The organism is Geoanaerobacter pelophilus (assembly GCF_018476885.1).
GTDB classification, from domain to species: domain Bacteria; phylum Desulfobacterota; class Desulfuromonadia; order Geobacterales; family DSM-12255; genus Geoanaerobacter; species Geoanaerobacter pelophilus.
Window position 1 is genome coordinate 287987 of sequence record NZ_JAHCVJ010000003.1, and the last position, 57671, is coordinate 345657.

A 57671-nucleotide genomic window follows, 5' to 3' on the forward strand; every position below is an offset into this window, starting at 1 on the left:
GACCGAAGCCCTGTATTGCTCATCAAGAATACAAAGAGGAAAGTACCTGACGTTAGCCTCTATGCCGGCCTGGGCCAGTATATCAAGGGCCGCCTGGAGATAAGGCTTGACCTCTGAATAACGCGGGACGTTCTCCACCCCCCTCTTCCCCTTTTCGGCCTGATCCCCAAACGGGTTGAATGTGATGAAATTAACGGTTCTGGCTCCAGTCTCAACTGTAAGTCTGGCAATCGCAGGGAACTGAGCAATCGCCGACTTGGTCATAACAGTATTGAAACGAAACGGAATGGACAACTGACGCATGTTCTGCAACGCGCTTAACTGCCTCTGATGAGCTCCAGGCACACCGACAAGACGGTCATGAATGTCACCGATGCCTTGTATGCTCACCAAAAAGTCTTGCACCCCGGCAACCTTGAATCGTTCGCAGGCAGTGTAGTTTTCAAGTAGTAATGCGTTGGTAATAAGTGTGGGAGCAAGCCCTATCTCACGGCAATAAGAAACCAGTTCGAAAATACTCGGATATATGGTCGGCTCGCCACCTTGAATGTCAACAGCAGTGTTCCCATAAAAATCGACAAGGGTTCTGCAGATGGACTTTGCCTTGTCTAACCCCATAAATGGTTTTTCAGGATGATCATCCGACTTGACCCGATCGACAAAATAGCAAAATTCACATCGCTGGTTACAAGTTTGCCCTAGCCACAGTACACCACGGGAGGTCAAAGCTTTTGTGAGGTTGCCCCTATTATTCGGCATAGGCCATCAGCTCACTTGATCCTTCGCGTCTAAAACAAACAGGGTCCAGAATTCGGCCACCACTTACTGAGCAAAGCTCCCCAAGGCCATGTTCGGTAGCATAGGTATTTTCAACGCCGTCGCAAAGCTCAAAGAATCGGCATGAATTACATGTTAGGGCTTTCGTATAGAAACGACAGCGCAACCCTTCGGTTACTGCCGCATCCAGCAGTTTGGCAAAATTCTTTCTGAACAGATTTTTTGCTTCACCTGCCACAATCAGTCCATATCCTAGGATTGCCAAGTAACGAATTAGTCCTGTACCCTGCTCCAGCCTCGCTCTAACCCGTGGCACCCATTCGTAAGGATCATAGGGTACCTGCCGGTGATTGCAGACAAACCGCTCGTACCCCTGCATAAAACAATAAGGGATGTAACGAACATTAACCGCAGGAACAAGAGACTCCAGATAATCACAGGCACTATGGAGGTGCGGAGCCATATCTGTGTAGCGTACCATTAGCTTGTCAACAAGGTTCTTGGCAAAGCACCAGTCGTTCACAGTTATGAAGTTGACCTGAATTGGCCTGAAATTGGCAACAAAACGGCTTACAACGATGATGTCGGCAAGATTTACCCGGTTTACCACCGTATTGACGCGAACAGCCAGACCGAGATCTACAGCATTTTTCATGGCAGCTGAGATGCGGGCAAAGCTGCCAGGGGTTGCGGTCAGTTCATCGTGGACGGTCTCGTTTGAACCGTGAACGGAAAAGAGGATCTCATCAAGTCCGGCATCCTTAAGAATGCCCATGTATTTGGAGTCCGCCAGTCTCCAACCGTTACTGATAATACACACCCGTTCCATACCCTGCTGCTTTGCAGCGATAATTAACTTCGGTAGATCGGGATGCACCGTAGGTTCACCGCCAGAAAAGTCAACCTCTCGAACTCCGCGCCTGTAGGCGTAGCGAAGGTCCTGCAGTATCTCATCTGATTTCCGGTTTGGGGCATCAAGATTGTCACGGTAGTAACAGAAAACGCAACGTATATTGCACTTAAGACCTGTTACAATCTTTACTCGCCTGGTCCTATTCACTCTTTACCCCTACTATCGCACCTAAAAAGCCTTTAAGTGAGTAGAGAGACCAACAGAATTTCAGATAACTTATGTTTGGACGTCTTGAAAACCATAAGTTTGGGAGCAATCCGAGCAACAAACGTCGGGACATTATTATTGGCGTAACAATCCCCCATAACGGCTTAATCCGCAAGCATTTACGACTGAACACCGCCGCTCCCCGTCCATTAAGAAGGCATTTAGCCCGGTATTCATCCAAGGAAGCCTCGTGGGGATGATACACCACTGCTTTGTCATTGTATACATGCTTGAACCCTGCCCAGCGCGCTCGTAGTCCCAAGTCGTTATCCTCCCAACTTGGCTCCGGAAAGGTTTCATCGAACCCGCCGAGTTGGTCGAATACGGTCCGACGATAGGCAATATTGCAAGTAGCAAAGGTCTTACCGCTATAAACCGACTGTTCGAGCATTAGCGGCAGGGAGAGCTCACGATCATAAGAGCAAGTGCGCCCGCTTACTAGGCCGACATCCGGCATTTCGAACGATTTAGTTATTTCTGTTAGCCATCCAGTGTCAGGAACCGAATCATCATCAACAAAACCGACAATCTCACCCTTTGCCAGACTTACCCCAGAATTTCTAGCAGCAGCAGGTCCCCGGTTCAAGAATCTAACAAACTGTACCGGTATATCCAGCGCCTGGATTGCAGATTTGACAACATTTTCAATTTCAACACGGTTTGGTGAACCGTCGTCAACAATGACAACTTCGTATTCCCCTTTAAAATCCTGCTTTCCGATGGCATCAAGACAGAGACTGATCCAGTCAGCCCTGCGGAAGACAGGTATGACAATGGACGCATACATAGTCACTTGCCGTAGATCCCTATTCCGACTAAAACTGCCCAGGCAGCTCCTACCATAAACAACACCGGGTCACGCAAAAGCGAATCGGTCGGATCGCCACTCTGTCCCTTCTTGATACGGTAAATGTAGCGCAACAGCCCGAAACAGCAGAGAGGCACAGAGTACACCATGAAACTCCTGACAATGACGTACATGGTATAGGTTACCAGAACAGCTCCACCTGTCATATACATGGCACCATCCAGGAAACCATCGGGATAATTGGCAAGCGTCTTTCTGTGGCCTCCAGCTGAACTTCCCAGGGAAAGCTTCTCACTCAAACGTTTACCAGTACTGAGAAACACCGCAAGGAGAAAGACCGTTAGCAATAGCCAATCCGAAACCTCGATTCGAAAAAACTCCCCACCAGCCAGTAACCGCACCACAAAGCCGCTCGATATGCAGAAGATATCGAGTACGGCCACCTCTCTGAAATAAAAGGTATAAGCAACGGTAATCAGCAGGTACAAAATGAGGTAAAGGGTAAAACGAGCTGAGATAAGGGGAGCAAGCCCCAACGAAACGAGCAGCAGAATTACGCAGATCACCTTAGCTGTAACTGGCGTGACCTTGCCGGATACAAGTGGTCGATGTTTTTTCTTTGGATGCCGGATATCATTATCCAGGTCATTCAGGTCGTTAAAAATATACCCAGCGCTTGATCCAAGGCAAAACACGGCAAAAGGAAACAGCCCTCGATATACAGTATCCAGATCCAATATTGCCCCACCAAGAAACGGAGGGAAAAAAAGCATGGCATTTTTCAGCCATTGGGTTGGTCTTAAAAGTTTTAGGTACTCAGAAAATATCAACTTTGGTCCTTAGTATGACAAATATAGTTTAAAACGACATCGCCATATTGAAGCTACAACTATTATGCTTTATACTTCCGGTAAAAATAGTCTGGGAGCGATACGATGATCCGTTTAATTATCATGCTGGTTTTACTATTTACAATCACCTCTAATGCCTTTCCTCTAGAGAAGGACTATCAAAGTTTTTATCAGGCTGGAATCGCCAAGAACAAAGCTGGCAATTTCGCTGAAGCCATAAAACTCTATTCTGAAGCTATCAGACTAAAACCTGACTCTCCGGAACTTTTCTTTGTTAGGGGCCGCGCCTACAAGCAGAATGATCAGCTAGAACTAGCATACAAAGATCTTTCAAAATCAATAGAACTGAGACCTGCATACCCTGAGGCGTTAAACTTGCGCGGTGTGACCGGAATCGGATTGAATCGCCTGAAAGATACAAAGACAGATCTTAAAAAAGCCTGCGACCTCGGCAGTAAAGACGCTTGCAAGAATCTGGTGAAATTCAAGGATCTACTTAAATAATCTAAACCGTTAAGTATCTCTGTCAGGTTTACTATTTTTCACAATATCTAAGAAAAAATCTTCCAGGTTTTTCCGGATCGGCTCGATCAAAGTAATTTCATCCCCGCAGCTTGCAACCTCTGCCATGACTTTTGGCAGGCCATCTCTGGAGGAGAGCATAATTTCGTTCCCTGCCCCCCCCTTTTTTATATGGATATGATACCCGACAACACCTTCCTTGAGTATCGTATCAAGCCGTTCTACGCTCTTCAGCTCTCCCCTGAGGATAATCCCTACCCGGTCGCAGACCTTCTCTACATCATCCGTGATATGGGTGCTAAAAAAAACTGTCTTCCCCCTGCCTCTCAATTCAAGGATGATCTCTTTGACAAGTGCCCTGCCGATGGGGTCCAGCCCACTCATCGGCTCGTCGAGAATATAAAGTTCCGGGTCGTGAACCATTACCTGTGCTAGACCTACCCTCTGGATCATCCCCTTACTATATCCCCTCATAGGCCTTTTTCTGGCATCCCAAAGTTCAAGAAGCTTGAGAGTATCCTCTACTCGTTGCAAAAGGAGATGGTTATCAAGCTCAAACATCTTACCGACAAACATCAAGTATTCTTCAGCTGTGAGGTAATCATAGAAGGAAGGGTTTTCTGGAAGATAGCCAACATTGCGGCGTGATTCGACTGTACCGATCTTACTGCCGAGTATTGAGGCATCTCCGCCGGTTGGCCGAATCAGGCCCATAAGACACTTGATTGTTGTACTCTTACCGGCTCCGTTTGGTCCCAAAAAACCAAACACTTCCCCTCTATTAAGAGTCATACTCAGCCTATCCAATGCCAAAACACGTTGATTACGCTTTCCTTTGAACTCCTTAGACAGATCAGTTATTTCGAGGGCATTCATATGAGACTCCGTCATTTTCTGGCACCAAAAGCAAATTTGCTGGTAGTGGCAACCTTGCCATCAGGTTCTAAATAAAATCTCCCGCCATAGGGGTCAACCGGACGGGTCTTAAGATACCCGGCACCAAGCAGCTCCTCAACTGAACCAGGGAGCTTTCCATTTTCTGCCCTGTAGCGGTCTCTTGCCACTTCAATGCGATCAACCTCTTCAAAAGCTTCAAGTCTGGTCTCCAGAGACTTTTTAAAGGTCTCGTTGGTAGTGGATTCGATGATTGTTTTAAGGTATTTAATCGCTAGTTGAGTCTGGCCGGACTCCTGAATATACCTGCCGGCAAGACTTATGTGCAGATCCTGAGAACTGAGATCTGCAGCAGCTTTATAGCACTTGGCGGCGTTGGCATAGTCTTTTAAGAAGAAGGCGTAGTTAAACCCTGCAAAAAAGGGAAGATACCAATCCCAAGTTCTGTATTTCATTCCGTATTCCAACAGATCATTGGCAACCTTGACCTGCCCAGCGTCCCATACAAGGAACGCCTGAGCAAAGTAGTAACCATCCATGTTGTAAGGGTCCAGTTTAAGCGCTGCGTGTACAACTCTTGACATACCTGGGTAATCAGGAGCCTCAGGAAGCTTGTCATTAGCCGCGTAAACCGAAAACCCGCCAAAGTACATGAGTGCTTTCATAACGAGTGAAGCACCCAGAAGTTCCTTTTGATCGGCACTTACCAAACGGATAAACTTGGCATTAGGCACAAAACCAATTTTTGCCGTAGCCGACCTGCCACGCATCAGCGCAGTAAAAGGGGAGAGCACCATCAGGTAGCACAAGAAAGCGACTGCCGCTATCAACAGGGATCTGGTCGAAGAGGTCACTTCATCTCCCGTCGCTCAAATAGAAACGCAGCAACACCCAACAGCATGGCGGTATATGCAAGGAAATAGAAGAAGACTGTTACAAGCGCTCTGAAATCAGGCGTTATCGAATATATGGCATGGACTTTAAGATCAAAACCACTGAAATTAGGCAATATGTAATAAAGCAATGTTGCCGACTCCCTGACAAAAGGTGAGACGGACTTTAATCCAGATGGAGTATTTAGGTAATCGTAAACCTCTTGCGTAACCGTACCCGCCAGAAAAGTGCTTATCGTACCGAAAATGGGGAGGAAAAAAGAGGTGCTTATCGACGAAAACAACATCGAAACTGCAACAAGGAGAATGTATTTTAACGCGTCATACAGTACTGCAAGCAGAAGATACCACCAGACAAATGGCTTACCAACTGCAGTGACGCCAGAGGAGACCTTGATAACTGCGAGACTTACGCCTCCAAGGACAACTGAGCAGCCAAACAGGAAGAAGGCAATTCCGGCAAATTTCCCGATAAGGTAAGAGGAGCGGCTTAGCGGAAGACTGAGGACACTGTAGGTGTAACGCCTTTCAATGTCACGCCAGATGGATGTTGAGCCTAGAAATACTGCCAGAAGAAGCATTATGAACGATACCAGCGACAGCGAAAGAGTTGTGGAGAGTTCCGTGGCCTGGCGCATTGATAAAGTTGAGACCGTTGGGACCAGGAGAAAAAGCAAGAAAACTCCCATGATCCCCTGAATGGTCCTGTCTTTCACTATACCTTTAAGTGTCTGAAGCATACAGAGAAGCATTTTTTAACCTTTCAAAAAACTACTGCAAGGAATCGGCAAGTCTGCAGGCAAAGTGTGATTGAGGGTCGTTTGACGGAATAAAAGAACAGCCAGCAACAAAATACTTTCTCGCAGCACTTCTTTCGCCAATATCAAGAGCAACCTTACCCATCTGATAATATTTAGCGTAATCTTTGGTCATTGCAATAGTGCGTTCAGATATTTCCAACAACCTGTTACCCCAGAAGACCCTTTCCTTGCCCAGAGCAGTGGCATGCATCTGTCGCAGAAAATCGAGATACAGATTAGATTCCCCCGATTTTTCAAAAACCTTCGCATACAGTCGATCCGCTTCAGAGTATCTTCCGGTAATCGCCAACAGGTTGGCGTAATTCAAGTCTAAGTCGGATACATATTGAACAGAAGGAAGTTTTTGCGCAAGACGATACTGTTTTTCAGCCTCTTTATACCTACCGGCATCCCTAAGAGCAATCAGGTAATTGTTTCTGATGAACCTGAAATTAGGCGCTTTTTTTACTGTGTCCTCAAAAAGGGAAAGATTGGAACTCCAGATATAACTTCTATGAACTGTAGATGCGGCAAAAACCAGCACAATAAAACAGCACACAGGGATTACCACTTGATGCAATCTGGAACTCGTAACAAAATAGCATCCTAGTGAAATAATGAAAAAGGCGGAGGCAATGTATACATACCTCTCGGCATAGGATGTCCACGCAATAGCTCCCAATGAAAGTGGCAGCGCCGGAAGAATGAGGCATATACCTGTTATGAAGAAGGTGGTGGCAAGGGTTCCACGCAACATAAAAAGCAAAATAAATGGCGCCGTAGCGACACCTGCAATATTGTAATATGGCGAGATCTCGCGGATGGCAAAATTAAGGGGGAACGGGAAGATGAATTTTTTCAGGTAAAAGGCGATGGCCCCGAGAAATGTCTGGATTGTATAGTTGCTGTCAGCCTGTATTAGTGTAATTGTCGCTGAGATCTGACCGGAACCCGACGCAAAAACCATCTTCCGGGTAAGGTACATAACTGTGGCGCCGAAGGCAACAGCAACAACAAGCAGAACGCACCTTACTATCATCCTCCTGTCAATTAAGCAGAGCCAGACCAGAAATAAGGCGAGCAGCGCACTGGTAACCCAAAGGCTATAAGAGACAACCAACAGCACTGCAGCAACAAAACCGGTTGCCGCAGCCGCTCTCAGCATCTTGCTGTAATCTGCATCCGAAGATATACTCTCAGCTTCATTCAACAATAGAAGCAGCAACCAGCCGACCAGATACCCTAAAGCAACCTCTTTGGCAAGATATGAAACAGCGATGCAGACTAAAGAGCCTAATAGGAAAAACAGACCATTTCTCTCCCGGTAACGTAGCAATAAATATGTACTGAGCAAGATAAAAAAACCGCTAAAAAGATCGGTTCTACCAGACAGCCAGCAGACTGATTCAGTGGCAATCGGGTGAAGGCCGAAGAGAAGGGAAAACATCAATGGCAAAAACCGTTTTTGAACATCAGCCAGCCTGGAAAGTATCAGAAACACAAGAACCGCATTGGCGGCATGAGCTGAGATATTTACCAAGTGCATCATCCTAAGGTCGAACATCAGGATGTACTTGTCAAAGAGTTGGCTCAACAGGATCAATGGGCGATAATAACCGGCTCCATGAGCGCCGGGGAAAAACACCTCCCGAAAACCTGCAAAATTGTAATCTCTTACCCACTGCAACATCAGATAATCGTCTACGGTATTTACTTCGGCAAAGATACTGGGTGAATAAGCCAGGAGAACGGCAAAGAAGATAAGATAACAGCGGTTTCTTGTCGTAACGTTCATGAAGTCTGGTGACCGGTTTCATAAAGAGAGTTGAATAAAAAAAAGAGGGTTGAGAACTCAACCCTCCGGTTTAGCGTATCGATGCAAATTCTATTGCCAGGCGCCATCAGGCCCTGCAGTTGCAGAGTTAGTTGCAGTAGGAACGCATACTGTGGCATTTGCTTGCTGAGCAGGAATTGCCTTAGAGTATATCTTTGAGGTGTCTGTTAACGTGTTTGTAATACCTGTACCACCAGCAGAGCCAAACTCTTTCTTACCACTGACATGGCAAGAAGTTGCAGTATATGAGTTTGCTGCTGAAGTAATCGAAATGCCAACCTTGGCTGAAGGAGTAAATGAACCGCCACCAATCGAAGTCGTCGTTGTAATGCTTTGTGCAGCTAATGCGGATGTTGAAAAACAGAGTACCGCAAGAATTGTTATAACCTTTTTCATAAAAGATCTCCTTATGAGAAGAATGAGCGTATAACGCAAAAAAAATAATTATCCAATAACCGGATATTGCTGACTGTCAGCAAATGCCGATTCCATCTGGGTCTTCAGGTTGCGAAGGTCGCTCTGTGCCGCTGAATCATACGCCTTAGCCCGGTAGGTAGAGAACTGCGGAATGGCGATGGCAGCCAGGATACCGATGATCGCCACAACGATCAGCAGCTCGATGAGGGTAAAACCTTTGTTGTTTCTAAATTTGCTAAGCATACTTGATTCTCCTTTCTAGTTTGTACATAAGAAGGTTTTATTGCAGTATCGGAATTACAGCTAAGAACTTTAGCGGAATTTTATTAACTATAAAGCTAGAACCATGCCACTATTCCCGCCCAACAGAACTATAATATTTTAAACCAGTTACAAACAATACCAACAAGATCTGCTTTAAACTGCACTAAGAAAACAACAAATAAATGTCACTTCTGATGACAATTTTTGTCACTCATCATCCATGCCGAACTTGACCAAGCGATACCGGAAAGAGCGGAAAGTCATCCCCAGTAGTTCGGCAGCTTTTTTCTTTACCCCGCCGCACTGCTCCAGAGACTGGAGCAGGTAGCGCTTCTCGATCCCGTCCAGATATGCCTCAAGATTGACCCCTTCGGCCGGAATGCTGAATTTCTCAGCTTTAGTAACCGACTGTTGGAAGTTTACGACATGGGCGGGTAGGGAATCCAAAGTAATTGAGCTGTCACCTATCACCACGCAACGCTCTACGATATTCTCCAGTTCCCGCACATTACCAGGAAACGGGTAAGTAATAAGCACCTTGAGCGCGTCATTATCGATTGAGTTCCAGATGTCCGGCTTTTCCGAAAACTTGCGATAGAAATGCTCAACCAAAAGCGGAATATCATCGGGCCGTTCCCTTAGAGAAGGCATCCTGACCTGTACAACGTCAAGCCGGTAATACAAATCTTCCCGGAAACTCCCCTCCTTGACCTGTTCTTCCAGCTCCCTGTTGGAAGCAGCGATGATCCTTACATCCGATTTCCGGTCGGCATCATCACCGATTCGCCGGAACTCTTTTTCCTGCAAGACCCGCAACAGCTTTGCCTGGAGCTGCAGTGGCACTTCACCGATTTCATCAAGGAACAGCGTCCCCCCCTCTGCCTGTTCAAATAGCCCGGCACGATCGACAACAGCGCCGGTAAATGCCCCCTTACGGTGACCAAACAGCTCTGACTCAATCAGGTTTTCCGGAATTGCGCCGCAGTTGACCGCCACGAAGCGTTTTTCCTTTCTCGGGCCGTTGTAATGTATGGCGCGGGCCGCCAGTTCCTTGCCGGTACCGCTCTCTCCAAGAATCAGGACTGTTGCCGTGCTGGCGGCAACCTTTTCAATCAGCGAATAAACCGCTTTCATCTTCGGGCTTTTGCCGATCAGACCGCTGAAACTGAACCGCTCCTGTACTTCATTACGGAGCAGCCGGTTCTCACGCTGCAGCATCCGCTTTTCCAGCGCATTCCGCACCAGAACCTTGATCTCTTCAACCTTGAACGGCTTGGCAATATAATCGTAGGCACCGAGCTTCATCGCCTCAACCGCCTGTTCGGCTGTGGTATAGGCAGTAATCAGCAGCACTGCTGTTTCCGGGGTTAGTTGTTTGATCCGCTCCAACAGTTCCAAACCAGAAAGTCCCGGCATGCTCACATCCGAGATCACCAGTTCAAAGCTGCCACTCTCAAGGAGCTTCAAGGCCTCCTCGGCACTGCCTGCCTGCTCTGCTAGATATCCTTCCCTTTCAAGCAGAATGGCCAGAAATTCCCGCATGCTCAGCTCATCGTCAACTACAAGAACCCGCGACTGTTCCATTTATTCTCCGCCTATTTCTCCTGCCGGAAGCAGAATACTGAAAATCGTCCCTCTGCTAGGCGCACTTTCAACAAAGATCCGCCCCTCATGCGCCTCTATTATTCGGTAGACTGTTGCCAGCCCAAGACCAGTGCCATCAGGCTTGGTCGTAAAAAACGGCTCGAACAGGTGTTTGGTTGCTGCCTCAGCCATGCCGGTTCCATTATCCTTTATGTCTATCCGAACAAAATTCTTCCGATCTGATCTCCTGCCACTCAGATGCACCTTGGTTCCGGTGATCGTGATCTCGCCCCCATAAGGCATTGCTTCGGCTGCATTCACCAACAGATTCCAAAACACCTGCTGGAGCTGATCCCGATCAGCAAGTACTGCGCTGCCAGTCTCAACCGACATCACCATTGATACTTTAGAAAATCGTGGATCCGGCTTGAGCAAGACATCAAGCTCAAAACACAGCTCGTTAATATCAACTGAAGACAGGTTGAGCGCTACCGGCCGGGCGTAAACGAGAAAGTCGCTGATCAAGGCATTCAATCGGTCGGTTTCCCTCAAAACTATGGCCAGCAATTTCCGGTCCTGAGCAGGAATCTCACTTGATTGAGCCATCAGTTGCACAGAACCGCTGATCGATGCGAGGGGGTTGCGTATTTCATGAGCGATTCGTGCTGCAAGCTCACCGATTGCCGCAAGGCGGTCGGCCCGTTTCAGTTCCTCTTCCATCCGCCTGATCCGGCTGAGGTCTTCAAAATTGAGAATTATGCCGCTGAACTCACCCTTGTTGTCAAAAAACCGGATCGACCGGTAGCCGAAGATCAGCTCTTCGCCAGCAGGGTCTATAAACTGTGCCTCACCGGAAACAACAACCTCCTGCTGACTGAGGACAAGTTCAAAACCAGGGATAAGCTCCACCAAGAGCCGGTCATAGGCCTTTTCTTGAGATATGCCGGTCAGCTCTTCAGCAAACCGGTTAAAAACCCTTACCCGCCCCTGCGGGGTCACAGTCATCAAGCCGCTGGTAAGGTTTTTCACAATCAGGCTGTTGAGCCTTTCCAGCTCAAGATAGTCGATCTCCTTTTCCAAAAGCGCGCTCTCGCTGGTTTTGGCCCGCTCGGAAAGGTAACCGGTCAGAAGTGCGGTAATGTAAAATGCAGTGATATTGAGAAAGACGGTATAGAGCAGGTATGGCAGGCCATACTGTTGAGCAACATTCGGGCTTAAACCTATGGATAGCAGCTTGCCGTAATATTGCAGGTCAATGATTGCGCCATAGAGAATGGCGCAGAGTGATGCGGCATAAAATGCCTGTCTGCGGGCCAGCAGCACCGAGGAAGAGATTATGGCCAGTATGTAAAGAAAAGAATAAGGAGAAGAGATGCCACCGGTCAGGAGAATCAGCAGAGTTACCAGCAGCAGGTCCCAGATGATCTGGGTGTATGTAAGTACCGGGCGGATTTTTTCTTGCAGACTCAGAGCGGCCAAAGAGAGAAAAGAAAAAATATAGGTCGCGCCGATCAGCTTCCACAACCCTGAAAGAGAGAGGCTGTCGAAGCTTTCAGGGTGGCTCTCATAGAGAATGGACGTGGAGGCGTAAAACAGCGTGACCACGATCATCCTGGCAATGGCGTACCAGGTGAGACGCCTCCTATCACTCATTGCTTAACCGCCAACGGCTCCCGCAAGCTTGAATATCGGCAGGTACATTGCTACCACCAGCCCGCCGACTGTTGTGCCAAGCACCACCATCAACATAGGCTCCATCATGGCAGTAAGGGCGGATACCGCATCGTCCACCTCATCGTCATAGAAATCAGCTATTTTGTTGAGCATGGTATCCATGGCGCCGGTGGCCTCACCTACGGCAATCATCTGCACTACCATCGGCGGAAATACCCCGCACTCAGCCAACGGCTCGGCAATGGTCTTCCCTTCGGAGATCGACTGCCGCACATTGTATATCGCCTCTTCGACAATCTTGTTGCCGGCGGTCTTGGCAACGATCTCCAGGCCATCCATGATCGGCACGCCGCTGCTGATCATGGTGCCCAAGGTACGGGTAAACTTGGCAACCGAGACCTTCCTGATCAGAGGGCCGGCGATCGGTGCCTTAAGCGCCCAACTGTCTATGTTTTTCCGACCCATCGGGGTATCGTAATATTTCCCGATAAGGTACTTTAAGCCAAACATCGCTGCAATCATTACCAAGATGTACTTCTTGAAAAAATTGCTTAGCGCGATAACAAACTTGGTTGGAGCCGGAAGGTCACCACCGAAATCGGCAAACATCTTGGCGAAAGTCGGGATGACAAATACGAGAATCACACCTACGACAATAACGGCGATAGACATGATGGTAGCCGGATAGACCATCGCCCCCTTTACCTGCTTCTTCAGTTTCATTGCTTTTTCGATGTAAGCGGCAAGCCGATTCAAAATGGTGTCCAGGATACCGCCGACCTCGCCGGCCGCAACGAGGTTTACATACAGCTGGTCGAAAACCTTCGGATGCCTTGCCAGAGAGTCGGCAAAGGTGGAACCGCTCTCGACGCTCTCCTTGACCTTCAGGAGCACATCCTTGAACGTCTTGTTCTCCTGCTGCGATGAAAGGATATCGAGACACTGAACCAGCGGCAGACCGGAATCGATCATGGTCGCAAACTGGCGGGTAAAGACCACCAGATCTTTGGTCTCGACCTTTTTTGCGCCACTCAGCCCCGGGATTTTGAAATCCTTGCCAAACCCCTTGCCGTCTTCTTTTACAGATATTCCGGTAAAACCGAAACGCTTTAGTTGGGCTTCAACATTGCTGGAGTTTTCAGCCTCCATGACCCCTTTTTGCGTCTGACCTGATTTGTTCCGTGCTTCCCAGTTAAACTTGGGCATTGTTCCTCCTGCATCATTGATTCTGTCAAAAGCACCAGCAGCAGCGTTCAGCCTTCATAAGAAGCTCAATCTATGGTTCTTCTTATCTCGCTACTGCATAGGCCTGCGTGGCTGGTTAACGCCGCCTGGAGCAGAAAGCATCTGCTTCAGTTCATCAGGTTCCGGCGACCTCCCCAAAGCGTCCTCCAGAGTGATCAATCTACGCTTGTAAAGAGAATAGAGTGATTGATTCATGGTCTGCATCCCGAACTTGTCCTGTCCTACCTGCATCTGGGAGTATATTTGGTGGATCTTGTCCTCACGGATCAGGTTCCGTATTGCCGGGTTCGGCACCATCACCTCCAGGGAAAGGATCCTGCCGCGACCACCGGCCTTTGGAATAAGTGTCTGTGACAACACCCCTTCAAGAACAAAGGAGAGTTGAGTGCGCACCTGGGTCTGCTGATAGGGGGGAAAAACATCAATAATCCGGTTGATGGTCTGGGCGCAGGAGTTGGTATGAAGCGTGGCAAAGCAGAGATGCCCTGTCTCGGCAAGGGTCAGTGCAGCCTCGATAGTCTCCAGATCCCGCAACTCACCAACGAGAACTATGTCCGGATCCTGCCTGAGCACATACTTTAGGGCATTTTTGAAGCTTTTGGTATCGGCCCCGACTTCCCTCTGGTTCACCAGACACCCCTTATGCGGATGCAGGTATTCTATCGGATCTTCAATAGTCACAATATGATCGTGACGCTCAGTGTTGATCTTGTCGATTATTGAAGCAAGAGTGGTAGATTTGCCGCTCCCGGTCGGTCCGGTTACCAAGATGAGCCCGCGCGGCTTCTCTGATAGCTCCTTGACAACTGGGGGCAGACCCAACTCCTCGAACGTCAGTATCTTGTACGGAATTACCCTGAAAACACCGGCTACAGCTCCCCGCTGGATCAGGATATTGCCGCGAAACCGTGACAGCCCTTTGACACCGAAAGAAAGATCAAGTTCGCTCTCTTCTTCGAATTTATGTTTCTGCGCCTCGGTCAGTACGCTATAGCAGAGCTGCTTGGTGTCCACGGCATTCAACGGTGGCAGATCAAGCGGGATCAACTTCCCATCAACCCGGATCTGCGGTGGCGTATTCGTTGTGATATGAAGGTCGGAACCGCCACGCTCTACAAGCTCTTTCAGCAACTGGTGCAGGTTTGCCATTGCCAGGCCCCCTTCTAATCGTCAGCTACGGTTACCCGCAGCACCTCTTCAAAAGATGTCACGCCTTCCTTGAGCTTTGTCAGGCCGGACTGCCTCATGGTCTTGATACCCAGCCTCATCGACTCGCGCTTGATTTCGGCAGTATTGGCGCCGTTGAGGATCAATTCCCTGATCTCCTCAAGCATCGGCATCACTTGGTAAAAACCGACACGTCCCTTGAATCCGGTGCCATTGCACTTGGGACAGCCAGTGCCGTGGTAGCAGACGAACTCCTCAGCCTCTTCCTTCGGCACACCGGCAGCGATAAGCGCCTTGACCGGAACCTCCTCAACCACCTTGCATTCTGAGCACACGCGTCGCGCCAGACGCTGGGCAGTGATCAGGTTGACGGCAGAGGCAACCAGAAACGGCTCAATCCCCATGTTGAGGAGACGATTGATGGTAGCCGGAGCATCGTTGGTATGCAGAGTGGAGAGCACCATATGGCCGGTAAGTGCGGCTTTAACGGCAATTTCGGCAGTCTCGAAGTCCCGGATCTCACCAATCATGATGATATCAGGATCCTGGCGCAGAAAGGCGCGCAGCGCCGCAGCAAAGGTGAGGCCAATATCCTCATGCATCTGCACCTGGTTGATCCCGGCAAAATTGAACTCAACCGGATCTTCGGCAGTGGAAATATTTTCCGTTACCTTGTTCAGCTCGGACAAAGCCGAGTAGAGCGATACTGTCTTGCCGCTGCCGGTCGGTCCGGTGACAAGCACCATGCCGAACGGCTTGTGGATCTCGGCCTGAAAATGGGCAAGCGCATCCGTTTCATAGCCAAGTTTGGTCATGTCGAGCTGCAGGTTGGATTTGTCGAGCAAGCGGAGAACAATCTTTTCGCCGAAAAGCGTCGGCAGTACCGAGACCCGGAAATCCATATCCTTGCCGCCGCCGAGCTTGATCTTGATCCTGCCGTCCTGAGGCAGTCGCCGCTCGGCAATATCCAGTTCCGACATGATCTTGATGCGCGAGGTTATGGCATTTTTCAGCTTCATCGGCGGCTTCATCGCCTCGTACAGGACACCGTCAATCCGGTATCGGACGCGAAAGGTCCTCTCGTACGGTTCAATGTGAATATCGCTGGCCTTTTTCTTGATGGCGTCGGTCAGTATCAGGTTCACCAGTTTTACAACAGGCGCATCCTCAGTGGCCCGCTCCAGGGAGGAAATATCAACATCTTCCTCGTCCCCCACCACCTCCAGATCTTCAAGCCCCTCGATATCGCTCATGACATCGGCCAGCGAGGCCGACTGGTCGTAATACTTGTCAATCGCGCTCTTGATTGCAGATTCAGGCGCAACAACGACTTCAATGCTGAATCCGGTCATGAAGCGGATGTCATCAACCGCGAAGATATTGGATGGGTCGCTCATTGCGACAATAAGGGTGCCACCGGCCCGGTTCACAGGTACTACCTGGTATTTCTGGGCAACGTCGACCGGTACGGTTTTTATCACTGCGGGATCGATTTCTACTTCGGAAAGGCTGATTGAAGGAACGCCATACTGCTTGGAAAGGAAAGACACGAGGTCTTCCTCGGTGATAATACTGTTGCGGATCAGGATCGTGCCGAGTCGCACCTGGCTTCCGGCCTGCTTCTGCTCCTCGAGAGCCGCGGAAAGCTGTTCCCTGGTGATTAGATTGTTGCGAACAAGGAGATCACCGAGCCTGCTTGACTGCATAGAAAACCTCAAATGACAGCTTTGTAAATAGCCCTCAACTAAGCTCTAACTAGCCTATCGCAAGGAGAGAACTGAAGCTCACCTCTCCGGTTTCTCAGCCCTTGCTTATGGCGCTATTCACGCTACTGTTAATTTCCGTGAGTTGCTCATGGCTTTATCATGAAGATTGTTATCAATGTAACATAGTAAATCAAGGCTTCATGTTGTCAAGGCGACGCAGTAACGGAATTTATGAGGTGCTGCGGATGATCATTACCTGAGTCCGTAGCTGGAGCGTATTTGATCGACCTGTCGCTTTGTTTCAGGGGCAATCTGCTCGGCCATCATCAACTGCTTTCTGGCTTCGTTGAAATTACCGAAACGGATCAACGCCTCTCCGGCCTCAATGTGGCTGTTAGCGTAAATGAGAATCGCCTTGCCGGTGTCAAGATCGCGGAAGAACATGTCGCCGCTCATCCCCCTCAGGCTGTAAAGGTCCCATATCGACGGGTCAGGTACGCCGCTGCCCCCACCCTCCTGATACTTGAGCTGGTAACAAACCCCTTTCTGCAGGAGCGCAAATGATTCGAACGGGATTGAGAACCGTGTGGAAAAATCCACAAACACCGGTCGCTTGCCGATCTGTTCGGATATGGCCATTTTGAGCACATTCTCAGGGGCTTGGGTTTCCAAAGGAATCGCCCGGAGCACACTGTTTTTAAACAACTTCGGGAACCCATCCAGATACCAATCAAAAACAAGATGGGGTGTATGTAACAAATCAACATCCTCGCGCATCCTTTCCACCCCCTGCAGGTACCAGAGGGGAAAGGCGCCGCTGTCTCCCCAGGTGTAAAGAATAGCCCCCTGGGGAAGAGTACGCAGGGAGTTACTAGCGTAGTCGTTGGCTATGTAGTTCAAATGCTGGTCGTTCACCACATAATTGAGGGAACAGATGGTAAACGGCAGCGCCATCAGCAACCCGGCAATGGCACCGGCAGCCGGGAGCGCCGGACGACGCAGAAAAGGGAGGATAAACAGAAACAGCTTGAGCAGCATAAACATCCCGAGCCCAATGAAAACCGCCGATAGCAGGTACAACGGCGTGAAAAACTCCTCTGTCAGAAAGATCAGATCCTCGGGCGTGTTGAAATAACCGACGATTACCGCAATAAAGGAGAGAATTCCGACGATATAAGCCATGATGCCGTGAAGAAACTTGCGCAGGAACAGCAAGCAACCGATGACAAGCAGGACAAGACCGATCCAGGTATATTCATACGGGACATTAAAGGCGTTGACCTGTTGCCAGAACAGATTGAAATCGCGCACCGGCTTTTCCACCGGATACCCTTTACGCAGGAAATGCCAGAGAAATTGGTCAAGGGTCTTGGCATCACCCCAGTTCAGCAGCGGATTCCGGGTTGCCCGGACAGGAATATGGAGATGGACGGCAAAACCGAGCGTGGCAAAAGCCACTGCGAGAACCATCTCCTTAATACGGCTTATGATTCGCCAATCAGTGGCAACAATCATGAAGGCATATACCGGCACCATCAAGACCATGGTCTGGTGCGCACCAAATCCGAGCCCACACAGAAATGCCCCCAGGTAGATATAGGCCGGGCGTTCGTCCCCTTGCCGATAGCTCTCCCGCCACCTGAGCACCAGGAAAAATACCACCGCTGCAATAAAGGAAATGATCGGATACGGCTTATCATGGTTCGACTGCAACCAGAGACGTGGGGTAAAGGCAAACGAAAGTGCCGCAGCCAAGCCGACAAGGCGGATATACAAGGCCGAAAACTTGCTATCTACTGAAAGACGCTCGTTGGCAAGGATATAGGTAACCAGCAGGTACACGGCATAACATGCAGCAGCAGCGGAAACCGCGGTAGCAATGTTGACTCGGAAGGCGATGCTCCCGAAAGGGAGGAAGGTGAACGGCTTTGCATAATTGATGAAAAAAGGGTATCCGGGGGAATGGGCAGACCCCAGCGAGTAAATGGCGGTCATGAACTCGCCGCTATCGAAAAAAGTGACGGACGGCGCAAGGGTCATGAGATAAATGCTCAGCGGAACCAGGAACGAAAGCAGCGCGCAGTGGTCCAGCCTAAAGAAGAGTCGGTCGGCTTTCAAGATTGTAGCTCCTTTTCAGGCGAGGTCGTCCTGATTGATGAAAACGAGATCTTTTCACGCCACATATGATAGGCGCCGGCGATAATAACCGGGAAAAAGCTTACCCCATGGATTACCAGTGCTACGGACAGCGCTTTTTCGGAAGGGATGTTGAAAGCCGCCAGGGCCGTAACGCAAGCGATGTGATAGGTGCCGACATAACCTGGAGAGGCGGGGACCATGACCCCGAACACCAGGAAGATAAGAATAAAGAGCGAGCCGGTGAACGGCAGCACGATGCCAAATGAGCGGAGCAGTAGGTCAACCGGCCAGGCGGCGAACGCCCAGATGAAGAGAGAGCTGGCGATAACCGCAGCAAGCTCCCGTGGCGCCGTTGACAGGCGGATCCCCCCTATGAACGATCCGAGGAGCGGTATCAGCTTTTCTGAGAAGACCGCCGGAAAAGGGCGCAGCAGTTTCCCCACGAGACTTAGGGTCCAGGAGGTCCGTCGTTTCAGCAGCACCAGAAACGCAATCACCCCGCAGTAAAGGGTCAGGGTAATATACCCTCCGGCAACCATCCGCTGCTGGACCGTCTCCATTCCTGGAGGAAGGTGCAGGGTGAAGAAGGTAAAAAGGAGCATCAACAGCACGGTGAACCCGTCGCAGAGCCGGTCGACAACCAGGGTCGCAAAGACCGCGCTGGTATCAATCCCCTCCTTGCGGGCAAGAACGTATGCCCTAACAAACTCCCCCAGCCTTGCGGGAAGAAGGTTATTGGCCATATAGCCGATGATGGTCGCCGGATACAGCGAGCCGAGCGGCACTTTTTTAAGGGGGAGCACCAGGAAGTGCCAGCGTACCGCCCTGCCGAAGAAACTGATGAAGGTGGCAATAACCGCGGGCACCAGATAGCGCCAATCCATCTCGCGGAACGCCGCAGCAACCTTATGAGGGTCAATCTTGGTGAACAGCAACCCCATGCAGAGGGCACTGATGCCGATACCGACCCAGAATTTATAATCTACACCCTGTTTTCCCAAAATCAGACCCTCTCCAAGTACTCCCGGTATTCGATCACCGACGTTGCGCCCAGAATCTTCCGGCACTGGGCAACATCAGCAGTAATCGCGTGCTTGAGCTCGTCTACCCCTGCGAATTTACGTTCGTCACGGATCTTTGCAATGAAATAAATACGCAGCTCCCTGTCGTAGAGATCACCGGCAAAATCAAAGAGAAACACCTCGATGGATGTCTCGTCGTTGCCGAAGGTCGGGTTGTTGCCGATGTTGCAGGCGCCATCATACAACGCTTCATCTATCTTAACCTTGACGGCATAGACGCCGCTCGCAGGGATGAGTTCCTTCTCAGTTCTGATGTTGGCTGTGGGAAAACCAAGACCTGCTCCCCGGCGATGTCCGGCCACCACAACCCCGCCAAGAGAGAACTGACGCCCAAGCAACGGCACCACACCAACAACGTCTCCATCCTGAATAAGCCGTCTCACCTGGCTGCTGCTGTAGATCATTCCTTCATGCCCTATCGGCTCAAGCACCTGGACCTTAAAACCGAACTCTTTCCCCATCTCCACCAAAGTAGAGACATTTCCCTGCCGGTTGCGGCCAAACGAATAATCATAACCGATCACAAGAAGCGTTACTTTAAGTCGCTTGACGAGAACATCCTCGACAAACTGCCGCGCCGTCAACGCAGCGAATGAGTCCTCAAAGGGAATGGTCAGCAGGCAGTCAATGCCGGACGCTGCTATCAGGTTTTCCTTTTCCGCATAGGTATTGATCAGCTTGAGATGCTTCTTCGGGTTGGGAATAACCTTTAGCGGATGCGGCACAAAGGTGACGACAACCGAAACCGCCCCCTCTCGTTCCGCCGCAGTACGGACCGTGCGAAATATTTCCCGGTGGCCGAGATGCACGCCATCAAAATTGCCAATGGTTACAACGCTCGTACCCAGTGACGCGGGGATCTCTTCAAGGGAGCGATAAATCTCCATACACCCTTCTCTCCCTTGCAATCAATCTATTGGAGCCAGTTCCGAGGTCTCCGGAACCGGTCGTTTCTTACCGAAAAGCCAGACAACCCAGATGCTGATCTCATACATCAAATAAAGTGGCACCATGATGACAAACATGGTGATCAGGTCGGCGTGGAAGGCGGCAATGATGGAACTGGCCAGCAATGCATACTTGCGGTTGCGGGCCAGGAACGGATAGGTGACGATACCAAAACGTCCTAGGAGCAGCATCAGGATCGGGAGTTCGAAAATAAGACCGAACATCAGGATCAACCGCAGGCAGAAGTTGACATAGGAACTGAGATTGAACCAGCTCTGCAGCCCCTCGGCCTCATAGGAGAGCGAAAAGTTGATAATAACCGGCCAGATGATCAGCAGAAAAAAAAGCGCACCGACACAAAAGCTGAGGGTACTGACGCTGATGAATGGCAAGACCATCCGTTTTTCCTTTATCGTCAGCCCCGGCGCGACAAAAAGCCATATCTGGAAAAACACCACCGGCAGAACCAGTATCAGGCCGGCAATTGCCGAAATTTTGCACTGCACGAAAAACGGCTCCAGAGGAGCACTGTAGTTGAGGCGCCTGTCCTTGGGAGCTACCGTGAATTCTTTGTCGAGCTGATATCGAGTATATAGTGACGGAAAATGTTCTTTTACCTTGAGATAGGCCGATTTCTTGACTTCAGTCAGATAAGTCTTGCCGGTCAAAGGCTTCTCGATAAAAGTAAGAACCGGACCGGAAAAGTTCCAGGCCACCCCCATGCCAATAACAACGGCAAACACAATTACGATCAACCTGCGACGCAGCTCCACCAGATGCTCTATCAGCGAAAGAACCTTGTCGTTCCCCTTTTCGTTCTCCATGTATCTGCTCCACAGAAATATTTAGTAAAACCAATGCAAAGTAGCACAGCAGCAGCTCAAGGTGCAACCCGTTTTCAACGCCGCTTGCCGCGCCCTTTGCGGTTACCAGCCATCTTCTTGTTACCAGTCTTCTTCCCAGCTTTTTTATCGGTCGGTCTGCCACCCTCCCTGCCGCGCCGGGCATCCGGCCACTTGCCAGCAACTCGCTTCGGTTTCGGCAGGTCCAGCTCCCAGCCGGCATCAGTCTGTTGCAGCGGGATATGGTCAAGCAGAGCGAACTCGATCTGCCGCTGTTCCAGGCTGACCGCAGCTACCAGCACCTTAACCCGGTCGCCGATCCGGAACATCCTGCGGGTATTGGCCCCAACCAGTGCATGCTGTTTCTCGGCATGGATATAGTAGTCGTCTTTCAGTCCGGTGACTGGAACCATCCCCTCCACGAAAAACTCGTTCAGTTCAACAAAAAAGCCGCTGGTCGTTACCCCGATGATGAACCCTTCGAATTCTTCACCAACCTTTTGCTTCATGAACTGTAACCGCTTGAGTTCCACCAGCTCGCGCTCAGCCTCCATCGCCACCCGTTCCCGCTTGCTGGTATGAATCCCGGTCTCAGGGAGAGTGTTCTCCAGCTCTTCTCTTGTGGATTCTGCAATGTTTCCAGCCAGCTTGAGCTTGAGTATCCGGTGTACCACCAGATCAGGGTAGCGGCGAATCGGTGAGGTAAAATGGGTATACGTCTTGGCGGCCAGGCCGAAATGACCGAGGTTTTCCGCAGCATAGCGCGCCTGCTTCATGCTCCGCAACAGCACCCGGTTGAGCATCAACTCTTCCGGCTTGCCAATCGCCCCATCCAGAAGACGCTGCAGCTCGCTGCCGGTTACTCGCCCCTCTTCGGTAACCAGGTGGTGGCCGAATCCGGCGGCCAGTTCTGAAAACGCTTGGATCTTTTCCGGGACCGGGGGTTCATGCACCCGGTAAAGCGAAGGGATGCCGGATTGCTCCAGATGTCCGGCAACAGCCTCATTGGCTGCCAGCATGAACTCTTCAATCAAACGATGGGCGATGTTCCTGGTCGAACGGGCAATGGACACCGTGGTGCCGGTGGTAATATCGATAATGATCTCCGGCTCGGGCAGATCGAAATCCAGGCTACCCCTGGTGCGACGCAGCTCCATCAGGCGACGCGCCAGCTCCTCCATCAGTTTCAGATCGTCAACAACTGCAGCCAGCGCCTTAACCGTTTCCGGCTTCTGCTCTTCCAGCACCTCGGCAACCTGGGTATAGGTAAGACGGGCCGCACTCCTGATCACGCTCTGGTAAAAAGCCTGGTCAACCCGGTTGCCACCCTTGTCGAACACCATCTCCGCGGTCAGCGTCAGGCGGTCTTCTTGCGGATTAAGCGAGCAGATGCCGTTGGAGAGAGTCTCAGGGAGCATCGGCAGACAGCGGTCCGGGAAATAGACCGAGGTACCCCTCAGATAGGCCTCACGGTCGAGAAGAGAACCGGGACGAACATAGTGGGAGACATCGGCAATGGATACCCAAAGCCGAACCTTGCCGTCCGCCTCCCTGCGGACCGACACGGCATCGTCGAAGTCACGGGCGGTCTCGCCGTCGATAGTCACAATGGTCAATCCGCGCAGATCGGTCCGGCCGGCCAGGTCCGCCTCAGCGATCACCCCGACACTGCGGGCCTCACTTAGCGTTGCCTTGTCAAACTTGTTCGGCAGTTCATATTTGCGAATAACGGTTTGGACCTCGACATCAGGATCATCGGGCCAGCCGAGTACCTCCACAATCCGCCCCATAGCCGGTTTCCGCTCTAATGGGTACGCAGTGATCTCTGCCACAACCACCTGGCCATTCACGGCATTGGCCGCATGTTTGGCCGGGATGATCACCTCCTGGGATACCCTGGGATCATCGCTCATCACCCGACCAAAGCCACGAAGCAGTTCATAGCGGCCAATAATACGTTTCAGCCCACGCTCGATGGTCTTCAAAACACGCCCCTCGCGTTTGCCACCTGGCTGCGCCACAACAGCGACCTCGACAATATCGCCATGGAGGTTGCCCCTCAGTCCACGTGCCGGGACAAATATGTCAGACCCTCCCACGTCAGGGGTTACGAAACCATAACCATCGCGGTGCATGGCAAGTTTCCCTGTGACAGTCCCCTCACCATCTGCCAGCGAATACCGCTGACCACCAAGCACTACTAGCTCGCCGGACGCCACCATACGGTCGAGAACTGCGGCAAAACCCTTTTTTCTCAGTCGATCAATGTCAAAAAGAGACGCAAGATCGCGATACCCCATCGATCCTCCGTTTTCGCGAATGGCCTGAAGCACCCCTTCTCTATCTGGTTTCATAGCGTTTCCCTCATCATTGCCGGTCTCAAGTTACTGCAACCCACCAATTCATCGCCGATTTCGGCACGCAGAATATGCCTTACAATCCCAGCACTGTCAAACAGCCTCGAAAAAACCTTTTGCATTTGCAATCCCGTATGGCTACTATGCCGTCTTGGTGGCTCGGTCATCATCAAGATGCGACCCTCATAATACCTATCATTTGGATGCTCCCTCGTGTTCCGTTTAATAACCATTGTTGCAATACTGTTGCTCATCTCTGTTCCGGCATCCGGAATGAAGAGCCAGCTGTTCCCTCTTCAGGGCGACGCCCTCTCTGCTGCAGCCAACCTGCTCCGCTCTAAGGATTATACCGGAGCCTTGCAGCTTGCCAAGACAGCTCCCGCTGGAGGCGCCAGAGACTTCATAGCCGGCATGGCTTCCTACCGGGCCAAGGAGTGGCAGGAGGCGAGCAACAACCTTCAGGCAGCAGCCAAGAGTTTGGCAATCCTCGGCGACTATGCCCTTTATTACCAGGCCCAGTCGCTGAACGCCCTGAAGAAATATGACGAAGCCCTTCTTCCTCTGTTAGAGCTGCAGAAACAATACCCCGATACCCCTATGAAGCGGCCGGCGCTGATCCTGGCTGCAGATATTTATTACGCCCAGCAAAACCTCAAGGCCGCGATCTCAGCATATCAGAAATTTATTGAGATCTACCCGTCCGGCAGTGACTCGCTCAATGCCCAGTATCGCATCGCCCTGAGCCGCGAAGCGCTTGGCGAACCGACAACCGCCGTCAAGATTCTGCGCAATCTGTGGTTGACCAACCCGGCATCGTCACAAGCCGCAGCTGCGGCCGATGACCTGAAACGACTAGGGGCAGCCGGATACCCACCTGATACTTATACGCCGGAAGAGCTATGCCGCCGGGCCTCGGCCCTGTTCGACCAGAAGAAATTCTCCCAGGCTGCGGTCGCCTTCAAAGCGGTGCCTCGCGATGGACAGAGCAGGAACTTCATCGATCGCCTCGACCTGAAACAGGGGCAGGCCGTATATCGCAGCCGTAACTACCAGGACGCCTTGCCCATTTTCGCCAAAGTAGCCTCGACAACCAAGGATCCGGCACATCTGGCGGAGGCCACCTACTGGATCGCCAGATGCCGCGACAAAAGCGAACAGCACGCAGAGGCGGTCAAAACCTTTCTTCAGGTTGCAGATAACTGGCCCAAAGCCAATGAAGCGGACAACGCCTTGCTCGAAGCGGCGCTGATCAAAAAATCTGACCAACAATGGACCGAAGTCCTTGCCCTTAGCCAGCGGTTGCTCAAGGAATATCCGGATTCGAGCCTCAAGAAGCAGGTATGGTGGGAGGCAGGTTGGAGCGGCTACAAAGCTGGTGAGTTATCGACGGCCGGATACTATTTCAGCAAGCTCGCCGAATGCGACACCAACCGTGACCGCGCCCTCTACTGGCTTGCCCGGGTCAAAGCAGCTTCCGGCGATGCCAAGGGGGCTGAAACAGCCTACTCCTCGCTGCAGCGCGACTTCCCCTTAAGCTACTACTCTCTTGCCAAGCTTCCTGCTGAAGATGGCAATAATACCGGCTCCCTTGACAACCCCAGGTTGGCGCGCATCAGCGGCGATACCCTCGACAACCTGCCGTTGCCGGCCAACAATGATCGGGTCAAGGCGTTGATCACGTTCGGGCTGTTTGATGAGGCTAGAAAAGAACTGGCAACGTTAAAGAGCAAAACCAGCGATACCACTAAGCTGCTGGGCATCGCCAGATTGTATCTCGAAATGGACGACTTTAACGGCGCCTACAACCTTGTGGGCAAGGATCCGGGGAGATTCAGCGCCAAGGATTTGCGACAATCCCTGGCGCTGCAGTTCCCGCTGCCGTTTCGCGAAACCGCAGTCAAACATGCCGGCGCCAACAAACTCCCTATCCCACTGGTGTATGCAGTCATCAAGGCGGAAAGCAGTTTTTCCCCCTTTGCGGTCTCTCCGGCCGGAGCAGTTGGCTTGATGCAGCTCATGCCTGCCACCGCAGCCATGCTTGAAGGAGCCGGGAAAAAAAGCTTTCCTGCTGAGCGGCTGAAAGAACCGGAACTGAACATAAACTACGGCTCCCGGCACATGAAAGACCTTGTTGCCGAGTATCGCGACAACATCGTGGCAGTGATTGCCTCCTACAATGCCGGTGGCGGCACGGTAAACCGATGGCTGCGCAGCTTCGGCACTCTCCCCACCGATGAATTCATCGAACAGATTCCGTATGGTGAAACCCGCGACTACGTTAAGAAAGTCATCACTACAGCAGCAATCTACGCCAGGATATACGGCATGAATCTCAACGGCACCAAGCTGCCGCTCCCCGCAAAACCCGCTATTACCCCCTGAAAATTCCCAGCTGGATTTGCATTTTTGCTGCCTGGCAGGTATCGTTACTCCAATATTGAAACTTTGGGGGAGTATCTATGGCCAAGAAAATATTCATCGCGGCAACCGGCCAGAACTGCGGCAAAACCACCATGAGCATCTCGCTGATGCATCTTGCCCGGAAAAAATACCAACGGGTCGGCTTCATCAAGCCGATCGGCCCCAAGATCGAGTGCTACAGCAACATGAAACTCGACATGGACGCCATTCTGATGGCGCGGACCTACAACCTTGAACAGGATATCAGCCTCATGAACCCGGTTCCCCTGCATCGGGGCTTCACTAGGGAATTCCTGGACGGCAAGATCGATGCGCGAGCACTGGCAGATAGTATTGTCAGGGCAGTGGCAGAACTGGAGAGCAAAAACGACCTGTTGATTATTGAGGGTGCCGGGCACGGCGGCGTCGGTGCGGTCATCGGATTGAGCAACGCCTATGTTGCCAGCCTAGTAAAGGCGCCGGTGATGATAGTTGCCGGCAGCGGCATCGGCAATGTCATAGACGCGGTCCATCTCAACCTGGCCCTGTACGAACGGGAGCAGGCCGATGTCCGGTTAATCATGACCAACAAACTGATCTCGGAAAAGCGTGACACCACCCTGAAATACCTCAAACGGGCCTTCGACTACTCACTGGAGGTCTCCGGCGGCTTCAACTACTCGCCGATCCTCGCCAACCCCACCCTGGCGCACATCTCTAAACTGCTCAACCTCCCCTTGCAGGGTGACCAGGGTGTCAGGAACCGGATCATCCACCATATCCAACTGGGTGCTGCCTCCTCGCAGAAAGTGGTAGACGGGCTGCTGGAATCAACGCTGCTGATCGTCACCAGTTCGCGCGACGAACTGATCGTGACCCTGTCGTCGCTCTACAACATCCCGGCCTGGCGGGAGAAAATTGCCGGGATCGTCATTGCCGGCCATGCGCCGGTCTCCATGATCAGCCAGCAGATCCTCGACCGGAGCGACATCCCCTACATCAGGATCCATGAGACAACCGCCAATGTGTTTACCGCCCTGAGCGAGGATGTCTCCAAGATAACGGCAGAAGACCAGGAGAAACTCGCCTGGATTCAGGCAAATGCCGAGCATGACATCGATTTTGAGATGATCGACCGGATTTTCTGAAGGATACTGCCAAAAACGAGGAGAACTGACTACGGATGCCACTGCTGCTCAAGACCGCCATTACCTGGATGACTCTGGCGCTGATTTTTTATACCTACGCCGTGTTCAGTGGGCGCCGTCAGGGGCTGCGCCTGAAGCATCTGTCAGTATTCGGCATCGGCCTTTTCTGCGACTGGCTTGGCACCAGCCAGATGAGCCACTTTGCCACACAGTTCGGCAAAGCCCCTGATTGGCACAACTGGAGTGGCTTGCTCTCACTGGGCGGGATGGCGTTCCATTTTTTGCTGGCGCTCCTCGCCACCCTGCTCAACCGCGCAGAAGCGATCAACCTGACCTTTCACAGGGTCAGTCTGACCATATACACTCTCTGGATAACCGCATTTGCCAGCGGCTGGATAGTGGGCATCATGAAGATGCATAAGCGGTAAACCTCTTGGATAGGGGCTTTAGCTGGTCAGCAGTTTATCACTCAGTTCATTGACGTCATCTGCCTGTCGGGGAAAGTGACGGGACAATTCGGCCCCACACCGATCTATCACCTCGCAAAGGGCATCGCAACCACTGCCTTCGGCAATTCCTCGGGCCAGACTGCCAGCCATCCCACCCCATGATGACGGATCGATCCGCTCGTTGATCCCCCGGTCGCCGAGTATCCAGACCTTGCGCTCGACAAGCGACATGAAGATAAGGATGCCGGTTTCGTGGCGGGTCCGGTACAACCCTTTTTCGTAAAACGCCCTGACAGCCCGCAGCCGCACCGCCTCGGCAATTCTCTTCCCTCCGGCAAACGGGAGCTTCAGTCGCGTGAATTTTCTAATTAATGCACAGGCCGGGAAATAGAGCAGGACTACCAGCGGGATGTAAGACCAGATAGAGAGATGCTGGGTAGCAACAGCAATGACCAACCCGGCAAAGGCTGCCAGGAACAGGGAGCCTGCCAGCTCCGCCTCCGGATAGCGATCACTCTCGTCAACGATCATGGTAGCGATCTCGCCGGAGGTGTTGCTCTCCGCAGCATGAACCGCCTGGCGGATCCGCTCCAGCTCCGCAGCAGTGAAAAAATTTTCCGCCTTGCACTGTTTCACGTCAAACCTCAACGACAATCATTCAATGGGCAGAACGCAGCCCTTGCTTCCCCGGAAATGCGGTTACCAATCGCCAGATGCACCGCCGCCGCCGAAATCGCCACCGCCGCCGGAGAAACCACCGCCGGATCCTCCCCAGCCATCGCCTCCGCCGTAACCGCCAAAGCCGCCGCCTCCCCACCAGAAACCGCCGCCACCGCTACCAAAGATAGCCACCACGATGAGCCCAAGGACAAAACCGGCCACTGCCAGGCCGAGCAGCATCGCGATGCCGATGCCGGAGAAACTGAGGAATGCCGCCAGCGGCAGCCCCACGGCACCAGCAAGACCGCCGAGAAAGCGAGAGATGGAACCGAGAAAAACGATGGCCACCAAGAGGAAAACCAGCAGGGTCAGCGACGGGTGGAAGCCTTTCTTAACACGATGCAGATCGCGCGACTTGTCCTGTGCCTGGTACTCACCGCGGACTACCTTGGCGATCGCGGCGACACCAGCCTTTATCCCGCTATCGAAGTCGCCCTGTTTCAGGAAAGGCGCGATTTCGTCACGAATGATCCTGCCCGCCAGCAGGTCGGTCAGCTTCCCTTCCAGGCCCCGACCCACCTCGATCCTGATCTTCCGCTCCTGTTTGGCAATAAGCAGGATGGCGCCGTTGTCCAGCCTCTTCTGGCCGATCTTCCACGCCTCGGCAACCTTGATCCCGAAACTCTCCACCGGCTCGCCTTCAAGAGTAGGCACGGTCAACACCACGACCTGGGTAGAGTCGCTCTGCTCCAGGCCAGCAAGCAGTCCATCAACCTCCTGCACAGCCGCCGGCGAGAGCAGCCCGGCGTAGTCGTTCACCCGCCCCTGCAGTGCCGGGACCGCTGCGGCAAAGGCAACAAACTGGGAACACAGAATTAACCCCAGAAATATAAGGAGAATGCCCTTTTTCATGTTTGCCCTGTTCGCGCTCAAAAGTGCCCGTATGCTAGGCGGCGTTGAGAAGGCGTGGGAGGCGTACAACAGGTACGTTGACGAGCCGACGACAACGCCAACACCGCAGGCGGGCGCTTTTCAGCACGAACACTTAGAATTTGACTTGGGGTGCCTTCTGCGCCCCCTCCTCCGCCTTAAACGGCTCCTTCCGCTGCAGATGCAGCATCATGGAGTTGGTCAGGCTGTTGGGAAAGGTCCGGATACTGGTGTTGAACTCCTGGACCGCCTTGTTGTAGCGGGTGCGGGCCACATTAATCCGGTTTTCCGTCCCTTCCAGCTGGCTCTGGAGATCCCGGAAATTCTGGTTCGCCTTGAGGTCAGGATACCTCTCCACCACCACCATCAGCCGCGATAAAGCGCCGGACAGCTCGCCCTGGGCAGCCTGGAACTTCTGCAGCGCCTGGGGATCGTTGACCAGTTGCTTGGTGGCCTGGATGGAACCGACCTTTGCCCGCGCCTCGGTGACTGCCTTCAAGGTGTCGGCCTCATGTTTGGCATATCCCTTGACCACCTCCACCAGGTTCGGGATCAGGTCTGCCCGGCGCTGGTAAGTCGCCTCCACATCCCCCCAGGCCGCGGTTACCGCCTCTTCGTTGGCTTGCATGGTGTTGTAGCCGCATCCGGAGAGCGCCAGTAATGCCAAGATAAGCAGATAGTTACGGAATCTTTTCATCGTTTCCTCCATGTTAAGAATATTCATAGTTAAGTTAACCATCGATCCGTTGTTTGTCACCCCGGTCGTAAATAATTTTCATGGTCAGCAACAAAATGTAGCAGAACAGGGTGAACGAATTGGACAGGATCAGCGGTAGGTCGCCGAGCAGCAGGCCATAGGCCAGCCAGAGGGCAAGACCGGCAATGATAATGATCTGCTGCCAAAGCGAAAGATCCCGGGCATGCCGGGTCTTCCAAGTCTTGATCATCTGCGGGATCACGGCCATGCTGGTCAGAAAACCAGCCACGCCGCCGATTACGGTAACATCCATTACTTCCCCTTTTTGCCGGTAAACGCCCCGGTGGCCCAGTCCACCTGGGAAAAAAGCCCGCGGAACACTGCGACCTCGCGGCTGTCCAACCCTGCCCGCGCAAATACCCTGCGAAAGGTCCGCATCAGGTGCGCCGGATTTTCAGGCTTGAGAAAACCGATTTTCAGCAGGGTTTCTTCCATCTGGGCATAGAGAGGCTCGACCTCTGCCGGTGGCGCCAGTTGCCGCTCCTCTTCGGGATTCACTGTGGTAAGCCCCTGGCGCAGTTCGTAGCAAAACAGCAGCACTGCCTGGGCCAGGTTGAGCGAGCCGAACTCGTCGGTGGGGATCGTTGCCTGCCAACGGCAGAGCGCCACCTCATCCGTGGTCAACCCGCTGTCCTCGCGGCCGAAAACCAGTGCCGCCCGGTTTGCCGGGATGCCCGATCTGATCCGGGCCACAATCTCTGGCGGGGCAAAGATCTCCTGCCGGTATTTGCCGTGACGGCGTGTAGTGGCCACCGATAGCGGGCAATCGGCAAGCGCCTCCTCAAGACTGCCGAAGATCCGGGCGCTCTCCAGCATCCCTTTGGCAGAGACTGCGAATTTCAGCGCCTCCGGATGATCAAGCGGACAGGGGTTAACCAGACGCAGGTCAGAAAAGCCAAAATTCTTCATCGCCCGACAGACCATGCCAACATTGCCCGGACTCTGCGGTTCGACCAGAACGATCGACAGATAATCGCCGTAATTCACTAATGATCCTTTCTACTATGGGAACGAAGGGAGATACCTGCTTCCTTCATCCTGTTGAGCCTTGCCCGCGCCGGACGTCGCCGCCACCACGCCTGCATGAAATGCGTCAGCCAGATAATGGCAATGAACCCGGCCAGGATAAGCATCAGATGGTGTTCGTACTTGCTGACATCTTCGACTACCAGCGAAGCCCCTTTGCCGAACAGGTAGCCGGTAAGCGAAAAGATCACCGACCAGGCCAGGGCACTCAGGATGTTGAGCCAGCAGAATTTTAAAGACGGAAAGGTGGTCATGCCGAGGATGATCGGCAGGACGATCCTGAAACCGTAAGTGTAGCGGGAGATGAAGGCAACAAAAGTCCCGTATTTCTCGATAAGCCGGAGAGCCTTGCGAAACTTGCGACCGATAAAGGTGAAGGCCCGCAGCAGCCTTACCCCCTGCCACCTGCCGAGATAGAAATAGAACTGGTCCCCGCAAAACGCCCCACCAAAGGCAACAACAATGACTCCGGCAATGTTCATATACCCCTGGAAGGCAAGGAAACCGGCCAGGATCAGCCCGGCTTCACCCTCCAGGAAGGTCCAGATGAACAGCACCCAGTAGCCGTGTATGGCAAGATAGTCTTTAAGAAATTCGTGCATTGCGTCCCACTGCCGGTTTATTCGCCAGAAACCATCCGTTACACGATCTTTTATATCATATGCCAGGGGCTGGCAACAGCAGGTTAGCTGAAATGTGCTCACGGGGGAATAAAAAAAGGCCGCAGTCATCGGACTGCGGCCTCAAGAGTTGCGGAGATTGCATAGATCAGGTCATGGTGCCGATACCTGACGGGTGTTGTACTGCAGTCGGTACTGATTATGATCGTCGTCCGTAGGGTAAGATTCCGTGGCCGGGTACGGATAATCGCTCATGCCGTGGAACGGCAGCGGCTCAACATATTTGTAGTCCTTGAAATCCTTGTAATAGAGGTCAGCCTTAAGGATAAAGCCTCTCGTGTTGCCGGGTTGCGGCGATGGAAGGGCCGGGAAGGCTAATTCCATTTTGTCGCCATAGTTCATGATGACATACTTGTCATCCCTTTGGGTCAGCAGTTCCCGTACTTCGCCGAGCCGTGTGAAATTGCCGTAACCGTAGTAACCGGCATTGAGCGGCGCGCTGCCGTCGCCGACCATTATCCGGTGCTGCAAGGTATTCATTTCGGCGATTGCGTCGCCTCCGGCAAGCTGGAGGTCTGCCGAATCAGGCTGGAGCTCCTGCACCGTGACGTTCACCGGCGCTGAATCATCGAGCCGGACCCGGTCCACCACCCATACCTGGGCCTTCTTGATCCCGAGGTGGAGCCGTACGCGGTGGTCGGCACTAAGGAACTTGTTGCCGAGATCTATGACCATGGTCTTCAGGTCTCCCATCGGCATGCCGAAGGATTGCACCTTGACCCAGGCACCATTGGGGTCGACCACTTCTATGTAGGGCTGGATCATCTGGGTTGACAGGAAAAGCTTGGAGTTGATGATCTGCCAGCCGTCAATCACCAGCTTCGCGTATTCCGGATGCGCAATCGTACCGAAATCAAAGGTGTAGGAATTATCCGGATCATTGGGATTCATCGGGGCCGTGCTGTTGTCTACTTGCTGCACCGACGCCAGGATGTCGGTACCATACTTGTCGGTCGCAGAAACAGGAAGAACCGGATCCTTAACCGTGTAAATCTTGAAGGGATTTACATAGGCATAGTAATAGGTGTTTTCTGCGCCGGACGAAACTATTTCGTATCCCGTTGGATAATCCACTGCCAGCAGTTTCGCTTCATCCATCAGGGTCGACTCCTGGAGAGACTCCCAGATCTTTACCCGGTACTTATTGTTCTCATCAGCAGCAAGGGCTCCAAGGACAATGTATGACGGCTGGTAAAGGTTGACGTATCTGGCCCCTTTTTTGATCTGCGAAATTGCCGGTCCCTGCAGGTCCGTTTCATAGCTGTACCGCGTGCCGTCCCAAGAGTACACCAGCGGGCAACTGCTGGGGCTGACACAGGTCTGGAAATCGGTAAGGGTGCCGGGGAGAGAGAACAGCGACTCGGCCAAGGTAACGGCATCCCGTGTTTTTACATACCAGTTCTGGCTGCCGGTCGCATTGTAAATGTAACCGGTGCCGGCTTGCCACGCCTGCTGTGCTCCGTTGAGGATTACGGCGTATTGAACGCTATGGCCGTCGGGACCTGCCACGGGGTTCCAGGAAAGGCTCACGGCGACACTGCCGCCGCAACCGGTATCAATGGAGCTTGGGTTGGTGAGCAGACCAGTCGGCGCAGCTGGCGGTGTATGTGCCGTGATGGTGAATGCCTGTGTTACAAAAGCTGCGCCACCTGAGGTTACCCTGACTGTAACCACAGTGCTACCGGCCGCGGTGGGCGTCCAGTTAATAAGCCCTGTTGTAGTATTTATGGACATGCCCGCAGGTGAGCTGTCCAGGGAATACACGAGCGATGTTCCGGTAGCTGTAACTTGATAGCTGTAAGTTACCCCGACGGAAGCCGTTGTCACCGGAGAGGAGGTTATTGACGCCACCGACACGGTGAACGACTGACTGGCGGCTATGACCGGCGCGGTGCCGTTAACCGTCGCAACAACGGTCACCGCACTATTACCACCTTGGTTTGCTGCCGGGGTCCAGGAGATACCCCCTGTTGAAGCATTGATGGTCATACCGGTCGGTGCCGTTGTCAATGCATAGCTGAAGGTGCCGCCAGCTGGATCAGAGGCAGTCACGCCATAACTATACGGCTTACCAACTGCCGCAATTGTCACTGCTGGCGATGTTATCGCCGGAACAGCCACTGTAAAGGTCCGGGTGGCATAGAGCGCCGGGGTATAGGCACCGATAGTGGCCTTGACGGTGACGCTGTTGCTGCCGGTCTGGCCAGCGGTCGGCGTCCAGCTGATGACGCCGGTAGCAGTGTTGATGGTCATACCTGCCGGGTATGCCGAGAGTGAATAGACAATGGTACCGGTTCTGCCGACGGCATTGGCGCTGACCGGCAGACTATAGGCAGTGCCCACAGAAGCCCTCTGGGTAGCAGGAGCGACGATGAACGGCGCGGCAATGGTGAATGACTGGGTGGCAGTTGCCCCACCCGCCTGGACGGCTACAGTAACCGGAACAGCAGTATCGCCCTGGCCGGTAGCCGGCGTCCAGCTGATTACCCCGGCTGGCGAGATGGTCATGCCGGCCGGCGCGGTCTGCAAGGCATAGCTAAGCGTGTCACCAACTACCGGATTATTGGCGGCGACGCTGTAGCTGTAGACAGCCCCCTCGGATGCGGTTGTCGGAGGTGTTGAGAGGATGATCGGCGTATGGTTGGCAGCAACGACGATGGTGAACTCCTGGGCAGTGGTCAGTGAGCCGTCGCTCACCAGCACACTTACCTGGTGGTTGCCGGTATCGGCCTGGGCCTTGGTCGGTGTCCAGTTGACCAGGCCATTGAGCGAGATGGTCATGCCCGCAGGTGCTGTCACCAGGCTGTATGTTAGGGCGTCACCATCGGCATCGCTGGCCACCACCTGATAACTGTATGCCGCGCCGTCCGTGGCACCGGTCACCGGCGCTGAAGAGATCACCGGCGGCTGATTGTGACCGACACTAATGCTGAAGTTCTGCTCTGCCGTGAAAGTACCGTCACTGACCCGGATTGCGACCGGATTAGGACCATACTGGCCGGTGGTCGGGATCCAGGTCACCAGCCCGACCGCAGAGATATTCATCCCGGCTGGTGCCGTTGCCAGGCTGTAGGCCAGGTTATCGCCCTCCAGGTCTGTGGCAACGACCTGGTAACTGTATGGGTGCAGCTCAACAGCAGTGGTGACTGGTGTTGAACTGATGGCAGGCCCCCGATTGAGGTTGGCCACGTTGATCGCATAATGTTGCTCGGCAAGATGCCCTTCCGAATCGATAACCCGAATAGTCACATTCTGATTGCCCGACTGGTTGTACTGGGGAGTCCAGCTTACCAGGCCGGCAGCGGTTATGGACATGCCGCTCGGTCGACGGGCCAGGGTGTAGGAAATCGTTCTGGCCCCCACGGCAGTTGCCGTAACCTGATAGGAGTAGGCAGCCCCCTCAACGGCAGTGGTCACCGGGGTGGAGGTAATGGTCGGGGCGCTGGTATCGGCAACCACGCAGGTGCCGTCAGACGGCAGATAGGCGGGCATGGTCACTGCTGTGAGGTTGCTGTAACCCGAATATTGGGCCCCGGCAAACGACCTGATGCGGTAGTTGTAAGTTTTCAGCGGCTCAATGCTGACCGTATCGATATAGGAGGTGGCATCCGCGCCGAGGCTGGCGACCACGGCCCACTCACCGTTCCAGAGCTGGGTCTCCAGGTTGAAGCCATTGACATCGGCGGTGCCGTCGGTCCAGGTCAAGCGCACCATCTGGGAATTCATGGCAGTCGCCGTCAAGGTAGCCGGGGAATCGATGAGGGTTGTCGCACAGGCAGTGGCGCTGTATCCGGTGGTCCAGACACCGGTCTTGAAACCGCGTACCCGGTAGCAGTAGGTAGTTGATGCCGTAAGTCCGACATTGGCGTAGCTCTTGGGCGATACGGCCACCGAGGCAATCTGAGAGAAGGAGGCGCAACCGGAACCGCTGCAGCTCTCGATGTAGTAGCCATCTGGGGTGGAGGCATCGTTCCAGGTCAGGTTGATCAGGCCGGATGAAACAGCCTGGGCTGTGAGCCCGGACGGGGCAGCTGGAGCGGTCTGGGTCGATACCGATGCGGTATTGCTGTAACCGGAATCCCAGGCATAGGAAGTGGCCTTGGTAGCCCGTACCCGGTAGCTGTGGCTGGTTCCGGGAGTAAGGCCGGTATCAGACCAGCTGGTGGCACCTGCCGCTGCAGAACCTATTTCACCGAAAATGGAACAGCCGCTGCCGCTACAGCGTTCGATTCGGAAGCCGGTCTCGGTGGCCGTGGTGTCACTCCAGGCGAGATTGATCTGGCCGGTTCCCGCTGCAGTAGCGGTAAGGGATCCTGGCGCGGATACCGTTGTTACCTGACTTTTTGCAGCGCTGGGGAGTTCCCAGCCGCAGCTGGCGGTGTTGTTGAAACTCCGGACCCGGTAGTTGTAGGTGAAGTTCGGAAACAGCCCGGAATCGCTGTAGGCAAGAACAGTAGTGGCAAGGTTATCGGCAACGACGGCAAAGTCGCTGCAACCGCTGCCGATACACCGTTCAACCCTGAAACCGTTTTTGTCCAGGTTCGAATCGGTCCAGGTAAGACTGAGCTGGGCCTCGGAACTGCGGGTCACGGTCAATACCGGCAGCGACGGCGCAGGAGTCACCGATACGGCGCTGCTGTACGGAGTGGTGTAATAGGAGGTGCGATAGGCCGAGACGCGGTAGCTGTAAGTGGTGTTGCTGCAGACCGTGCTGTCCTGGTAACTGGTCACCCCGGCCCCGACCTGGCCGATCTGGCTGTAGTCCTGGTCAAGACAGCTGCTGCCGGTACAGCGCTGGATAGTGAACCCGGTCTCGTCAACCGTGTTCCTGGTCCAGGTCACAGTCACCTTGCTGCCAGTGAAGCTGGTGGCAAGGGCTGACGGCGTGCCTTGGTTTGGCGTAGTCACCACCACCGTGCCGCTGTAACCGGAATCCCAGGGCACGCTGGAGTTAGTAGCGCGGATTCGGTACTGATAGGTGGTGCCGCTGGTCACCGTGCTATCACTGTAAGATGTGGCGTTAGCTGCGGCAGTCGCGATTTCGCTACCGCTGAAGGTGCAGCCTGTGCCGGTGCAGCGCTCGATCTTGTACCCTGTTTCCGAACCGGAAGTATCGGTCCAGGTCAGGTTCACCTGCTGAGAGTTCGGCGCCGAGGCAGCAAGGCTGGCCGGAGCGATCAGGGTAGTGGTTGCCGTTACCTCACTGCCGACACTCCAGCTGTTGGTGGCGGTCTTGAAGGCCGAAACCCGGTAGCTGTAGCTGGTGTTCCCCTGCAGACCGGTATCGATGTAGGAAGCGCTGTTAGCGGCAAGATTACTGACCACAACGGCAAAGTCCGAGCAGCCGACACCGGCGCATCGCTCTACCTTATAGCCGGTTTCGTCACTGGTGCTGTCGGTCCAGGCCAGGTTCATCCTGGTTTCATTGGTGCCGCGTACTGCTGACAGCGATGCGGGAGGGAGCGGCTTCGGTGTGGTGGCGGTAACGATAGCGCTATAGCCGGAGTCCCATGGGACTGTGGCATTGGTTGCCCGGACCTGGTAACGATAGACCGTTTCCTTGGCAACCGAGCTGTCCAGATATGAGGTGGCATTGGCCGCGGTCAGGGAGATCTGGCTGAAGTCGCTACACCCCACGCCGGTGCACCGTTCGATCTTGAAACCGGACTCGGAGCCGGTGGTATCGGTCCAGGTCAGGTTGACGCTGGTGGTGCTGGTCGCTGTTGCCGCCACCACAACCGGCGCCGCGACCGTTGTTGTCACGGAAACCATGCTGCTGACGCTCCAGCTGCTGGTGGCGGTTTTATAGGCTGAAACCCGGTAGCTATAACTGGTGTTACCTTGCAGACCGGTATCATTGTAAGAAGCACTGTTGGCAGCGAGGTTGCTGCCGATCTGGACAAAGCTGGAACAGCCTTCGCCGCTGCACCGCTCAACCTTGTAGCCGGTTTCATCGCTGGTGCTGTCGGTCCACGAGAGATTCATCCGGGTCTCGTCGCTTCCCCTGACAGCGTTGAGGTTTGCCGGTGCCGTCGGCGAGGCAGTGGTTGTCCCGGCAATGTTGCTGTAATCCGAATCCCAGAGAGTGCCGTTGGTAGCCCGTACCTGGTAGCGGTAGGTCGTGCCGGATGCCACTGAGGTATCGCTATACGAAGTGGCATTGGCCGCGGCAACGGCCAGTTGCACAAAGTCGCTGCACCCGGCGCCGCTGCACCGTTCGACCTTGAACCCGGTTTCCGAAACGGTATTGTCAAGCCAGGACAGGTTGATGGTAGTCGTGTTGGGGCTGGTAGCGCCGAGCGTCCCCGGAGCGGTGATCGTGGTGGTGGCAATCGAGGTTGTACTCGAAGAACCTTCCCAGCCGCAAGTTGCAGTTTTATAACCCCGGACCCGGTAGGTATAGGTGGTGTTGGCAGCAACCGAACCATCGCTGTAACTCGTTGCGTTGGGACCGGTTGTGGTTATCTGGCTGAAATCGGAGCAGCTCGATCCGGTGCAGCGCTCGATCCGGTAACCGGTCTCATCCACAACGCTGTCCAGCCAGGTGAGGTTGATCTGTTTCTCATTCGCCCGGGTTGCGGTGAGCACAAAATCTGCCGGGGCAAAGGTAATGGCATCAAAACTGGCTGTGCCTTGCGGCGTTCCATTGGCAAAGCAGCGGATAGTGACACTGGTGGTGCCAACTGGGATCTGTACCGTTTCACTCAATGGCAACCAGCCGCTATTGTTGTTCGGGCTGTCGTAAGCGATTGCAATGCCGGGAGAGTCGATGCCAGTGCCAGAGACATCACACTGGGCCGTACCGGCGGTCAGAGCGGTATTGAGGTAGCCGGAGAGCTGATACTGCCTCCCGGGCGTAACAGCCACTACCTGCGCTCTGCCGAGCTGTGCCCCGGTGGCCGTAAGCTTGAGGCCCTTGGCGCCTTCAAATACAGTCGTCGTATCGATTGACGTCCCGGTAAGGGTGCCCACTGCTGTCGGCCAACCGCTGACGCTATTTTCAAAACTGCTGTCTGCCAGCAGATTGGTTATTGCCGAAGTAACTGTTGTTGCCACATTACTGTAGCCGCTCTCCCAGGGCACGGTGCTGTTTATTGCCTTGACCCGGTAGCTGTAGCTCAGACCGCTGCAGACCGAGTTGTCGGAGTAGCCGGTACTTGAAGCGGCTGCGACCGAGATCTGGGCAAAATTGCTGCAGCCGGTGCCGCTGCACCGCTCGACACTGAAGCCGGTTTCGCTGCCTGTGGTCCGGGTCCAGCTCAGGTTTACCTGGGTGGTTCCGGCAACCGCAGCAGCAAGACTTCCCGGTTCCAGCAGGGTGGTGACGGCCGAAAGCCGACCGCTCTGCTTGACCCAGCCGTTGGTGGCCGTCTTGAAACTCTCGACATAGTAACTGTAGCTGGTGCCTGGCGTCAGGCCGGCATCGCTGTAACTGGTCGTTGACAGCACTCCCCCCACCTGGCTGAAGTCGGAGCAACCGCTGCCGATGCAGCGGAACAGCCTGAAGCCGGTGCGGTCGGTATTGCTGTCGCTCCAGGTGATCTGCAGCTGGACTTCCGATACCCGGTTCACCGCTGCAAGCGTCGGCGAGGCAGCGGCCGGCGTGGCTTTTTCTACCGCAGCGCTTGGCAGGCTGTCCCAACCAAGGGTGCTGCTGGTTGCCTGTATCTGGTAGCGGTAGGTGCTGTTTTCGGCAACCGTCGTGTCGCTATAGCTGGTGGCATTGGCAGCGGCGGTCCCAATCTGGCTGAAATCCGAACAGCCGCTTCCCAGGCAGCGATAGACCTTGAACCCGGTCTCGAACCCGGTCCGGTCAACCCAGCTGATGGTGATCTGGGTGGAGTTATTGGCGGTGGCAGTCAGACCGTTCGGCTCCAGCAGGGTCGTGGTGGCGCTTGCCTGGCCGCTGGGGCGTGACCATCCGCATGAAGCGGTCTTGAAGGTCTCCAGATAATAGCTGTATTGCGTGTTCGGGAGCAGACCGCTGTCGCTGTAGGACGTTGCCGTCAGGGTGCCACCAATCTGGCTGAAGTCGGAACAGCCGCTGCCGGCGCATCTCCAGAGGCGGAAGCCGCTCCGGTCGCTATTGTTGTCGCTCCAGGAGAGATTGATCCCCCCCTCGTTGGCCCTGGTTGCGTTCAGTACCGGCGATGTGGGGGTTAAGGCCGTGGCAGAGGCGCTGTTGGAGTAAGCCCCCTCCCAAGGCGAGGCAAAGGTGAAGCAGGAAGCGCTCTCTTTGCTGCCGAAGGCAACCACCGGCTCGGTTGCCGCATATTTGCGGACCCGTACCCAATCGACCAGCATATCGTCGCCGTCCGTGGTGCCTGCTGCTGCGCCGGTCAAATAACCGAGCCAGAGATATGACGGCACATTCCAGGTGCCGGTGTACGATTTCCGCACCACTTCGCTGTAGTTGGTCTCTTTGACGAAATAACTGATATCACTGGTATTACGGAATTCATAACCAACGATCCGGTAACTGTTCAAGGCATTGACCGGCGAGATACCGCTGACCACCACCTCGGTAACGTTGCCGCCGACACCGGACTGGACGCTGCCGTCGGTGCGGAATACCGTGTACAACCCAGATGTTGCCGCAATATCGACCCACTGGTTCACGGTGCCATTATAGGTGCCCAGCAGCGTGCCGGCCGCATTATAGACGTAGAAATAGTCATAATTGGTTTCCGACTGCGATACCACATGGATTCTGGTAATATCCCCGCCGCCTGGTGGCGACCAGACACCGCTTGCCGGCACCCGGGTGTTCTGGCCGTTGCTTAGAAACGGGTTATACAGGGCGGTGCCGGTAGAGATGGTGCTGGTTTGCGTGCCGCTGGCAATATTGTATGAAGCGGTTGCACCGTTGGCGCCATAAGCAAGGAGGTTGGCGGTTGCGCCGCTATCGGTCACAAACGATATGAGGCTATTGGACCCGGCATTGTTCGGCTGGGCCGATTGGGCATTGGCAATGCTGAGACCGGACGACAAAGCTGTCGCGCCAAGCCACTGGCTCTTCATCTCAAACACGCGGTTCTGTGGGGTGGAAGCGATCGTGGAGCCGCTGTAGACAGCCCCGGTATCGATGCGCAAGGCACCGCTGCTCAGGCTGTAAGCGCCGGTTGCCTGCCACTTGGCACTGTCCAGGCTGGCGCCGGTGAATTCATCGAAGAACTCGAAGACAGCAGGACCATTACTTGAGCTTTGGGCAACAGCATTGCCGAAATACATCGAGATGGAACTGTTGCTGCCGGCCTTGATCCAGACCGTGGCCGAGGTTCCGTCCACCTTGTCTTCAATCCAGTAAGGAAGTTCAAGATTGGCGTTGTTATCCAGAAAACGGAGATCGGCAAAACTACCTAACATGTCGCTGTCATAGGGAACAGTCAGCCGCATCTGGAAGTTGGGCTGGAAGTTGCTCACTGTCAGCGGCACCCGCCGGGTCCAGCAACCGCCATTGCCGTTGGACAGCGTCACCGCTTCGCGGGTGGCCTTGACCCGGTAGGTCGCGGTTTCCCCCGCGCAGGCGCTGTTATCAAGATAACTCACTGCATTGGATGCGGTATTGGCAAGTTGATTGAAAATGACGCAGCCGCTGCCGACACACTTCTCTACGGTAAAGCCGGTCTCGCTCACGGTGTTGTCGGTCCAGGAAAGGTTGATGCCGGTGCTGCTACTGGCGCTGGCAGCAAGACCGCTCGGCGGGTTGATATCGGTGGTGGCAGATGCGGTGTTGCTGTAGGTCTCCCAACTGCAACTGTCGGTTTTATATGCCTTGATCCGGTAACTATAAGAGCTGTTGCCGCTCAGCCCGGTATTTTTGAACTGGGTCGAATTCGGAGCAAGCGTGGTCACCGGCTCAAAATTGCTGCAGCCAACCCCGGAGCAGCGCTCGACCAGATAAGCGGTCTCATCGCTGTTCGGATCGTTCCAGGAAAGGTCAATCTCCACCTCGGAAATCCGGGCAGCCGCAAGGACCGGCGCTGCTGCCGTCGGGGTCGTTACCAGTGAAGCGAGTGCGCCTGCGGAAGATTCCCAACCCGAGCCGTAGGCCAGGACCCGATACAGATAGCTGGTCCCGTTACAAACGGAACTGTCCGCATAACTGGTGGCATTGGCGCTCGCTGTCCCGACCTGGGTAAAATCGCTGCAGGCAGCGCCGCTACACCGTTCGATCCGGAAACCGGTCTCGCCGGAAGTGTTATCAGACCAGGAAAGATTGACCTTGGTGGTATTGACTACTGTTGCCGCCACACCGGCCGGAGTAGCTGGAACCAGGGTGGTTGCCTGCACTCCCCGCCACCGGGAAACGCCTCCGGCAGCGAGATAGGTTCGGACCTGGTAGCAGTATGTTGCGCCGGGGTTCAGCCCGGTATCGTTGTAGGTCAGTGTTGCCGCAGGCACTGATGCCAGGGGCACCCAGACATTGCTGTTGGTCGCTGAACAGACCCCTAATTTTCTCTCGACCTGAAAACCGTCTTTAGCGGTAGCAACATTAGCCCAGGAGAGTGCCACATTGGCATAACCGGGGACTGCGCTCAGGCTGGCAGGAACTGACGGCTGGCTGCTGTCCGGCAAAATCTTGTACACCAGGGCGTCGGCGCTGCCGCTGGCATTTTCCGAATAACCGGCGACAAAGACCTCGTCGAGAGAGTTGATCACCAGCGCCGTTGACTCGTCGTAGCTGTTGGCTGCGCCGTTAAAAACTGTGGCAGCAGTGATATTCCCCAGGCTATCGAACTTGACCGTCAGGCTGTCAGTGGTCAGGCCGTTGCCGGTATTCCCCGCCAGGTAGATATTACCGTTGGAATCGATCCCCATGGCCTTGGCAACATCGTCGCTGGTTGGCCGCTGGTAGACCTTTGACCAGATAGGATCACCGGAGAAACTGTACTTGACCAGTGCCAGGTCCCGGTCTTCGCTGCCGCTGAATACTGTACCGCTAACGACAACGGCATCATCCACCGGGTCGATCCTGACCGCAACCGCTTCATCGTCGCCATGGGCAGAGCCGTCAAACTGCCGCGTCCAGAGCTGCTGTGCCGTTGCCGAGGTGCCGCTGTACTTGACCGTATAAAAATCTTTATTGCCGGAGGCGTTGATGGCAAATCCGGTGACGTACAGATCGCCGGCACTGTCTAGGGCCAGGCTGTTGAACCTGCTGTCACCACCCGGCACAATGCTTGACAGGTCGGTCCAGATCCTGGCACCGGTGGCGCCGTTATACTTGGAGACGAAGTATCTGTGGATATTGGTATTGGCGCCGGTCTCGCTGTACCCGGCAACAAAGACACTGCCGTCTGTCGCCAGAATGACCGTTGTCGGAAAGTCATCCCCCTGGTTGCCGTCAAAGGGGGTAGCAACCCAGGCCCGGCTGCCGTCAGGATTGTACTTGATCACATAGATATCGTCATTGGAGGCAGCATTTTTGCCATAGCCGACAACTACCACGTTGTTCGAGCTATCGGATGCCGAGGCGATGGCAACGGCAATGGCGCGGTCGTCAGTGGCTCCACCCGGGATCGGTCCGTTGTACTGGTCTGCTGAAAGCGCCGGTGGACCGGAAGCGGGATACCTCATGGTGTACAGAGAGTTGACATCGCTGCTGGTGCCGTTGTGCAGGGTGGCATAGCCGGAGACCACGATGCTGTTATTGCGGTCAACCGCCACACAGGTAGCGATATCGGAGGCATCGGTCGGGTCATTGTAACGATCGGACCAGAGGGCATTCATGCCGGACCGGTTCAGTTTGATCAGCAGGTAATCGAATGAGGTGTCCCCGGAGCTGTAGCCTGCCGGATAATCGTTGCTCTGTCCGGCAATGACCGGGTTGTTGTCCGGCCCGACGGCAATGGCATTGGCAAATTCATCCTTGTTGGCCACGCCGTTATAAAGAAAAGTTGCCGCTGGCGCCGAAAAATTCACCACCACGGTCAGAGCCGTCGCCACATTGCTGTAATGCGAATAGCCGCTGGAACCGCTGACCGCCCTGACACGATAAGAGTAGTAGCTGCCGGGCGTCAACCCACTGTCCGTATGGCTGGTAACTCCGGCGGCTGTGGTTGCAATTTCGGCGAAATCGGTACACCCCTGGTTAGCGCACCGTTCAATGCTAAAGCCGTCTTCATTGCCTGAGTTGTCCACCCAGGACAGGTTAGCGCTGCTGTTGGTAGCTGCCTGGGCAGTAAGCGAAGTCGGCGGATCAAGCAGTCCTGGGTCATATTTTACGACCAGTAAATCCTGGCTGTTGGCGCCGCTGTCGCTCCATCCGGCAACCATGACTTCACCACTGGGAGAAAGGCCGATCCCTGCCGGCCGGTCGTTCAGGTTTGCTGCGCCGTTCAGCCTGCTGTTCCAGAGAAGGGTGCCGTTGTCTTTCTTGTACTTGATGGTCTGGAAGTCATAATTCTTGTCAGCCACGGTAAACCCGGTGACGAAAAGGTCACCCAGAGGGTCGATGACGATGCCGGTGGGGGAAGCGATATCGTCGTTGCCGTTGTTGGAATTGAAGTTTTTCTCCCAGATGACCGCACCGGTGCCAGCGTCGTACTTTGCCGTGTAGAAATCATTCTGGGCAGCCATAGTCCAGGTGTAACCGGTGAGGTAGACATTCCCCTCCGGTCCGATTGCCAGACCGCTCGGTTCGTCGTCAAAAGCGCCATTGAAGGTTCTCTGCCAAATGATCGCGCCAGTGGCCCCGTTGTAGCGAGCAGTGTAGATATCCAGGTCCAGACCGTTTGAAGCGGCGCCGGTGATAAAGACATCTCCGCCAGGATTCATCTTGACATAGGCACCGCTGCAAGGATTGGCAGCGCCGGTCGAATAGGTGCGCTCCCAGAGTTTGCTGCCATTGAAGTCATACTTTACCGTGAGGATATTGAAGGCCGTGCCGTTCCACGACTGGCCGGTAACGGCAACCCCATCACCACCGGTCGCAACCGAGGCGATCTTATTGGCACCGGCAGCGGTACCGTGTGCGGTCACAACCCACGCCGGCTTACCATCAGGATTGGGCCCAGTAGCAGAGTATTTGAGGGTGATATAGTCCTCGTTGCCGCTGCTGTTCTGGGAATAACCGCCGACATAGATATTGTTCAGGCTGTCCACGGCTAGGGATGTCCCGACATCATGACCGTTGGCCGCACCATTGTAGGTATGCTGCCAGAGCAGGTTGCCGGTTGCGCCGCTGTATTTGATGGTATGGATGTCATAGTTGGTGCCGTTCCAGCTATGGCCGGTCACAATTACATTGTTTTCCGAATCAATCACTACCGAGGTGGCTTGGTCCGAGCCATGGGCCCGGTCATAAGTGGCGCGCCAAGCAATGCCGCTGCCATCGGCCTTGAACTTTACCGTGAAGTAGTCGTCATCGACACCGCCGGCAAGGTTCTGGTAACCGGTTACTACGACATTGCCGCTACTGTCGACGGCGGAACTCCTGGCCTCCTGTTTTCCCGGCAAACTGTCGGCAAACTGCCAGAGCTTGTCGCCGCCGGCGCCAAAGGCAGTGAATGGCAGCAGCAGGATAAACAGTGCCGCCATCATGTTCACAATGCTTAAACGCGGTGATTTCCGCCGTGCTTTGCTATGGTCGTCGCTTATCAGTATCGGAAAAAACATCGGAACCCCTCCGAATTGCTTGGCTGAATAATCGTGCCGCTTGCGCCTCATAACCAGTGACCTTACCATTGCGTTTTATTGTTCCAGGTATTGTCCGGCCAGACACCGGTCGGGTGGCAATTGACCTGGTAACTGGCGGAGGCCCCGCCTTCACCGCCGCCCAGCGGGAAGCTGCCCCCGCCGTAGCCGGCGCCGTTGTTGCCGCTATACTCGTTGCAGCCGGTACAACTTCCCGAACCGGCCTGTCCGCCGGACTGCTTGCGCCCCTGATGATTGAAGTCCAGACAGTTGGTTACCATGAGCCGCGGCAGTTCGCTGGTATGAGGCGCATGGCACTTGGAGCAGGTAAAGGTATGCTGGATGGTGCCGTTGGCGGTCTTCCACCCTTTAACCGACTCGTGGACCCGGTCGGGGCTCTTCCAGGTGTGGTCGGTGCCGTTAGTCAGGTTATTCTTGTAGTGACAGCGCAGGCAGAGCCCGGCAAACTTGCTGTCATCTTCGGTCACAATCTGGCGAATGTCGGCGTAGGCGCTGGCGGTGCCTCCGGTAGCCGGATTGGCGGCATCTTCCCGGTAGGGAGTAGTCATCCAGGTCCCTTTGAGCATCGGCACGGCATAAGCCTGCTTGCTGCCAAGCGTTGGGCTGGTACCGTGCGGGTCATGGCATGGCGTACAGAGACCGTTGATCTTGTTCTGCCCGGCAGTGGAATGATTGAGATAGCTGGTGGCCTTAAGATGCCCGCCGGCCACCGGTTTGCTCTTGTAAGGATAGCGATCCATGTAAGGCGACGTGGTTGCGCCGAACATGTCGGAATCCATATAGCCCTTGATCGACTGGGATGCGCCGAACGTGGATTGATAGCCCCACGGGGTGGTGCCGCGTGTCTTTGTCAGATGACAGTCGAAACATTGGCCGGCCCCGGCGCTGTAGGGATTTACCGCCCCGGACGCTAGGTTGGCCGATGCCTTGTACGACATGGTGTAGCCGCCCTTGCCTGCCTGGGTCTCCTTCAGGTTGGCCCCGTTTTTGGTGCCGTTGAAAGTCACGTAGCTGGATGTAGTCCCGACCACGCGGGAACCGTGCGAGTTGTGGCAGTCGTAGCAGGTGACGTTATAGGCACCGCTTCTGGTGCTGGAGAAGCTCTGGTCGGTGCCGTTGTTCGGGTCGAAACCGCCCTGGTTGGCAACCGCGTTGCCATGCGCCGAGAGCGCCTTGGTCACGCTCCCCTTGCCGTTTGTCTGGTATTTGCCCCAACTGGTCGTGCCGGTCTGGGAATACCTGGCGGCAACGCTCTGCCTGTCCCATGAGTACTGCCGAGGCGTTTTGCAGTCGCCAAACGGCTGGGTGTTGTTGTTCTGGTCACTGTGGCAACTGAGGCAGTGATTGGTGATCTTGGCGACCTCCTGACGTTCGCTGGTGATGTTGCCGAGCGCCAAAACTGCCGGGGTATACTGGATGACTGTTGAATAGAGCCGGTAGCTGGTAGGTCTGGTGCCCGGACCCCAGATTACCAGGTCGACCTTGGCATTTTTCACCGAGGTATAGGTCTTGTAGTTGTACCCTTCGTGATGCTTGACGTCGATCAACCCTTCCGGCGTCGACTCCCAATGACAGGCATAGCACTGCTTGCTGGAGACCGCTACCCCCTGGACATGGTGCGAGGTGCCGTTGAACTGCCCCATGACATCGACGCGGTTGCCAACTGTCCCGGTGTGACAGGTGGTACAGGTCCGTGGCTGGCCAAAGGCTGAATGGCGAGGCACCGGTTTGTTATTGTGGCAGCTGTTGCAGGGCTTGTTCTCCGCATGACTATCGGTGAACCGGTGCTGATGGCAGTTGGTGCAAACCCGGCTCGAGTTGTGACCGTCACCGTAATCGCTGCCGTAGTGCTTGCTCAGCTTCGCCCCCTGCAGCGCATGGCAGACGTTGCAGATGCCGTTGTACGGAGCAACAGTCCTGGCATAATCGAGGCCGCTCTGTTTGCGGGTGAATGAAACCTGTGCCCTTGCCAGCGGCAGACCTGACTTGCCGTCGGTAACTGTGGCCACCTGGTCGTGAATCATATAGATATTGCTGTCACCATGCGGGTCGTGGCAGTCCCAGCAGAATTTGCCACCCTTCCAGGCGCCGTTGGCCTTGTATTCCCGGTAATGCTTGTATCCGAAGTGGGCGGAGGAGGCGCGGGCCTTCTTCGGTTTGATGAAGCCGGTTCCGGGATCAAAGCCGATGGCGTATTTCATCGGGTTGTTGGCCGGCGCAGTATGGCAGGAGGTACATTCGCCGCTGCTGTCGTCATCATGGCACTTGAGACAGACCCCCATCATGACGTACTGATTACGCACATCCTCCTTCTGGTCCTTGGTCCAGAGTCCGGCCCCAGAGTTGTGCAACTTGATATCGTGCGTCGGATTGGCCGGATCGATAAAATGACACTGAGCAGTGATGCAGGAGACCTGCCCCGAGACCATTGTCGCATGATCGGGACAATTGGCCGGAGTGCCGTCAGGCCAGGAGGCATTGGGGTTTGCCGGGATATTTACCAGCTGTTTTGCCAGGGATTCACTATTGTTGTGGCAGCTGAGACACTCACTGTCCAATCCGCTCATGTGGCAGTAAACGCACTCTTTTTCAAAGCGGTTGGCAAATTGCGGATGTTTCCGCAGCCGGAATACGTTTGAATCGTCATTGTGCAGGACCGTATTGTCGTGGCAATACCAGCAGGGGTTGCCGGGGAAGTTTGCCGCCGGGTTCCCGGAAACCGGGTAACGGCCGGAAGTGGAATATCGACCGTGGCCGGTCGCATACCATTGGGTCAGGTTGATCCGGGCGCGGGTGCCGTTGAAAGTAACGTAGCTGTCCTGGTCGGCATTGGATGTCCCATGGCAACCGAGACAGATGACGGAGTTATTTACCGATCCGCCCCAGACCGGATCAGTGCCGCCGACATGGCATGCGGTATTGCTGCAGACTTTGGAAACCGAGTTGTAGGATCCACCCTGTTTGAAAACAACATCCTTGGTTTTGTTGACATGCACCGCGCCGTTCAGGTGAGCTACTTCGGTCATGCTTCCTGGTGGTATCCCGGTGGTATGGCAAGAAGTGCAACTGCCGTTGATGATGGTTGCCGCATGGCATTCATCGCAGGTAAAGTTGGTTTCTGTATGGCGGGGATGGGAGTTTGCCCTGGCATTGCCGGCGCCCAAGTTCGGGAACATCGGCAACGCCGCCTTCCACTCCTGTCCCAATGGCCAGCGGTAGCTGCTCTTGTTGCCGAAGATTGCCGGCAACAGCCAGACCTTGCCGATGGCATCCACCCTGCCGTCGTGACAGCCGGCATTAGAGCATTTTTCTTCACGTGGGTGCCCGTGACATGAGTTGCAACTGGTTTTGGGCTCGGTCCAGGCAAAGGGGCGCACCACGTCGGGGTTGGTAGTGCCGTCACTGTGACAGTAAACATTGCTGCATACCTTGGTCACCGGGTTATAGGTGGGATCAGGCCTGCCGACAATATTCCATTTGGGGTCGAATACAATATCCTTGTCGCCGTTCAGGTGGCGGGTAAAGGAGGTGATCGTGCCGGACTGGGCAACCGTGGCGTTATGGCAATAGGAACATGGATACTTTCGTATCCAGCGTTGCCCGACCAGGCGATCGTGGCCGTTGGAAGCCATGGTCAGCGAAGGGGTGCAGTAGCCGCGTCCCGAGCTCCATACGCCCTGTATGGCGGCACAATTCTCGGCAGTATTATCGCTTGCCGTCCCCTTGTGGCAGATATTGCACTGCTGGGTTGCGCTGTCCGACCATTTCACCTGCTTTACCGGAGCACCATTACGGCCGTCGCTGTGACAGTAGGTGTTGCTGCAGCTCTTATCGCTGCCGTAAGCCCCACCATCCCTGAACGCCACATCCTTGACCCTGTTTACGTGCAACCCCGTGTTTATGATGGTGTTTGCGCCATCGACACTGTCTTTGTGGCATCGCTCACAGGTGAAACGATATCGCTCCGCATCGGTGTGTCTGTCGTGACGTCCGCTGAGCGAAGTTGCCGCCCCTCCGAAGGAATGGCATCCGGAGCAATCGGTGGGAAGTGATCCGCCCCATACCGGGACGACAAGCGGCGGACCGTCGTTGCCGTTGCTGTGGCAATAGAGATTAGTGCAGCTGCCGTTGCGTTGCTCAGCAGTTTTGTGCAGATAGGTCGCATAACTGACATCGCCTGAATAGTTGCCGCCGTTATTGGGGGGCGTTGCGAACACCACTGCCAGACCGCGCTTGCCGGCGCTGGTGGCATGGGCAAATGGCGATTCGGAAGCAAGATGGTCAAAGTGACAGCGCGAACAGGAACCTGAAGCCCCATAATAAGCCTGGTGTTTTTTGCCGGAACCGGTTGCAGCCGGGTGGCTGCCGTCTGCAGGAGGGAAACCGTGGCAACTGTTGCAGTTGCTGACAGGAACGTACGGAGTGCTTCCCCATTTAGGCGTGATCTGTTCAAAGTGGCAATTGACATTGGTACAGCTGTGAAGTTCGGGATTTGGGGTCTGTGGGAAGGAACCACTGAAATTGTTATATGTTGCGACAATTGCCGAGTTGTTGATGTTGCCGGCCAGGGTTATGACGCCATTTCTATGCCCTGATGCGTATGATTCACTGCCGGGGTGGCATTTGGCACAGGCAGTTGCCCCAGAAGGGCCCGCCATGTGTGTTCGGTGACTCCCGGGGAAAGCGCCAGTAATGGCGTCCCTGGTCGGAGAGTTAGTCGGAGAATCAATCGGACGGTTGTCATGATCGCTCCGGTTGCCGTGGCAGTCATAACACTGGACCATTGCTTGTGATATGACCGGAGAAAACAGAATCGCCAACAAACTCAAGGAAACTGCCAAGCTTGTTGAGAAGTTTACAGGGATTCTTTTATCAGGCATGCCCATGTTCGCTCCTTCTTTGAATAGCAACGGCATAGCTGGTGGAAGACTCACTCAGCCCGATCCGACCAGATCGCAAATTAATCATAAATTACAATTTTGTTTGTTTTTTTAATATGTTACACCCTTAAAACTTCAATTAGAGTGCCACTCAAAGATCGCAGCTCCATTAATTATTATTTATATTCATATATCTATACTGATATTCGCAAGTTAAACGAGGTCGCATCGGAGTGGATAAAGGTAATAGGCGGGATACAACTTAGCTGCGCATCATTAACGAAAAAGAGGTTACAGCATTTGCCGTAACCTCTCTATTCATCTCCATTTTACGTTGCATCATTGACTGCGGGTCTGATTCTCTACCTCTTCGTAAACAGTTCTGGAGATTTCATGAATTATCGGCGCGAGATTATAAAAATTATCGCCTTCGGTCATGATGCAGATGAGATACGGCTGCTTTGCATGATAAACAATGCCGTAATCATGAAGAGATTTTACCTGCAGGTTCGGACCCGACTCTTTCTCGCCAAACTTGCCGGCAACAGTTACGCCGACTGGGATGCCTGAAGCAATTCCGAACGGGAACTCCTCAACAGCAAGATATTCCAGGGCTCTCTCAGACATTTCCTTATTCAAATAGGAGGCATTATAGAGAACCCGAAGGAATATTGAATACGATTTTAGGTTTACGACGACCTTACCGGAAAGGCTTTGGGAATGCTACGGAACGTAGCCGCTCTGTCAGGCAATTGGTTCCTCTGCGGCAATAGCCATTACAACATCTTCCTCGCCCTCTTCTCCGTCAAACTCTTCAGCATCAACATAGGGGGCTACCCTTCTACCCATTACAGCAAGCACCTTGCCGCTGACTAAGCCGGTAACGGCAGCAGTTACAACGGTCACCATGATACCGGTCAACTGAGCGCCAACATTGATTCCCGATGCCACGAACAGGGCAACGACTCCACCGAGGAGGCCAGGCAAGCCGTGGAGATAAAGGACACCACAGGTATCGACCTTCTTTGACCAATCGGTGAGCTTACCCTGGATAACAGCGAAGCCGAAAGTCGAAACTACTCCGGCCAGGATGCCTATCATGAAGGCAGAGCCAGGAACAGCAAGGTCGCATGTGGAACCGATAGCCACGCCACCGGCCAGTGTGGCATTGGCAATGTCCGCCGCCGATATCTTCCCTCTCAGTTTGACTGAGGCGAAATAGGTGGCAAGAGTCGAGCCGCAGAGCGCCAGGATAACATTGACCCCGGTTTTCGGGACGTCGGCAGGGGCTACCAGTGCCGCGCAAAAGCTCGGCCAGAAGACCCACAGCACCATGCTCCCCAAGAGAGAATACTTGTCACTGTTCTCATCGCTTTCGATAGCGGTTTCATACTCCTGCCGCGTAGTCATGGAGGCTGCCACTGCCAGGCCGAAGATGGCACCAAAGGCATGGATGACAATGGAACCGCCGGTGTCCACCACCTTTCCAGAGATCAAGCCCAAACCGCCATTAAGAACAAGCCACTCATTCAAGGCATAGCAAGGAACGAAGAGAATACCCAGAAACAGATACTGCTGCATCTTCATGCGCCCGAGCACAGCCCCGGCACAAATGAGTAGACTGGCTGCAGCAAATTCAGCCAGGATAAGAGTATCAATAATTGTTGCGGGAGCCGCCGGGGCGAAGAGGCTTTCTTTGACGAAATACAGAGGGATGGAGACGCTTACCAGCAGATATGTGGCAGTCAGGGCAGACCGGCCGTATTTTCGCACAAAAACCATGAGGAAACCGAAGCCCACCAGCAGCATAGCCATGATATGAATGGCTCGGTTGTACTTCTGCACATCGGTCAAGGCCTCAAGGCTTGCAACCGGCGCTTCGCCGGCATAAACACCACTGCACAAGGCGAGTAGCAACATCCCAATGAGCAGCATTAATCTGAGACAGTTTTTCATGGTGTTCTCCTTACAAGGGGATCTTCGCCGATCTCACAGGTGCATTAAATAGCATCGGATACAGGAATCACATTTAGATGCAGAAAACGCCACTTGTTAAGGCTACCCGACGATAATTGCAGCAAAAATAAGCACAGACTAAGCCAAAAGATAAGCAGACATTTAACCCAGCAATACACTTGCTGTTAAATTAGGCACTTGACTGACCAATATATAGGCAACAGTGGACACTGTTAGAGGAATATCAGGAGATAAAATTGAGATTTCGCGTAGAAAACAACTCTCAGTAAGAGTTAATAATGTACTCTATAGAAGGTTAGGGTAACGAGGAGTGCTGAGCAAAGAAGGGCCCCCCTCAGGCGGCTAGCCCGAAGGGGGCAAGGTGATTAACCGCTACCCCTGACTATTCCAGCTCACAGGATTCAATCAGTTTCCAGTAGCGCTGACCGACAATCGCGTCACTCAAGGCCTCGGCTCGCTGATAGCCCTGCACGATTTCTTCCCGCATGGTTTCCGGGATCACCAGTTCCGCCAATGGATAGAGGATATCATCCTCCTTGGCAATATGATCCCGCAACAGTGCCGCATAAGCCAGGGCCTTTTCGGCAATGACCGCCTCACGCCCAGGGATACCGTCTTTGGCCTCAAGAACAGCCGTTTCCATCTCACGGATATAACTGCGCCCTTGGTCATGCTCCATCAGCATAGCTGCCACCGGACTGTTGTCACGAGGCATGCCATTCTTGACCAGGGCGGCAAACAGCACATCCTCTTCTTTGGCATGATGGAACCGGTCTGCATAGCTACGGATAAAGTCGATGCAGTCCAGATAAAACTGCCAATCGACATTCAAACCAGCTACCGTCGTCGGGGCAGTCTGCTCCAACAGAGTGATTACCTGCAGAATATGCCTATGCTCATTTACCAGAGCTTGGGTAATGTCTGTCTTCATCAGTTTCTCCTGGTGCCATCGATGCCGATAATTACTGTCTCCAACGGAATGTCCCTGCCGCTTTTCCGTATGGCTTCCTTGACCATGACATCGAGACCGCGGCAGCAAGGGACCTCCATGATTGCCACAGTGACGCTCGGGGTTTCGTTGGCAGCAAAGATTGTAGCCAGTTTTTCCACATAAGTACCGGTTTCATCCAACTTCGGGCAGGCGATCGCCAGTGCCTTGCCTTTCAGCAGCTCCTGGTGCATGCTCCCCATGGCAAAAGCCACGCAGTCGGCGCAGACCAGGATATCGGCGTTATTGAAGTACGGTGCCGTCGGCGGCACCAACTGCAGTTGTACCGGCCACTGCCTGAGCTCAGATACTGCTTTGGTATTGGTCACAGTTTCATTTTCCGGCCGCTCTATTACCCTTGCCATGCTGCCTGGGCAGCCACATCCCAAATTTCCCATGATTTACTCCCCTTTCCTTGCCAGGTATTCGTTAATTTCCGTCTCGATGGCTGTTTCGTCTTCTTTGGCTAAGCCATGAATAGCAACCACATCCTTCACCAGACAGATGCCGACTTTACAGGTAGTGCAACCGATGTCGAAGCGGGCAAGAATCTCCCCGATTTTCGGGTCGCTCTGCATGACATCTTGAATCGCTTTGTCGCCAAGCCCGTTGTTCAGTTCCATTTGCTTCCTCCTTGCCACATGTTGAGGTCAGCTTAGCGCAACTATCGACCGAGATCTTTGATGTGCATCAACAAACAGAAGAAATGTACCGGCAATCAATTGACCTGGGTCAAGCACCTGAATTCACAATAGCGTATGCTGATCGCCACTAAGTGAACAGGCGCCAAGGACCGGCTCATTGCCACTAGCGCCAGCAATGGGTTTCCATCCGCAGACAAATCAGCTAAGGTATCAATTCAAACAGGAGGCAGACTTTTGTCACATACCCGTATTCCCTACCTTGCAAGCACCCTCTTCAGCATCATGCTGGTCTCCCTGTTGCTGGCGGGATGCGCCGCCACTCTCCCCCCACACACCCCCTTGCCACAAGGCCTTGCCCTTGCCGTTATCGGCCGCAGCGACCCGGAAGCGCCATTTGCCTGGCATCCGGATGCTGACATCATCGCCTTTGTACGTGGGGAATTGCGGATGATGAATCTTGCAACCGGCGACATGGTGCAGCTCGACGCCACACCCTCAGCCATTGCCTGGACACCCGATGGAGCCCTGCTGGCAGCGGTTTCAACCCAAGGCAAAGATAGCCTGGTGCGCGTCTTTGACAGGCAGGGCGCAGTTGTCGAGGAAGCAGTTGTTCCGGGGCATGTTTCCCAGTTAGCATGGCGTTTCGACCGGGAACTGCTCGCTCCGTCCCAGGTACTGGAGCGGTTCAAATTCGGAGTGAGCCTGCGGACGCAGCTCTACCGCTGGCGCCTGGGTACAGTTCCGACGGCAACAATCCTCAGCGACGTCACCATTATGCCGTCCAGGGCAAAGGCCTCGGATAAAAGCTACTTTGACACCTTCTCTTTTGCCCTCTCCCCCTTGCGGGACGAGATCGCCTATACCAGGCTGGTTGATCCGCCGAATTTTCCATCCTATCTGAAGATTATCGTCCGTAATCTTGAGAGCGGGGCCGAACAGGAAGCTTCCGGGGTGAAACTTGGCTCTGCCGGCGCGGCCTTTTCTTCGGATGCCGAGCAGATTCTCTACGGGGATGGCGCCGGCATGGTCAGACGTCTGAGCCCTTGGACCGGGAGAGAACAGGATCTCCTTGCTGCCCCGGGCCGCACCATTGCTCTTTCCCCGGGAGACCGCTATCTTTTCGTCGATGGCAAGCTGTTCCTCGAGATGCAGCAGCTTGCGGCTTTCCCTGCTGACTGCGCCGGCGCATTTTCACTAACAGGAACCAGGCTCCTGCTCAGGTGCGGGGACTCGCTCTCCTTGCTGTCAGGACTCACGGAGTCGGCCAGACCTCAACCCTCGCCAGCACAAAGGGAGCGCCTGCTGGCTCTCAAAAAATGGCGCAGTGAAAAACTTATATCCGACAAGGAATACCAAACCGCGAAACAAAGGATACTCGCCCCATGAAGCATTCGATCATTCAGGTAACTGTTCAGCTGCTCGCCGTTCTCATCATGATATGCCCTGTATTGGCCGAAGATTGCATCCCGTGCCACCTGGAAAAGACCCCGGCAGCTGTCAGGCAATGGGAGGCCAGCGCCCATTTCAAGGCTGGAATTGGTTGCGAGAAATGTCACGGCAGCGACCACGCCAAGATCATCAAGGGAGAAGCCAAGGTAGATATGAAAGTGTGCGGGGCCTGTCATAAAAAGGCTTTGACCGAGCACAATGCCAGCCGTCACGGCATGGCGCTTCACTCCGGTTGGGGGTGCACCCGCAACCTGCCAGCCCGAAACCAGGGCGAGTGCCGATTCTGCCACGAAGATGGCGGCAGTGTGCCGCAGGGCGGGGTCCAATGCGCCCGGTTCCTCAGGCAGAGCAGCGAAATAGGAGAGATCGGCTGCAATTACTGTCACAGCGTCGAGAGTTCGTGTGCCTCCTGCCATACCAATCACAACACGAGCCTGGCCATAGTCCGCGATCCGAACTCATGCGCAAAGTGCCACATGGGACCGGATCACCCCCAATGGGAGATGTGGCAGACCTCCCTGCACGGCACCCTGTACACCACGGCCGGCATCGCCACCGGTCCGACCTGCCAGAGCTGTCATATGGCACAAGGGACGCATAACGTGTCCATAGGCATCACCATGAGTTCCGGCGGAGTGCCCTACCCTAGCCAGAAAGCAGAACCAGCCCGCAAGGAGATGCTGCAGATCTGCAACCAGTGCCATAGCCCGGAGTTCGGCCGCAAAGAACTGGCACGGGGGGACGCTGTCCGGACCCAGAGCCTCGCCATCCTTAAAGAAGCGGAAAAGATCATCTGGGACCTGTCGGACCGCTCGCTTCTCGACCCCATGCCGGACCAGCGGCCGGACCACCCACTGAGCGGCAAGAAACTGGTTACCGATGCTCAGATGCTCTATGAGGACACCTCCCATATCGAGCGGCTTTTTTTCAAGATGAAGAAATACGACTATGCCCGGACCATCAAAGGGGCCTACCACCAGAATCCGGCCTATACCCACTGGTACGGCAACGCCGAACTAAAGATGAACCTGATTGATATCAAGGCCGAGGCCAGCCGCCTCAGGGAGCGTGGCGGTATCGGGGCAGCTGCTAAAAAACCTGCTGATCAGGCGACAACAACCGACAGGGAACTGCGTGTTCTGAGCAATAGGGTCAAACGCGGCGAGATAACGGAAGAGCAGTATGCCAGAGAAAAGGCCAGGCTGCTGGAAGAACTGAAATTGAAGTAATGAAAGAGACTACCGCCAGGAGTGCCGGCCTCTTGGTTCCGGTCAGTGCCCCATTGAAGCGAACTGCGGCAAAAGGTCCCGGCCATAACCGTCTGCAGCGCCCAAAGCAGCTACTGGCAGGAGCGCGGCAGTCGGCAGGATGGTAATCCTCTGTTCGGTAGGGTTGCGGACTGTGGCGCGGATCTTCAGGTAATCCCTGAAGGCATCGCTGTCGATGACCCCGGTATCACTGCGAAAACCGGCAGCGTTTTTGATCGCAGTGAAGCCATCGCCGCCGTTGGCGATAAAGGCATTTGTTACGGTTCGGTAAACCTTTCCGGGATCCAGTGGCTGATAGCTGCCGTCACTGTCTTTGATGGCAAGAGCGGTAATGCGTGAACCGTTATCGGCAGTCGGCTGCACGGTCATGATAGCCCCACCAAGGTATGGCATGGCATTGGCGCTGAGGCCGAACTTGGCAATCAGGAAATCAATGTCCTCTTCCAGCGCCTGCTTTAGCTCGGCTCCGGTCAGATCAACCAGCACCAGGGTATTGGCAAACGGCATCACCTCCAGCACATCCCCGACCGTTATGTTTCCAGCAGCAAGACCTTTGCGCACCCCTCCGTAATTAAGCAGCGCCACCTGCGCTCGGGGCACTGCAGCCAGCATGGAGTCTGACGCCAGTGGCCCCGGACCGCTGTTCAGCCCGATAGTGATGTCATTGGCTGCACTGGCCACAACCTCCTGGCGAAACCGCTCCAGCTGTGCGGTATAGGGGAGCAGCGCCGCTGCTACCGCAGAATTTTCGGCAACGATTCGAGCCGTAGTGCTCTTTTTGAGAGAATCGACAATATCGTGGTACGGCTGCGTTCCAGGTACAACCAGCACC

The 57671-nt window shown here is 54.2% G+C and carries 39 protein-coding genes and 1 pseudogene (2 of these 40 running past the window's edge); 6 read left to right on the forward strand and 34 right to left on the reverse strand.

Annotation, left to right across the window (positions count from 1 at the left end; translation table 11 throughout):
* The 4 genes in view from KI809_RS09535 to KI809_RS09550 are tightly spaced (at most 2 nt apart) and all read right to left on the reverse strand, a layout consistent with a single transcriptional unit that may run on beyond the window.
* Positions 1-759: the 5' portion of a radical SAM protein gene (locus KI809_RS09535; protein ID WP_214171311.1), read on the reverse strand. The gene continues 504 nt to the left of window position 1, outside the view; only the first 759 of its 1263 coding nucleotides appear in the window; it begins with the start codon at positions 757-759; its stop codon lies beyond the left edge, outside the window.
* Positions 749-1837: a radical SAM protein gene (locus KI809_RS09540; protein WP_214171312.1), complete on the reverse strand. Its 1089-nt coding sequence runs from the start codon at positions 1835-1837 to the stop codon at positions 749-751. The genes KI809_RS09535 and KI809_RS09540 overlap by 11 nt, the downstream gene beginning before the upstream one ends.
* Positions 1830-2684, reverse strand: a complete 855-nt coding sequence (locus KI809_RS09545) for a glycosyltransferase family 2 protein (RefSeq protein ID WP_214171313.1) — start codon at positions 2682-2684, stop codon at positions 1830-1832. Before KI809_RS09545 ends, KI809_RS09540 begins: the two co-directional genes overlap by 8 nt.
* 2 nt (positions 2685-2686) lie before the next feature.
* Complete coding sequence (locus tag KI809_RS09550) at positions 2687-3535, reverse strand: decaprenyl-phosphate phosphoribosyltransferase (RefSeq protein WP_281416882.1); 849 nt, start codon at positions 3533-3535, stop codon at positions 2687-2689.
* 105 nt (positions 3536-3640) lie between these two features.
* Between KI809_RS09550 and KI809_RS09555 the strand changes: the two genes are divergently transcribed.
* Positions 3641-4060 carry a tetratricopeptide repeat protein gene (locus KI809_RS09555; RefSeq protein WP_214171314.1) on the forward strand — a complete coding sequence of 140 codons (420 nt, stop codon included), beginning with the start codon at positions 3641-3643 and terminating at the stop codon, positions 4058-4060.
* 9 nt (positions 4061-4069) lie between these two features.
* Here KI809_RS09555 and KI809_RS09560 read toward each other — a convergent pair whose 3' ends face one another.
* From KI809_RS09560 to rnr, 16 genes and pseudogenes are all read right to left on the reverse strand, one after another.
* Positions 4070-4954, reverse strand: coding sequence for an ABC transporter ATP-binding protein (locus tag KI809_RS09560; RefSeq protein ID WP_214171315.1), 885 nt, complete (start codon positions 4952-4954; stop codon positions 4070-4072).
* Between the two features lie 11 nt (positions 4955-4965).
* Positions 4966-5826 (reverse strand): tetratricopeptide repeat protein, encoded by an 861-nt coding sequence (locus KI809_RS09565; protein WP_337833300.1) that lies wholly within the window; start codon positions 5824-5826, stop codon positions 4966-4968.
* A complete protein-coding gene (locus KI809_RS09570; protein ID WP_214171316.1) occupies positions 5823-6617 on the reverse strand; it encodes an ABC transporter permease in 795 nt (264 codons plus the stop codon). Before KI809_RS09570 ends, KI809_RS09565 begins: the two co-directional genes overlap by 4 nt.
* 19 nt (positions 6618-6636) lie before the next feature.
* A complete protein-coding gene (locus tag KI809_RS09575) occupies positions 6637-8166 on the reverse strand; it encodes a tetratricopeptide repeat protein (RefSeq protein ID WP_214171317.1) in 1530 nt (509 codons plus the stop codon).
* A 384-nt stretch (positions 8167-8550) separates the two neighbouring features.
* Positions 8551-8895, reverse strand: a complete 345-nt coding sequence (locus tag KI809_RS09580) for a hypothetical protein (RefSeq protein ID WP_214171318.1) — start codon at positions 8893-8895, stop codon at positions 8551-8553.
* A gap of 152 nt (positions 8896-9047) precedes the next feature.
* A pseudogene (locus tag KI809_RS21025) lies at positions 9048-9159 on the reverse strand (prepilin-type N-terminal cleavage/methylation domain-containing protein); the annotation flags it as partial.
* Between the two features lie 228 nt (positions 9160-9387).
* On the reverse strand, positions 9388-10764 hold the full coding sequence (locus tag KI809_RS09590) for a sigma-54-dependent transcriptional regulator (RefSeq protein WP_214171320.1): 1377 nt from the start codon (positions 10762-10764) through the stop codon (positions 9388-9390).
* On the reverse strand, positions 10765-12417 hold the full coding sequence (locus tag KI809_RS09595) for a two-component system sensor histidine kinase NtrB (RefSeq protein ID WP_214171321.1): 1653 nt from the start codon (positions 12415-12417) through the stop codon (positions 10765-10767).
* A 3-nt stretch (positions 12418-12420) separates the two neighbouring features.
* A complete protein-coding gene (locus tag KI809_RS09600) occupies positions 12421-13644 on the reverse strand; it encodes a type II secretion system F family protein (RefSeq protein WP_214171322.1) in 1224 nt (407 codons plus the stop codon).
* A 90-nt stretch (positions 13645-13734) separates the two neighbouring features.
* The gene (locus KI809_RS09605) at positions 13735-14832 is read right to left on the reverse strand and encodes a type IV pilus twitching motility protein PilT (RefSeq protein ID WP_214171323.1); all 1098 of its coding nucleotides are present in this window, start codon (positions 14830-14832) and stop codon (positions 13735-13737) included.
* Between the two features lie 14 nt (positions 14833-14846).
* The gene (gene pilB, locus KI809_RS09610; protein WP_214171324.1) at positions 14847-16556 is read right to left on the reverse strand and encodes a type IV-A pilus assembly ATPase PilB; all 1710 of its coding nucleotides are present in this window, start codon (positions 16554-16556) and stop codon (positions 14847-14849) included.
* Positions 16557-16808: 252 nt separating this feature from the next.
* A complete protein-coding gene (locus KI809_RS09615) occupies positions 16809-18674 on the reverse strand; it encodes a glycosyltransferase family 117 protein (protein ID WP_246559328.1) in 1866 nt (621 codons plus the stop codon).
* Positions 18671-19696, reverse strand: a complete 1026-nt coding sequence (locus tag KI809_RS09620) for a lysylphosphatidylglycerol synthase transmembrane domain-containing protein (RefSeq protein WP_214171325.1) — start codon at positions 19694-19696, stop codon at positions 18671-18673. The genes KI809_RS09615 and KI809_RS09620 overlap by 4 nt, the downstream gene beginning before the upstream one ends.
* 2 nt (positions 19697-19698) lie before the next feature.
* Complete coding sequence (locus KI809_RS09625; RefSeq protein ID WP_214171326.1) at positions 19699-20664, reverse strand: bifunctional riboflavin kinase/FAD synthetase; 966 nt, start codon at positions 20662-20664, stop codon at positions 19699-19701.
* Positions 20665-20685: 21 nt separating this feature from the next.
* A complete protein-coding gene (gene tatC, locus KI809_RS09630) occupies positions 20686-21549 on the reverse strand; it encodes a twin-arginine translocase subunit TatC (RefSeq protein WP_214171327.1) in 864 nt (287 codons plus the stop codon).
* Positions 21550-21623: 74 nt separating this feature from the next.
* Positions 21624-23921 carry a ribonuclease R gene (gene rnr / locus KI809_RS09635; protein ID WP_214171328.1) on the reverse strand — a complete coding sequence of 766 codons (2298 nt, stop codon included), beginning with the start codon at positions 23919-23921 and terminating at the stop codon, positions 21624-21626.
* A gap of 216 nt (positions 23922-24137) precedes the next feature.
* Between rnr and KI809_RS09640 the strand changes: the two genes are divergently transcribed.
* From KI809_RS09640 to KI809_RS09650, 3 genes are all read left to right on the forward strand, one after another.
* Positions 24138-26306 (forward strand): lytic transglycosylase domain-containing protein, encoded by a 2169-nt coding sequence (locus tag KI809_RS09640; RefSeq protein ID WP_214171329.1) that lies wholly within the window; start codon positions 24138-24140, stop codon positions 26304-26306.
* A 77-nt stretch (positions 26307-26383) separates the two neighbouring features.
* Positions 26384-27472 (forward strand): AAA family ATPase, encoded by a 1089-nt coding sequence (locus KI809_RS09645; protein ID WP_214171330.1) that lies wholly within the window; start codon positions 26384-26386, stop codon positions 27470-27472.
* Positions 27473-27507: 35 nt separating this feature from the next.
* Positions 27508-27900: an HsmA family protein gene (locus KI809_RS09650; RefSeq protein ID WP_435052249.1), complete on the forward strand. Its 393-nt coding sequence runs from the start codon at positions 27508-27510 to the stop codon at positions 27898-27900.
* A gap of 18 nt (positions 27901-27918) precedes the next feature.
* Here KI809_RS09650 and KI809_RS09655 read toward each other — a convergent pair whose 3' ends face one another.
* The 13 genes from KI809_RS09655 to KI809_RS09715 all read right to left on the reverse strand — a co-directional run bounded on the left by KI809_RS09655 (position 27919) and on the right by KI809_RS09715 (position 54101).
* Positions 27919-28557, reverse strand: a complete 639-nt coding sequence (locus KI809_RS09655) for a TPM domain-containing protein (protein WP_214171331.1) — start codon at positions 28555-28557, stop codon at positions 27919-27921.
* A gap of 63 nt (positions 28558-28620) precedes the next feature.
* Positions 28621-29493 (reverse strand): TPM domain-containing protein, encoded by an 873-nt coding sequence (locus tag KI809_RS09660; RefSeq protein WP_214171332.1) that lies wholly within the window; start codon positions 29491-29493, stop codon positions 28621-28623.
* Positions 29494-29626: 133 nt separating this feature from the next.
* Positions 29627-30208: a LemA family protein gene (locus KI809_RS09665; RefSeq protein WP_214171333.1), complete on the reverse strand. Its 582-nt coding sequence runs from the start codon at positions 30206-30208 to the stop codon at positions 29627-29629.
* Between the two features lie 34 nt (positions 30209-30242).
* Entirely contained in the window at positions 30243-30521 is a 279-nt protein-coding gene (locus KI809_RS09670) for a SemiSWEET family sugar transporter (RefSeq protein ID WP_214171334.1), read from the reverse strand.
* On the reverse strand, positions 30521-31255 hold the full coding sequence (locus KI809_RS09675; RefSeq protein ID WP_337833301.1) for an RNA methyltransferase: 735 nt from the start codon (positions 31253-31255) through the stop codon (positions 30521-30523). The genes KI809_RS09670 and KI809_RS09675 overlap by 1 nt, the downstream gene beginning before the upstream one ends.
* On the reverse strand, positions 31255-31896 hold the full coding sequence (locus KI809_RS09680) for a DedA family protein (protein ID WP_214171335.1): 642 nt from the start codon (positions 31894-31896) through the stop codon (positions 31255-31257). Before KI809_RS09680 ends, KI809_RS09675 begins: the two co-directional genes overlap by 1 nt.
* Positions 31897-32067: 171 nt before the next feature.
* A complete protein-coding gene (locus KI809_RS09685; protein WP_214171336.1) occupies positions 32068-45594 on the reverse strand; it encodes a DUF2341 domain-containing protein in 13527 nt (4508 codons plus the stop codon).
* 62 nt (positions 45595-45656) lie between these two features.
* Positions 45657-50513 carry a CxxxxCH/CxxCH domain c-type cytochrome gene (locus tag KI809_RS09690; RefSeq protein ID WP_246559330.1) on the reverse strand — a complete coding sequence of 1619 codons (4857 nt, stop codon included), beginning with the start codon at positions 50511-50513 and terminating at the stop codon, positions 45657-45659.
* Between the two features lie 339 nt (positions 50514-50852).
* Positions 50853-51185: a serine hydrolase gene (locus KI809_RS09695; RefSeq protein ID WP_337833305.1), complete on the reverse strand. Its 333-nt coding sequence runs from the start codon at positions 51183-51185 to the stop codon at positions 50853-50855.
* Positions 51186-51257: 72 nt separating this feature from the next.
* Positions 51258-52469 (reverse strand): ammonium transporter family protein, encoded by a 1212-nt coding sequence (locus tag KI809_RS09700; RefSeq protein WP_214171338.1) that lies wholly within the window; start codon positions 52467-52469, stop codon positions 51258-51260.
* Positions 52470-52872: 403 nt separating this feature from the next.
* A complete protein-coding gene (locus tag KI809_RS09705) occupies positions 52873-53421 on the reverse strand; it encodes a hemerythrin domain-containing protein (protein WP_214171339.1) in 549 nt (182 codons plus the stop codon).
* Complete coding sequence (locus KI809_RS09710; RefSeq protein WP_214171340.1) at positions 53421-53876, reverse strand: iron-sulfur cluster-binding oxidoreductase; 456 nt, start codon at positions 53874-53876, stop codon at positions 53421-53423. Before KI809_RS09710 ends, KI809_RS09705 begins: the two co-directional genes overlap by 1 nt.
* A 3-nt stretch (positions 53877-53879) precedes the next feature.
* Positions 53880-54101 carry a hypothetical protein gene (locus tag KI809_RS09715; RefSeq protein WP_214171341.1) on the reverse strand — a complete coding sequence of 74 codons (222 nt, stop codon included), beginning with the start codon at positions 54099-54101 and terminating at the stop codon, positions 53880-53882.
* 255 nt (positions 54102-54356) lie between these two features.
* Here KI809_RS09715 and KI809_RS09720 point away from each other — a divergent pair, with 255 nt between their 5' ends.
* Positions 54357-55508 (forward strand): WD40 repeat domain-containing protein, encoded by a 1152-nt coding sequence (locus tag KI809_RS09720; protein ID WP_214171343.1) that lies wholly within the window; start codon positions 54357-54359, stop codon positions 55506-55508.
* A complete protein-coding gene (locus tag KI809_RS09725) occupies positions 55505-56800 on the forward strand; it encodes a multiheme c-type cytochrome (protein WP_214171344.1) in 1296 nt (431 codons plus the stop codon). Before KI809_RS09720 ends, KI809_RS09725 begins: the two co-directional genes overlap by 4 nt.
* A 42-nt stretch (positions 56801-56842) precedes the next feature.
* On the opposite strand, the gene KI809_RS09730 is transcribed toward KI809_RS09725, so the two are convergent.
* A protein-coding gene (locus tag KI809_RS09730) for a bifunctional metallophosphatase/5'-nucleotidase (RefSeq protein ID WP_214171345.1) crosses the window boundary here: on the reverse strand, positions 56843-57671 show its 3' end. 968 nt of this gene lie beyond the right edge of the window; only the last 829 of its 1797 coding nucleotides appear in the window; its start codon lies beyond the right edge, outside the window — the gene reads right to left on this strand; the stop codon is at positions 56843-56845.

Excerpts from the sequence above, each read along its gene's own strand:
- KI809_RS09685 (WP_214171336.1), bottom strand. The coding sequence starts at position 45,594 with ATGTTTTTTCCGATACTGATAAGCGACGACCATAGCAAAGCACGGCGG.
- rnr (WP_214171328.1), bottom strand. The coding sequence starts at position 23,921 with ATGAAACCAGATAGAGAAGGGGTGCTTCAGGCCATTCGCGAAAACGGA.
- KI809_RS09555 (WP_214171314.1), top strand. The coding sequence starts at position 3,641 with ATGATCCGTTTAATTATCATGCTGGTTTTACTATTTACAATCACCTCT.
- KI809_RS09590 (WP_214171320.1), bottom strand. The coding sequence starts at position 10,764 with ATGGAACAGTCGCGGGTTCTTGTAGTTGACGATGAGCTGAGCATGCGG.
- KI809_RS09605 (WP_214171323.1), bottom strand. The coding sequence starts at position 14,832 with ATGGCAAACCTGCACCAGTTGCTGAAAGAGCTTGTAGAGCGTGGCGGT.
- KI809_RS09580 (WP_214171318.1), bottom strand. The coding sequence starts at position 8,895 with ATGAAAAAGGTTATAACAATTCTTGCGGTACTCTGTTTTTCAACATCC.
- KI809_RS09700 (WP_214171338.1), bottom strand. The coding sequence starts at position 52,469 with ATGAAAAACTGTCTCAGATTAATGCTGCTCATTGGGATGTTGCTACTC.
- KI809_RS09670 (WP_214171334.1), bottom strand. The coding sequence starts at position 30,521 with ATGGATGTTACCGTAATCGGCGGCGTGGCTGGTTTTCTGACCAGCATG.
- KI809_RS09560 (WP_214171315.1), bottom strand. The coding sequence starts at position 4,954 with ATGAATGCCCTCGAAATAACTGATCTGTCTAAGGAGTTCAAAGGAAAG.
- KI809_RS09715 (WP_214171341.1), bottom strand. The coding sequence starts at position 54,101 with ATGGAACTGAACAACGGGCTTGGCGACAAAGCGATTCAAGATGTCATG.
- KI809_RS09645 (WP_214171330.1), top strand. The coding sequence starts at position 26,384 with ATGGCCAAGAAAATATTCATCGCGGCAACCGGCCAGAACTGCGGCAAA.
- KI809_RS09650 (WP_435052249.1), top strand. The coding sequence starts at position 27,508 with ATGCCACTGCTGCTCAAGACCGCCATTACCTGGATGACTCTGGCGCTG.
- tatC (WP_214171327.1), bottom strand. The coding sequence starts at position 21,549 with ATGGAGAACGAAAAGGGGAACGACAAGGTTCTTTCGCTGATAGAGCAT.
- KI809_RS09545 (WP_214171313.1), bottom strand. The coding sequence starts at position 2,684 with ATGTATGCGTCCATTGTCATACCTGTCTTCCGCAGGGCTGACTGGATC.
- KI809_RS09660 (WP_214171332.1), bottom strand. The coding sequence starts at position 29,493 with ATGAAAAAGGGCATTCTCCTTATATTTCTGGGGTTAATTCTGTGTTCC.
- KI809_RS09725 (WP_214171344.1), top strand. The coding sequence starts at position 55,505 with ATGAAGCATTCGATCATTCAGGTAACTGTTCAGCTGCTCGCCGTTCTC.
- KI809_RS09690 (WP_246559330.1), bottom strand. The coding sequence starts at position 50,513 with ATGCCTGATAAAAGAATCCCTGTAAACTTCTCAACAAGCTTGGCAGTT.
- KI809_RS09595 (WP_214171321.1), bottom strand. The coding sequence starts at position 12,417 with ATGAGTGATAGGAGGCGTCTCACCTGGTACGCCATTGCCAGGATGATC.
- KI809_RS09600 (WP_214171322.1), bottom strand. The coding sequence starts at position 13,644 with ATGCCCAAGTTTAACTGGGAAGCACGGAACAAATCAGGTCAGACGCAA.
- KI809_RS09680 (WP_214171335.1), bottom strand. The coding sequence starts at position 31,896 with ATGCACGAATTTCTTAAAGACTATCTTGCCATACACGGCTACTGGGTG.
- KI809_RS09665 (WP_214171333.1), bottom strand. The coding sequence starts at position 30,208 with ATGAAAAGATTCCGTAACTATCTGCTTATCTTGGCATTACTGGCGCTC.
- KI809_RS09570 (WP_214171316.1), bottom strand. The coding sequence starts at position 6,617 with ATGCTTCTCTGTATGCTTCAGACACTTAAAGGTATAGTGAAAGACAGG.
- pilB (WP_214171324.1), bottom strand. The coding sequence starts at position 16,556 with ATGCAGTCAAGCAGGCTCGGTGATCTCCTTGTTCGCAACAATCTAATC.
- KI809_RS09710 (WP_214171340.1), bottom strand. The coding sequence starts at position 53,876 with ATGGGAAATTTGGGATGTGGCTGCCCAGGCAGCATGGCAAGGGTAATA.
- KI809_RS09705 (WP_214171339.1), bottom strand. The coding sequence starts at position 53,421 with ATGAAGACAGACATTACCCAAGCTCTGGTAAATGAGCATAGGCATATT.
- KI809_RS09625 (WP_214171326.1), bottom strand. The coding sequence starts at position 20,664 with ATGGAGATTTATCGCTCCCTTGAAGAGATCCCCGCGTCACTGGGTACG.